Source organism: Denitromonas iodatirespirans (assembly GCF_018524365.1).
In the GTDB taxonomy this organism is placed as follows: domain Bacteria; phylum Pseudomonadota; class Gammaproteobacteria; order Burkholderiales; family Rhodocyclaceae; genus Nitrogeniibacter; species Nitrogeniibacter iodatirespirans.
The window spans coordinates 1-57,671 of record NZ_JAEKFT010000007.1; the positions used below are offsets into that span (position 1 = coordinate 1).

The window sequence follows — 57,671 nt, forward strand, 5'->3', positions numbered from 1 at the left end:
ATTTCGGGATCTGGACGCGCCGCACGGCGTGGGGCCGATAACTGCCATCCAGTAAGGATTCCCGAATCCGGGGCCAGTGCGTCCTCAGGTAGTCCGCCGTCTCGGCGATCGACAACCCATCCACCCCAGCACTGCCACGATTGGCTTTGACGCGTCTCCACGCCGCCACCATGTTCGCGTTCGCGAGCGCCTGCGCAAGCAGCTCGCCTCGCCCTGGGCTTCCAATTTCATGCCGCGCCCTCCGTGCTTCATCACACAGCACTTCGGGCGCGGCTTCACCTCGCACTCCCGCGTTGCGCCCCGGCTCGCCGGGCTTCTGATGCACTGCACGTCCGAGCGACATGGCCTTCGGCCCTCCTACTCGTTCGGCCCTTCGCCCGCAACCGGCAGCTACTACGGCCTCTGCTGACTTCTCGCTCCGGCTCTTCACCGTCGCCCTTTCAGGCATGAGGCGAGATCTCCCCAGGTAAGAACGCACTCCTTCGCTGCACAACCGCCGGATTTACGCCACCTCGCCTTGATCACGAGAGCTTCGCAGTCCTTTGCCCGCTCGCCCTGCTCGGCAACGCCTTCTATCCGGTTCTTGTCCATCGGCTCGCAGTTTATGCTCCACGCTTCCTTCCCACGCTCGGTCGCCCTCGCGCAGTTGCGCTTCACTTCGTTCGCTGTGATCAACTTACGGCGGGACTTGCACCCGCAGGAGTGCGCCCATGCTGGGCGCACAAAGGAAAAACGCCGACCCTCACGGATCGGCGTTATTTTGCATTCAGGGTGGCGAGCCTGACCCTCGGCACTTGCAGGGAGCGGCTGTGGCTGCTGCCTTCCGGCCCTGACCAGGTTCACCGCGCTGCAATGCGAGGAGACCCGCCACGGCGGCATTGTATCAGCTTCTCCCGGCAGTGGGCGCGAGCTCTGCCGCACTGCATCACGGGCAGCCGGAATCGCCCCCTACTTGAGATCGGGGAAATCCTCCTCGAAGAACTCCATCGCCCCCTTCTCGCCGCGCGCCGCTTCGTGCTTGCGCAGTTCGACCCGACGGATCTTGCCCGAGATGGTCTTGGGCAGGTCGGCAAACTCGAGCCGGCGGATGCGCTTGTAGGGCGCCAGATTCTCGCGCGTGAAAGCGAAGATGTCGCGGGCCAGCTCGGCGCTCGGGGTCTGCCCCTCGACCAGGATCATGAAGGCCTTGGGCACCGCCAGCCGCACGGGATCGGGGCTGGGCACCACGGCGGCCTCGGCCACGGCCGGATGCTCGATCAACACACTCTCCAGTTCGAAGGGGCTGATGCGGTAGTCGGAGGCCTTGAACACATCGTCGGCGCGGCCGACATAGGTGATGTAGCCCTCCGCGTCGATCTGCGCCACGTCGCCAGTGTGGTAGAAGCCGTCGCGCATCACTTCGGCAGTCTTGGCCTCGTCGCCGGCATAGCACAGCATCAGGCCCATCGGGCGGGCGGACAGGTCGAGGCACACCTCGCCCTCCTCGGCGCGCTTGCCGTCACCGTCGATCAACGCGATCTTGTAGCCCGGCAACGGACGCCCCATCGAACCCGGCTTGAGCCGCTGGCCCGGCGGGTTGCCGATCTGGGCGGTGGTCTCGGTCTGGCCGAAACCGTCACGGATGGTGATGCCCCAAGCCTTTTCGACCTGCTCGATCACTTCCGGGTTGAGCGGCTCGCCGGCGCCGATCAGCTCGCGCAGCGAGGTCTTGTAGGCGGCCAGGTTCTGCTGGATGAGCATGCGCCAGACGGTGGGCGGCGCGCACAGGGTGTTGATCTCGTATTTGACCAGCACATCGAGCAGCGCTTTGGCGTCGAAACGAGTGTAGTTGTAGAGAAAGACCGTGGCGCCGGCATTCCAGGGGGCGAAGAAGCAGCTCCAGGCATGCTTGGCCCAGCCCGGCGAGGAGATGTTCATGTGCCGGTCGCCCGGCTGCAGGCCGATCCAGTACATGGTCGACAGATGGCCGATCGGGTAGGACTGGTGACTGTGCTGCACCAGCTTGGGTTTGGAGGTGGTGCCCGAGGTGAAGTACAGCAGCAGCGGATCGGTGACCCGGGTGACGCCCTCGGGCGTGAAGCGCTCGTCCGCCGTCTGTGCATCCGCGTACGACAACCAGCCTTCGCACGGCGCGCCGACCACCACCCGGGTGAAGCCGGTCTTGCCTTCGAACTTGTCGACATGGGCATGGCCGATCACCGCATGCTTGACCTCGCCGCGCGTGATGCGGTCATCCAGGTCGTCCGGCGTGAGCAAGGTGGTGGCGGGAATCACCACCGCGCCCAGCTTGATGGCGGCGAGCATGGTTTCCCACAGCGGCACCTCGTTGCCAAGCATGACCAGGATACGATCGCCCCGCGACACGCCCTGAGCGCGCAACCAGTTGGCCACCTGGTTGGAGCGCGCCGACATCTGCGCGAAGCTGCGCTTCGACTCGCTGCCGTCCTGCTCGACGATCCACAAGGCGGGCGCGTCGTTGTCTTTGGCCATGGCGTCGAAGTAGTCGATCGCCCAGTTGAACTCGCTCAACTGCGGCCACTGGAACCCGGCGTAGGCCGCGTCGTAGTCGGTACGATGGGCCAGCAGAAAATCGCGGGCCTTCAAAAATTCGGTGACAGCGCTCATTCAGACGTCTCCCTCTCCTGTGTATCCGTGGCTGAAGCTCCCGACGGCACCATACGCTGCCGTACAGGTAAACCCGCATTCATACCGTTGACGTCAACGTAATGCAAGCCCGGGCCGGCAATTCACAGGAAGACGTGACGCAGATCAGGTGTGGCGCTGTCGCGCGGCCTCGAACAGGCAGATGCCGCTGGCCACCGATACGTTCAGGCTATCGACCGAGCCATGCATCGGAATGCGTGCGAGCACATCGCAGGTGTCGCGGGTCAGTCGGCGCAAGCCGTCGCCTTCGGCGCCCAGCACCCAGGCGATCGGACCGGTCTGGTCGACGGCGTACAGATCCTGCGCCGCCTCCCCCGCCGCGCCGATGACCCACACCCCGGCCTCCTGCATCTGGCGCAAGGCGCGCGAGAGATTGGTCACCGTCACATAGGGCACGGTGTCGGCCGCGCCGCTGGCCACCTTGATGGCCGTGGCGTTGAGGCTGGCCGAGCGGTCCTTGGGGGCGATGACGGCCTGCGCCCCGGCGGCATCGGCCACGCGCAGGCAGGCGCCCAGGTTGTGCGGATCGGTCACGCCGTCGAGCACCAGCAGCAGCGCCGGGCCTTCGAGCGTGTCGAGGATGTCGTCGAGTTGCAGCACCTTGTGGCGCGCATCGACCCGCGCCACCACGCCCTGGTGCACCGCGCCACCTGCCATGCCGTCGAGACGCCCGGCGTCGGTCGGAATCACGCGCACGTTCTGGCTTTCGGCCAGCGCGATCAGATCGCGTGCGCGGCCGTCGTTGCGCTGCGCGGCGACATGGATCTCGACCACGCCGTCAGGATCGTTTCGCAGGCGCGAGCGCACCGCATGAAAACCGAAGATGAAACGGGTCTCGCGCCCGGAAGGATTAGCCACGTCGTTTGCCTTTCTTGGGTTTGCCCGCGCTCGCACCGGCCGAGGGCTCGGTCACGAGGCGGAAATCGATCTTGGTGGTTTCCATGTCGACCCGCATCAACTGCACGGACACTCGATCGGACAGGCGGAAGCGCTTGCCGCTGCGCTCGCCGAGCAACTCGTGACGCGATTCGTCGTAGTGGAAATAGTCTTCGCCTAGCTCGGAGATGTGCACCAAGCCTTCGATGAACACATTGTCCAGCGCCACGAAGAGGCCGAAGGGTACCACCGAGGACACACTGCCGGTGAACACCTCGCCGACCCGATCCTGCATGTAGAAGCACTTGAGCCACGACTCCACATCGCGCGAGGCTTCGTCGGCGCGGCGCTCGGTCTGCGAGCAGTGCATGCCGATCTGCTCCCAGTCGCCGGGGCGATACTGCTGACCGGTGAGCACCGCCTTGATCGCCCGATGCACCAGCAGATCGGGATAGCGACGGATGGGCGAGGTGAAGTGGGTGTAAGCCTCGTAGGCCAGGCCGAAGTGGCCGACGTTGTCGGGGCTATAGATGGCCTGGCGCAAGGAGCGCAACATCACCGTCTGCAAGAGCGGCATGTCCGGCCGGTCTTTCACCTGCGCCAGCAGCGCGGCGTAGTCCTTGGCCTTGGGATCGTCGCCGCCACCCAACTGCAGGCCGAATTCGCCCAGGAAGCTGCGCAACTGGTCGAGCTTTTCCGGCTTGGGGCCTTCGTGCACCCGATACAGCGCCGGATGCTCATTGGCCTGCAGGAAGTCCGAGGCACACACGTTGGCCGCCAGCATGCACTCTTCGATGACCCGGTGGGCGTCATTGCGCACCTCCGGCACGATGCGCTCGATCTTGCCGTCCTCATTGAAGATCATGCGTGTTTCGGTGGTTTCGAAGTCGATCGCGCCGCGCTTGGCCCGCGCCTTGAGCAGCACGCGGAACAAACGGTCGAGATCTTCCAGTTGCGGCAGGCGCTCGGCCAGCGCAGCGCGCACGTCGGGGTCCTTCTGATACAGCGCGGCAGCCACCTGGTTATAGGTGAGACGTGCATGCGAGTACATCACGGCCGGGTAGAAGCGGAACTGCTTGATCTCCCCGCTCGCCGAGATGCTCATGTCGCAGACCATGCACAAGCGGTCGACCTCGGGATTGAGCGAACACAGGCCGTTGGACAGCTTTTCCGGCAGCATCGGGATCACCCGGCGCGGGAAATACACCGAATTGCCACGATCGAACGCGTCCGAATCGAGGGGCGAGCCCGGCTCGACATAATGCGAGACATCGGCGATGGCCACCAGCAAGCGATAACCCCGGCCGACCCGCTCGCAATACACCGCGTCGTCGAAGTCCTTGGCGGTCTCGCCATCGATGGTCACCAGCGGCAGATGACGGATATCCTCGCGCCCTGCCATGTCCTTCTTGCGCACCGTCTTGGGCAGCGCGCGCGCCTGGGCCTTGGACTCGGGCGAAAACTCGAAGGGCAACTCGTGCTTGCGCAGCGCGACCTCCACCTCCATGCCCGGATCGGCATAGCGCCCCAAGGTCTCGACCAGCCGGCCGACCGGCGGCGCATGCTTGCTGGGCTGCTCGACCAGCTCGACCACCACCACCTCGCCGGCCTCGACCTTCTTCTTGCGCCCGCCGGGCGCCAGCAGGATGTCACGGGCGATGCGCCGGTTCTCCGGCACCACGACCAGCACCCCGTGTTCATTGACGACGCGACCGACAACACGCGTGTTGGCGCGCTCCAGCACCTCGACGATCTGCCCTTCGGGCCGCCCGCGGCGGTCGATGCCCGAAATGCGCACGATGGCGCGATCGCCGTGCAGCACTTCGCGCATCTGGCGCGGGCCGAGAAAGACATCCGGTGACCCGTCGTCGGGAATCAGGAAACCGAAGCCGTCCGGATGCCCTTCGACCCGGCCGCGGATCAGCGCTGCCTTGTCGGGAATGAGGAAGGCCTCGCGCCGGTTGCGTACCAGCTCGCCCTCGCGCTCCATGGCGCGCACCCGGCGCTCGAAAAACGGCATCTCGTCCGGCAGGATATCCAGCGCCTCGGCCAGCTGCGGCAGCAGCATGGGACGCCCGGCCTCCGTCAGCGTCTGCAAGACATACTCGCGGCTCGGCAGCGGAAACTCATAGCGCTCGGTTTCGCGTGCGAAGAACGGATCGGCGCGGCGAACCGCGCTGAGTTTGCGCCGGGATTTCTGCCGCGGCACGGGAGCGGACACGGCCGCTTGAGGTTTTACCTTTCTGGCCGGAGCCTTTGTTTTTTTTGTGGGTCGGTTCATTGACAACCTTCAATTAATCGATATAATGCGCGGCTTCTTGCCCAGATGGCGGAATTGGTAGACGCGCTAGCTTCAGGTGCTAGTATCTTTACGGATGTGGAGGTTCGAGTCCTCTTCTGGGCACCAAATCCGGGAAAGCCAGTCAGATTTCTGACTGGCTTTTTCATTGTCGGGCACCGTTTGAAAGAACACCAGAGACCTAGAAATAACATTTGCACTTTTTACGGCGAGAGCTATAATCCTCGCTCTTGCCCAGATGGCGGAATTGGTAGACGCGCTAGCTTCAGGTGCTAGTGTCCTTACGGATGTGGAGGTTCGAGTCCTCTTCTGGGCACCAGTTTCAAGAGCCGACCGAAAGGTCGGCTCTTTTCGTTTACCCAGGGCAAAGCCCTGCGGCTGCAGCGGCGAGCACCGCTGCAGCCCGAGGTGACGCTTACTTGAACGGATGACGCAGGACGATCGTCTGATCGCGATCCGGCCCGGTCGAGATCATGTCCACCGGCACGGCGCACACTTCCTCGATCCGCTTCAGATAGGCACGCGCGGCAGCCGGCAAGGCATCGAGCTCCTTGACGCCGACGGTGCTCTCCTTCCACCCCGGCAGGGTTTCATAGACCGGGATGCAGCGGGAGGTCTCCTCCGCGCCGGCTGGCAGGATGTCGCACAGCTCGCCGTCGAGCTCGTAGCCGGTGCACAGCTTGACCTCCTCCACCCCATCGAGCACATCGAGCTTGGTCACGCACAGGCCGGACACGCCGTTGATCTGGATCGCCCGCTTGAGCGCCGCCGCATCGAACCAGCCGCAACGACGGGCGCGCCCGGTGGTGGCACCGAATTCGTTGCCCTTGGTGGCCAGATGCTTGCCGACCGGGTCGAGCTTGCTTTCGGCGTCATACAGTTCGGTCGGGAACGGCCCCGAGCCGACCCGCGTGGTGTAAGCCTTGGTGATGCCCAGCACATAGTGCAGCATGCTCGGCCCGACACCGGCGCCCGCCGCCGCCGCACCGGCCACGCAGTTGCTGGAAGTCACGAAGGGATAGGTGCCGTGGTCGATGTCGAGCAAGGTGCCCTGAGCGCCTTCGAACAGCAGGTTGGCGCCTTCGCGATGCGCGTCGTAGAGCGCCCGCGGCACGTCGGCGACCAGCGATGCCAGGCGCGGCGCCATCGCCAGCGAGGCGTCCAGCGTTTGCTGGAAATCGACCGGCGCAGCGCGGTAGTACTGGGTCAGCATGAAATTGTGGTAGTCGAGCAGCTCGGCCAGTTGTTCGGCAAAACGCTTCGGCCGCATCAGGTCCTGCACGCGCAGCGCACGGCGGGCGACCTTGTCTTCATAGGCCGGGCCGATGCCGCGACCGGTCGTGCCGATCTTGTTGGTACCGCGCGCGGCCTCCCGCGCGATGTCCAGCGCCTGGTGGTAGGGCATGATCAGCGGGCAGGCTTCGGAAATGCGCAACCGTTCGCTGACATTCACCCCGGCCGCCTCGAGCTTGTCGATCTCCTTGAACAGCGCTTCGGGCGAGAGCACCACGCCGTTGCCGATGTAGCAGGCCACGCCTTCGCGCAGGATGCCCGACGGAATCAGGTGCAGCACCGTTTTCTGGCCGCCGATGACGAGGGTGTGCCCCGCATTGTGGCCGCCCTGGAAACGCACCACGCCCTGCGCATGGTCCGTCAGCCAGTCGACGATCTTGCCCTTGCCTTCGTCGCCCCACTGCGTTCCGATGACGATTACGTTCTTACCCATGTCCTGCACCCTCTCCCTCGAGCGATACGACCAGCCATTGCCCGTCGTGCCAAATCATTTGACGGTCACACCCCGTCTCCGCCCACGAGCCCTCATGGCCCGGCAAGGCTTCCACCACGATCTCGCCGCGCGCGCGCAAGTCGCGCACGGCGTCATCCAAACCTGCAGCCCCGGCGACGGGTGCCAGAATGGCGCCCGGCAGATCCGGTGCGGGCAGCCGCTGCGCCAGTTCGCGCAAGTCGAGGCTGAATCCGGTCGCCGGCCGACCACGGCCGAAGGCCTGGCCGACGGCGTCGTACCGCCCGCCCAGCGCCAAGGCACTCGGCGAATGGGCACCATAGGCCGCAAACACCACGCCGCTGTGATAGTGATACCCGCGCAAATCGGCCAGATCGACACTGATCGGCAATCCCGGCAGCGCAACCGCAATGCGGTCGAGCTCGTCCAGCGCCGCGACCACATCGGGCCAGTCTGGCAGCACGCGGCGAGCTTCGCCCAATACCGACGCGTCGCCATAGAGGCGCGGCAAGGCCAGCAGCGCGGCCCTCACGGTGGCGTCCAGCGGGGCCAGGCGCTCGGACAGCGTCGGCACATCCTTGGCCTGCAACAGGCCGAACAGCTCGCGTACCGTCTCGTCATCGAGGCCGGCGCGACCGACCAGGGCACGGAACAGGCCCACATGGCCGAGGTCGATCCGCGAGGTCGGCACTTCGGCGATACGCAGCACTTCGGCCAACAGACGGATGATCTCGATATCCGCCTCGATGCCGGCATGGCCGTAGACTTCGGCGCCGAGCTGGAGGGGCTCGCGGCTGGCCGTCAGCGACGCCGGCAGGGTGTGGGCCACCGCACCGCAATAGCACAGACGGCTGACGCCCTGACGGTTGAGCAAATGGGCGTCGATCCGCGCCACCTGCGGCGTCATGTCGGCACGCACTCCGAGGGTCCGGCCGGACAGCTGGTCGACCAGCTTGAAGGTGCGCAGGCGCAAGTCCTGACCCGCGCCGGTCAACAGCGAATCGAGGTACTCCACCAGGGGCGGCACCACCAGCTGATAGCCATGCAGACGGAAGACGTCGAGCAACTGACGACGCAGCCGCTCGAGCTTGTCAGCTTCGGGCGGCAGCACGTCCTGAAAATATTCGGGCAATACCCAGCGCATCACGCTTGCCGTTTAGTCATAGAACACCAGAAGGAGAATGAGCCCGATCAGCATCGAGCTCAATCCGATGAAGCGAATCTGCCCGTCTTCGAGGAGTACGGCCTTTTTGAAGAGCTCCCGCCAGCGGGCGGGCGCGATGAATGGCAGCGCCCCCTCGATCAGCAGCATGAGCGCAAAGGCCGTAATCAGCGAGGACTTCATTCGCTCGCGCTTTTGCGCAGCGCCCCGCCGCTTTTCAGATACTTGAAGAAGTCGCTGTTCGGCTCCACCACCAGCACATCGTCCTTGTTCGCGAAGCTCTGACGATAGGCCTGCAGGCTGCGGTAGAAGGCATAGAACTCCGGATCGGCGCCGAAAGCCTCGGCGTAGATGGCGGTCGCCTTGGCATCGCCTTCACCCTTGATGTGCTGCGCGTCGCGATACGCGTTGGCCACGATGATCTCGCGCTGGCGATCGGCATCGGCCCGGATCTTTTCGGCCTCGGCGGCACCCTCCGAACGCAATTCGTTGGCCACCCGCTTGCGCTCGGCCTCCATGCGGCGATACACCGACTCGGAGACTTCGGTCGGCAGATCGACCCGCTTCAGGCGCACGTCGAGGATCTGCACGCCGATCTTGCGGGCATCCTGGTCGGCCTTGGCACGCATCTGCTCCATGATCTCGTCACGCTGACCGGAGACCACCTCATGCACGGTGCGCTTGCCGAACTCCTCGCGCAGACCGGAGTTGACGGTCTGTTCGAGTCGGGTGCGGGCGCGGGTTTCGTCGCCGCCGACGGATTCGAGGAACAGGCGCGGATCGGAAATGCGCCACTTGACGAACAGATCGACGAGCACGTTCTTCTTCTCGGAGGTAATGAAACGCTCCGGCTCCGGCGTATCCATGGTGAGGATGCGCTTTTCGAAGAAAGTCACGTTCTGAACCAGCGGGATCTTGAAGTTCAAGCCCGGTTCGCTGATCTCACGCTTGATCTCGCCGAACTGGCGGACGATCGCAAACTGGCGCTTGTCGACCGTGAACATGGACATCGAAACCAGCGCCAATGCAAACAGGACGACGCCCAGAAAGATCGGTGTACGCTCGCGCATCAGCGGCCTCCCACTTCACGGCTGTTACGAAGGAAATCGCGGCTGCGGACATCGTCGCCGATCGCGGCCGATCGCGGCACATCGGAAATCGGCGCACTGCTGCTCGCGGCGGATTCAGCGCGTGACGATGCGCCGGCGCCGGTCGCCTGGAGCAGCTTGTCCAGCGGCAGCATCAGCAGGTTGCCGCTCCCCTTTGCATCCACCATGATCTTGGTGGTATTGGAATACATCTCCTGCATCGCCTCCAGGTACATGCGCTCACGCGTCACCCGCGGCGCCTTGCGATATTCGGTCAGCACCTGCCCGAAGCGACTCGCATCACCCTCGGCGTTGGCCACCACACGTGCGGCATAACCCTGTGCCTCTTCGGCCAGGCGCGATGCCGTACCCCGCGCTTTCGGGATCACGTCGTTGGCGTAGGCCTGCCCTTCGTTCTGCTGGCGCACCCGGTCCTGACCGGCCTTGACCGCATCGTCGAAGGCGGCCTGCACTTGCTCGGGCGGCTGGGCGTTGCGCATGGTGACCTGGCTGACCTGAATGCCGGTCTGGTAACGATCGAGGATTTCCTGCATCAAATCCTTGGCGCGCACGGCGACTTCCTCACGGCCCTCGTAAAGCACGAAGTCCATGCGATTCTTGCCAACGATCTCGCGCACCGCGGTCTCGGCCGCCTGAGACACGGCCTCGTCGGGATGGCGATTGTTGAACAGGTAGTCTTCGGGGCTTTTCAGAATGTACTGAACGGCGAACTGGATGTTGATGATGTTCTCGTCGTCGGTCAGCATCAGCGCTTCGCGCAGCACCTTGTTGCGCTCCGAGCCGCGGTAGCCGACCTCGATGGTCCGCACCCCGGTCACATCCACCAGCTCGTGGCTTTCGATCGGGAAGGGCAAACGCAGATGCAGGCCCGGCATGGTGGTCTCGATATAGTCGCCGAAACGCAGCACCACGCCGCGCTGGTTGGCGTCGACGATATAGAAGCCGCTCGCCCCCCAGACCAGCAGCGCCAGCACGATCAGCGCGCCGAGCCCGCCGCCGAACTGGCGCGGGCTCAGCGAGGGCATGTTGCCGCCACCGTTGCCACCGCCACCACCACTGCGGCGGCCAAAGAGTCCGCCCAGACGGCGATTGACATCGCGCCATAGTTCATCGAGATCGGGCGGGCCGTCCTTGGGACGGTCCCGCTCCTGATCGTTCCCCTGGTTACCCCAGCGAGGATCATTCAGCGACATGAGAGTTTCCATTAGGAATGGAGTGGATCGAAATGAGAAGACGGCTGATCATCATCAGCCCTCAGGCCTGCAGCAAAGCGCTCCGCTTCCTCGGCAAGCGCCAACCGCAACAGGTCCAATCCTTCTCCCGTCTTGGCGCTCGCAAAAACGCGGCAGATTCTATCACAGCCGTCCCGCTCGAACCGGGCCGGCGTACCGCTACCGTCGATCTTGTTCCAGACCAGAATCTGGGGAATCTTCCCCGCTCCGATCTCGTTCAGGACCTCATTCACGGCAGCGATCTGCGCATCCCGGTCGTCGCTGCCCGAATCGACCACATGCACCAGCAAATCGGCATTGACCGTTTCTTCGAGCGTGGCGTGGAAGGCGGCGACCAGACTGTGCGGCAGATCACGGATGAATCCGACCGTGTCGGACAGCACAATGTTCCCCGCCTCGCCCAGAAACAGGCGGCGCGAGGTGGTGTCCAGCGTGGCGAACAACTGGTTCGCCGCGTAGCTGCCGGCCTTGGTCAGCGCATTGAAGAGCGTCGACTTGCCGGCGTTGGTATAGCCGACGATGGACACCGACAACACGTCCCGGCGCTCCCGGGCGCGACGACGCACCCGGCGCTGGTTTTCGAGCTTTTCGAGGCGGCCGCGCAGGGTCTTGACCCGTGCACCGATCAGGCGGCGGTCGGTTTCCAGCTGGGTTTCCCCCGGGCCGCGCAGGCCCACACCACCTTTTTGCCGTTCCAGGTGGGTCCAGCCGCGGATCAGGCGCGTGGCCAGATGCTCGAGCTGGGCCAGCTCCACCTGCAACTTGCCCTCGTGGCTGCGCGCCCGCAGGGCGAAGATGTCGAGGATCAGCGCGGTCCGGTCGATCACCCGGCATTGCAGCACACGCTCGAGGTTGCGCTGCTGGCCCGGGCTCAACTCGTGATTGAAGATGACCAGATCCGCCTCATGGCTACGCAGCAGATCGCCGATCTCCTGCGCCTTGCCCTTGCCGACGAACAAGGCCGGATCAGGGGCGCGCCGCTTGGCACGCACCACGGTCTCGACCGTGGCGCCGGCACTTTCGGCCAGCAACACCAACTCGGCCAAGCGCTCTTCGATGGCGTCCTGCCCCAGATCGATCTGCACCAGGACTGCGCGCTCTCCCGCCTCGGGGCGATCAAACATGACAGGCCCCCTCCAGAGCGCACATCCGCAGTATCGACACCTTAGGCAGCAGGCTCACCCGACTCCTGTTGCTGGAAGTTGACCGGGCGCGCCGGCACGACGGTCGAGATCGCGTGCTTGTACACCATCTGGGTCACGGTGTTTCGCAGCAACACCACGTATTGGTCGAAAGATTCGATCTGGCCCTGCAATTTGATCCCGTTGACCAGGTAGATGGACACCGGCACATGCTCGCGACGCAGTGCATTCAGGAACGGATCCTGCAGGAGTTGGCCTTTGTTACTCATGTTTGAGCCTCTATCGTTATGTTGGCGTAATTTAATGGATTCTGCGCTGCAACACCAATCAGGCGTCCCGGCGCAGCGGTATGGAGATTACTTTCGATCGCTGTACGGATTGGTCGACGAGCGGAACTGGATGCGCAAGGGCGTGCCCTGGAGTTTGAACGCCTCCATGAAACAACGCTCCAGATACCGCGTGTAGCTGGCCGGGATCCCTTCCAGACCGGTACCGTGGATCACGATGATCGGCGGGTTGCTGCCGCCCTGGTGCGCATAGCGCATCTTGGGCCGGAACATCCGCACCTTGGGCGGCGCCTGTTTGACCACCGCTTCCTGCAGCAAACGGGTCAGCTTCGGGGTGGACAACTTGGCCATCGCCGCGGCGTAGGCGCGATCGACCGAGTTGAGCACGGCGCCAATGCCTTGCGACTTGAGCGCCGACACGTAGTGACTGCGCGCAAAGCTCAGGAAAGGCAGCTTGCGCGCCACGTCGTTCTTGATCTGCTCGCGGCGATAGTCGTCGACGCTGTCCCATTTGTTGATCGCCAGCACCAGTGCCCGCCCGGTCTCCAGCACGAAGCCGGCGATATGGGCATCCTGGTCCGACACGTCCTGGCTGGCGTCGAGCACCAGCACCACCACGTTGGCCTGCTCGATCGCCTGCAGCGTTTTGATGACCGAAAACTTCTCGACCGCCTCGAACACCTTGCCGCGCCGGCGCAGGCCGGCGGTGTCGATCAGCTTGTATTCGCGGCCATTGCGCGAAAACGGGATGCTGATCGCGTCGCGGGTGGTGCCCGGCATGTCGAAGGCGATCACCCGCTCTTCGCCCAGCAGCGTGTTGATCAGGGTCGACTTGCCCACGTTCGGCCGGCCGACGATGGCCACCCGCGGGCCGGGGGCGTCGCCCTCGGGCTCGGGCGTTTCGGGCGGCAGCACCTCGAACACTTCGTCGAGCAGCGGATGCACGCCATCGCCATGCGCCGCCGAAATCACCAGCGGCGCGCCCAGGCCGAGCGCATGGAATTCGGCGCCGACCACGGCACGGTTCATGCCCTCACCCTTGTTCACCACCAGGAACACCGGCCGGTCCACCCGGCGCAGGCGATTGGCGATCTCCTGGTCGTGTGGCGTCAGCCCGTTGCGGCCGTCGACCATGAACAGCAGCACATCGGCTTCGGCAATGGCCTGCTCGGCCTGCCGAGCCATCTCGTGCATGATCCCGTCCTTGGCGACGGGATCGAAACCGGCGGTATCGACCACCAGATAGTCGCGCGAGCCGACCCGGCCCACGCCGTAGTGGCGATCCCGGGTCAGGCCGGGTTGATCCGCCACCAACGCGTCCCGCGTCTTGGTGAGACGGTTGAACAAGGTCGATTTGCCGACATTCGGCCGACCGACCAGAACCAGCGTAGGTATCACTTTCGGCCTTTGTCAGCGCGGCTGAAACACATGGATGCCACCGGCGCGCGTCTGCACCACGACCAGATCGCCAAGCGGGCGCGGTGCCACGTCGATGCCGCTGCCATCCGCCTGAGCGCGGGCGATGAAGGCGCCGTTCTCGCGGCTGAGCAGATGCACGTAGCCCTCCGCATCGCCCACCACCACGCCGGCCTCGACGGCCAGCGGCGCCGACAGGCCGCGGCGTGCCAACTGGTCCTGGCGCCACATGCTGGCGCCACTGAAGGCGTCCAGCGCGGACACGGCATCGGCGTCCTCGGTCACATAGATCTGACGCACATCGCGGCTGATGCCGCCGCGTGCCGACAGCGGGCGGCTCCACAGCGTCTTGCCATTGGTGATGTCGAAGCAGCTTACCCGACCCTGGAAGGCCGCCGCGCACAGCGTCTGGCGATGCAGCACCGGATCGCCCACCACGTCGGCGATGCGCTCCAGTTCGGTGGCACCGGCCGGCAGCGCGACCGACAGCTCCCAGATCAGGCCGCCGTTGTTCAGGTCGAAGGCGGCCAGTTTGCCGCCGGGGAAGCCCAGCACCGCCACGTTGTTCTCGATCAGCATGCCGGACGGATTGCGCAGGGTCAGCGCCGGCGTGGTGCGCTTGTAGGTCCACAGCACCTTGCCATCCTTGCGGTCGAGGCCGAAGACCCGGTTGTCGCTGCTGCGCACGACCACGAAATCCTTGGCCACGCCCGGTGCGGCCAGCACTTCGGCATTGACCTGGCTGCGCCAGCGCTCGCTGCCGCTGGTGGCATCCAGGCCAATGACCTCGCCACGGCCGTCGGCCACCACGGCCAGCGCCGCATCGGCGCCGACGCCGGCGGTCAGGCCGCCGTCGATGCGCACACGCCAGCGGGTCTGCCCGCTCGCCAGACGGGCCACCTCGCCATTGGCACCGGCGGCGATCACCTCGCCGTCGACCACGGCGGGTTCGAAACGATAGATATCAGCCTCGCCGACCTTTGCCGACCAGGCCGGCGTCAAGGTGGCCGTCGGATTGAATGCCGGCAACGGCGCCATTTTCGGCGCGGGCGTGGAAAACGGGTTGAGCATGTCGAGCGAGCTGCACCCGACCAGCAGCGAGGTGGCGGCCAGCGCCGCCATCAGACGGAGCGAACGCATCAGCGGGCACCTCCCATGAGCGCATCGAGCTTGATGCGAATGATCTCGGCACTGCGATCGCCCGGCACCACCACCGCATTGGCCGCGTCGAGCGCTTTTTGATAGGCGGCACGCGCCTCGTCGATCTTGCCGTCGACGACCAGCGCATCGCCGCGCAGATCGTAGTAGCGCACGTTCAGCGTCTCGGACGGCGGCTCGGCCAGCAGCGCCAGCGCGGCAGACGCATCGCCCGCGTCCAGGCGCACGGCGGCCAGCCTGAGCCGGGCGATGTCGCGCATCACCGGCTCCGCGGCATTCTGGGTGACCCATTCGAGCGGCAGGGCCGCATTGCTGGCGTCACCTGCCGCCTGCTGCACCTTGGCAGACATCAGCGCCGATAGCGGCGCATAGACGGTACCGCTGAAGTTTTCGAGAATCTGCCCGGTGGCCTGGCGCGCGGCGGCGGCATCGTTCTCCACCACAGCCTTTTGCACCACGCTGTAGAGCGCCGCAGCCTCGGCCGACTGCTTGCGCTGATACCACTGCCAGCCCTGCCAGCCGACCGATGCCACCGCTGCGATCACCGCCACGGCGGTCACGATCCCGCCGTACTGTGCCCACCAGGCCTTCAGTTCGGCGAGTTGTTCCTGCTCTTCAAGGTCATAGACTGCCATCGTCGTCTTCCACGGCAAAAAGGAGATCGGCCAGCACTTCGGCCAGTTGGTCGGCGGCGACACGGCGTTGCTCGCCGCCGTCGCGCAAGGGTTTGAGGGTGACTTCGGCCGCCGCGGCTTCGTCGTCGCCGATGATCAGGGCGCAGGGCGCACCGCTGCCGTCCGCCTTTTTCATCTGCGCCTTGAAGCTGCCGCCACCGCAATGGAAGAGCACGGAAAAACCGTGCGCCCGCATGTCTTCGGCGATGCGGAACGCAAAACGCAGTGCCACGTCGCCCTGATGCACCACGTAGAGATCGGGCACTTCGCGCTCCGGCTCGCCGCCACAACTTTGCCACAGGGCCAGCAATCGCTCGACCCCCATGGCGAAGCCGGCCGCCGGCGCGGGTTTTCCGCCGAGCTGCTCGATCAGGCCGTCGTACCGGCCACCGGCGCACACCGTGCCCTGCGCGCCGAGCTGGTCGGTCACCCACTCGAACACGGTGCGGTTGTAGTAGTCCAGCCCGCGCACCAGGCGCGGGTTGATGCGATACGGCACGCCGGCGTCCTTGAGGATGGCCTGCACGCCGTCGAAGTGGGCCTGCGATTCCTCACCCAAGTGGTCCATCAGCCGCGGCGCGGCCTCGACCAGGGCTTGCATGTCGGGATTCTTGGTGTCGAGGATGCGCAGCGGGTTGGTGTACAGGCGCCGCTTGGCTTCTTCGTCCAGCTGATCGACATTCGCTTCGAAATAGGCGATCAGTGCCGCCCGATGGGCCGCGCGCTCGTCGGCCGAGCCGAGCGAGTTGAGCTCGAGGCGGATGTCGGTCAGACCGAGGTCGTCCCACAGGCGGGCGCACATCAGGATCAGCTCGGCATCGATGTCCGGGCCGGCAAAGCCCAACGCCTCGGCACCGATCTGGTGAAACTGGCGATAGCGCCCCTTCTGCGGACGCTCGTGGCGGAACATCGGCCCGTAGTAGTACAGGCGCTTGGGGCCGCTGTGCAGCAGGCTGTGCTGCAGCACGGCGCGCACGCAGGAGGCCGTGCTTTCGGGCCGCAGGGTGAGGTGTTCGCCGTTGAGCGCGTCTTCGAAGGAATACATTTCCTTCTCGACGATGTCGGTGACCTCACCGATGGCGCGCCGGAACAGCGGCGTCGGCTCGACGATGGGAGTGCGGATCGGCCGGTAGCCATAGCTCTTGAGCCAATCACGGATCAGCGATTCGAACTGCTCCCAGGTCTCCGCTTCGTCGAGGAAAATATCGTTCATGCCACGTACGGCACGCAGGCTTTGACTCATGTCTGCTGTCTTTCTTCTGTTCTGCGCGGGTCAGCCCGCTTTTCTTTGGTAGCGTGTCGCCACGTAGTCGTCGACGATGGCCTGGAATTCGGCGGCGATGTTGCCGCCCCGCAGCGTAACGGTTTTCTGGCCGTCCACAAACACCGGCGCGGCCGGCGTCTCGCCAGTGCCCGGCAGCGAGATGCCGATGTTGGCATGCTTGCTCTCGCCGGGCCCGTTGACCACGCAGCCCATCACCGCCAGCGTCATGTTCTCGACGCCATCGTATTGCTCGCGCCAGATCGGCATCTGCTCGCGCACATGGTTCTGGATACGCGAGGCCAGTTCCTGGAAAAAGGTGCTGGTGGTGCGGCCGCAGCCCGGGCAGGCGGTCACCATCGGTGTGAAGGCGCGCAGGCCCATGGTCTGCAGGATTTCCTGCGCCACCACGACTTCCTGGGTGCGGCTGCCGTTCGGTTCGGGGGTGAGCGAGACACGAATGGTGTCGCCGATGCCTTCCTGCAACAGCACGCCCATGGCGGCAGTGGAGGCGACGATGCCTTTCGAGCCCATGCCGGCCTCGGTCAGCCCCAGGTGCAGCGGGTAGTCGCAGCGGCGCGCCAGGTCGCGGTACACCGCGATCAGGTCCTGCACGCTCGACACCTTGGCCGACAGGATGATGCGGTCACCCGGCAGGCCGTAGGACTCGGCCTTGGCGGCCGATTCGAGCGCTGAGGTGACCAGCGCCTCGCGCATCACCGCGGTGGCGTCGAGCGGCTCGGCACGGCCGGCGTTCTCGTCCATGATGCGCGCCAGCACGGACGGGTCGAGGCTGCCCCAATTGACCCCGATACGCACCGGTTTGTCGTACTTGCAGGCGATCTCGATGATCGAGGCGAACTGCGGGTCGCGCTTGGTGCCGGCGCCGACATTGCCTGGATTGATGCGGAACTTGGCCAGCGCCTCGGCGCATTCGGGCACATCGGTCAGCAGCTTGTGGCCGTTGTAGTGGAAATCGCCCACCAGCGGCACATCGACATTCATGCGCGCCAGTTGCTCGCGGATGGCCGGCACGGCGCGCGCAGCCTCTTCGTTGTTGACGGTGATCCGCACCACCTCCGAACCGGCCCGCGCCAGTTGGGCCACCTGGATGGCGGTAGCGATGGCGTCGGCGGTGTCGGTATTGGTCATCGACTGCACCACCACCGGCGCGTCGGAACCCACCAGCACCTTGCCGATGCGCACTTGCCGACTGCGCCGGCGCGGCGCGGCCTGGCCGCAGATCGAATCGCTCATCGAGGCCCTCATTCCAGCGTCAACCGGGCCACGCTGACCTTGGTATGCGGCGCAAGGTCAACCGGCTTGCCGCCGTATTCGACGGCAACACTTTTGGCATTTCCAACCACCAGTTGATAGGGCGGCTTGCCGGAAACCTCTTGGACCGAACCGGGGCGGTTGGTACGAGAGAAGATGATCTCTCCGGACGCATCGCGCACTTCGACCCACGACTCCTTCTCGAAGCGAAACACCAGACGGTGATCCTGGGCCGGGGCCGCCGGCGTGCTTGCCGCGGGTTTGGGCGCTTCAGCTGCGGGCGCCGTGATGGCCGGCGCCGGTGGCACGTTGGTGTTCGCCGGCGGCACCACCGCCATGGCGGGCGGGTTGGTGACCGTGCCCAACGGCGCGGGCATGGTGTCGCCGCGCACGGCGGGCGTGTCCGTGCTCTCGGTCGCGCTGCCGGACGGCGCATCGTCGGGGATGACCAGGGGGGCGTTGTCTGCCGGCGGGATCACCGGCGTCAAGGCCGCCGGGGCCACCGGCATGTCCACCGTGGCCGTCTCGCCGGCGGGCGTTTCACTGCCCTGGAACCAGTCGAAATACCAGCCGGCCACCACGCCGAGCAATATCACCAGGGCGATCAGCGCGATCGGCAGCGACGACGGCCGCAAACTGCCGTCGCCGTTGGGCAGCGTGCCCTGGGCATTGGAAATCGGTGCCAGCTCGGCCGGCGCGCCCACGCCGCTGGTCTGCGACAGCGCCTGGATCAACGGCTCGGGGTCGAGACCCAGCAAGCGTGCGTAGTTCCGCAAAAAACCGCGCGCAAAGGCGGCCCCCGGCAAGGTGTCGAAGCGTTCGGATTCGAGGGCCTCGACCTGGCGCTGGGTGAGCTTGAGCGCCTGTGCCACATCGACCAGCGTCAGGCCCAGGCCTTCGCGGGTGGTGCGCAGCATCTCGCCGACGCCGACGACCGCAGCGTCCGCCTCGGCCGAATTCTGGAGCTGGTCTGCGTTCTCGCTCACTCGTAGTTCCCTTCGATCAGTTTCTGGTATTGCGGCGAGGTGGGGAAACGGCTCTTGAGCTGGCTGCTGTAACTCGCCTCCGTCTCTTTGTCATTGCGCGCGCGCTCGACCCGCACGCCGAGCCACAGCGATTCCGCGGTGGGCTGACTCTTTTGATGCACGGTATTCAGGTACGCATGGGCGGCTTCGGGGTTGTTGCGCCGGTAGGCGATCGCGGCCAGATTCAGGATCGCCTGGATATTGTTGCCGTCGAGCTCCATCGCGCGCCGGAAATAGCCTTCGGCCGCCTCGAGCTGTCCCTGCGCCATGCGGCACAGGCCGGCATTGGTCATGGGACGGGTCGGGGTGGTGTAGTACGGATTGCGGGCCGACTGTTCGAGCATCCGGAGGCCAGCGTCGAACTCGCCCTGGACGCACAGGAACCAGCCGTAGCTGTTGTTGATCTCCGGGTCGCCCGGTGCCAGCGCATCGGCGCGGGCGAAGGCGGCGCGAGCCGATGCGGCGTCGTTCAGCGCCATCAGCACCAGCGCATGCAGATGATGGGCCGGCGCGTAGCTGTCGTCGTAGGCCATGGCGATGCGCGCCTCGTCCAGCGCCACGCCGGTGCGCTGCGCCGACACATAGGCCATGCCCAGATCGGTATGGATCTTCGCCCGAGCCTGGTTCTCGCTGGTCACCGGCCGCTCGGAAGCCGGCCGCAGATCCAGCGACCCGGAGCTGCCGGGGCCGGCCGGATTGGTGGTGCACCCCGACATCAATGTGCCGACGATGCCCAGGATGGCGAGAAGCGAAACTGTCTTCATGAACGGGGCGTCCCTGTGAAATGAAGCGTCTGGGTGCGGCGGGTCTTGTCCTTGACCTGACCGGCCAGCTGGCCGCACGCGGCGTCGACATCATCTCCCCGGGTCTTGCGGGTCGTGGCGACGATGCCGGCGTCCTGCAGGATACCGGCAAAGCGCCGGATGCGCTCCGAGGGGGAGCGCCGGAAGGGGGAATTCGGGAAGGGGTTGAACGGAATCAGGTTGTACTTGCACGGCACTTCGCGCGCGATCGCCACCAGCTCGTGCGCATGGGTGTCGAGGTCGTTGACCCCGTCGAGCATCACGTACTCGAAGGTCACGAAATCACGCGGCGCGGCAACCAGATAGCGGTTGCAGGCGGCCAGCAGTTCCTTGAGCGGGTATTTCTGGTTGATCGGCACCAGCTGGTCGCGCAGCGCGTCGTTGGGCGCATGCAGCGATACGGCGAGCGCCACCGGACAGGCGTCGCGAAGCCGATCCATGGCCGGCACGATGCCGGAGGTGGATACCGTCACGCGCCGCCGCGACAGCCCGTAGGCATGGTCGTCGAGCATCAGGCGCAGCGCCACCAGCACGTTGTCGAGATTGGCCAGCGGCTCGCCCATGCCCATCATGACCACGTTGCTGATCACCCGTTCGCCGTCGGCGGTGGCGCCGAGCAGGCGGTTGGCCAGCCACAGTTGGCCGATGATCTCGGCCGCCGAGAGGTTGCGGTTGAAGCCTTGCTTGCCGGTGGAGCAGAAGGCGCAGTCGAGCGCGCAACCGGCCTGGGAGGACACGCACAACGTGCCGCGGTTGGTCTCGGGGATGAATACCGTCTCGACCGCATTGCCCTGCCCCACGTCGAGCAGCCACTTGCGCGTGCCGTCGGCGGACACCGAGTCGCGCGCCACCTCGGGCGTACGCACACAGGCCACCTCGCCCAGACGGGCACGCAGGCTCTTGGCGACATCGGTCATCTGCTCGAAATCGCTCACGCCGAAACGGTGCAGCCAGCGCAGGACCTGCCGCGCACGAAAGGGCTTCTCGCCCTGTTCGGCGAACCAGTCGACCAGTCCGTCGACATCGAAATCCAGCAAGTTGACCTGTTTCGTCATGGGGTGCGCGCCTTTGGCGAAAATGCAATCGGCCCGGGAGCCGGGCCGATGCGGATTCAGCCTCGGCCGGAATCAGCGGCTGTAGACGTTCATGCCGGGGAAGAAGAAGGCAATTTCCACGGCCGCGGTTTCAGCGGCGTCAGAGCCGTGGACCGCATTGGCGTCGATGGATTCCGCGAAATCGGCGCGGATGGTGCCCGGCGCGGCTTCTTTCGGGTTGGTGGCGCCCATCAGCTCACGGTTCTTGGCGATCGCGTTCTCGCCTTCCAGCGCCTGGATCATCACCGGGCCGGAGGTCATGAACGTGACCAGATCCTTGAAGAAGGGGCGTGCCTTGTGCACGGCGTAGAACTGGCCGGCCTCTTCGGCGGACAGATGCACCATCTTGGCGGCGATCACCTTCAGGCCAGCGTCTTCAAAGCGCTGATAGATCTTGCCGATCACGTTCTTGGCGACGGCGTCGGGTTTGATGATGGACAGGGTGCGTTCGATTGCCATGAGACTTTGCTCCGAAGATTCCGGGTTGGAGGTAAAAAGAATAACGGAGCATTTTAACAAGAATTTGTCGCCGCTCCCATCTCCCGACGGTAAGTAAAAAAAACCCGGCCACACGGGCCGGGAACAAAGGACACGGGTTGCATCAAGATCCGCCGGCGTGCGGCAGACCACAGGGAGATGCTCGGGCGCCCATCGCCGGGCAGGTTCAGAGTCTGTCGGGATCGAATCCGGTCTCTTCGTAGATGGCGTCGATCAGATCCTTGCCGATGCGCGGCGCCATCGCCGCGTGCACCGGCAGCAGCGCCTTCTTGAAGGCGAGCCGTTCCTCGGCCGTCGGCACATGCACCTCGGTCGTGCCGGCAGTCCGGATCGCGGCCAGCGCCTTGTCGTTCTCGGCTTTGGCAATCTGGTTGGTGTATTCGGTGGCCTCGCGCATGGCCCGCGCCAGGGCCTCGCGCACGGTGCCGGGCAGGCCATCCCAGAACTTCTTGTTGGTGATCACCGCATAGCCGAGGTAGCCGTGATCGGTCAGCGTCATGTGCGACTGCACCTCGTGCATGCGCTGGGTGTAGAAGTTGGAGTGCGGATTTTCGGTGCCGTCGACCACCCTGGCCTTGAGCGCGGCATAAACCTCGTCGAAGGCGGTCACCTGCGGCAGCGCGCCCAGCGCCCGCATCTGCGCATCGAGCACCTTGGAAGACTGGATGCGCATTTTCTTGCCGCGCAGATCGCCGGGCGCGCGGATCGGCGTGTTGGCCGAGAAGGACTTGAAACCGTTGTCCCAGAAAGCCAGGCCGGCAATGCCGCGCGGCTCCAGCGAGGCGAGCAGGCGCGCCCCGAGCGGTCCACCGGTGACCTTGTGCAACTCAGCGTAGCTATCGAAGATGTAAGGCAGATCGAAGGCCTCGAAGACGCGCAGCCCCAGCGGGCCGAACTTGGCCAACGACGGCGCGATGATCTCCACCGCGCCCAGCTGCAGCGCCTCCATCTCCTCCTTGTCCTTGTACAGCGTACTGTTCGGATAGACCTCGACCACCACCGCGCCGCCACTGTAGCGCTCGGCCAGTGCCTTGAATTTCTCCGCGCCCATCCCCTTCGGGGTGTTGGGCGCCACCACATGGCTGAACTTGACGACGATCGGCTCCGCCGCCTGAACCGTCCAGGCCAAAGTCAGGCTCAGTGCGGCGACCAACAGCGCTCGCAATGTCATCGTCAACTCCTTCTGGATTCTTCAGAATGCCGTCTTGCCGCGGCATCGCGATCGGCCATGCCCCCGGCGATCACCCTTGGTACAGTGTCGACCGAGCGCAGCACGCGCCGCTATTGTGGATGACCGCAACCTCTCTCATGCCCGCGCGAAAAAACCGCCCGCTCCCCCCCACGCCCGCCTGGTACTGGCGCCTGCCGTCGTTGACCCTGGTGCTGATGCTGATCGCCATCATCGCGCTGGTGTGGATGACCCGCCACTTCGACGACGAGAAGCAGCACGAGGTCCTGATCAACGACGTACTCTGGATGGAGCAAGACCTGCGCTTCCGGCTCGACCGCAACGAGGAGCAACTGTCCCAGATCGGTAGCGAATTGCTGACCGAAGCCACCTTGTCGCCGCGCACCGAAGCGAGCCTCGAACAACTGCTCAAACCCGATAGCGGCCTGGTGCAGATCCTCTGGCTGGACGGCGCCGACAAGGTCGTTGCGGCCCGCCCCTACACCGCCGACGACGTGCTGGTCGGTGAGGCGCGCGGCGCCATCCCTTCCAATGAAACCAATCGCCTGGCGCGCGCCGTCGGCCGCCCCATCTACGGCCCCGCCTATCCGGTGATCGGCGACAACTGGCGCTTCAACGTGCACGTGCCGATCTTCGTCGGCAGCCGCCATGTCGGCACCGTGGTCGGTGTGTATTCGCTGCAGCAACTGGTGGTGCGCGAGCTGCCCTGGTGGTTTTCGGAACGCTACCGGGTCAGCGTGCACGACCCCGACGGCAAGGAGATCGCGGCCAAATCCAAGGTCGCCGCCGAAGCCAGCCACCAGCAGTACACCATCCCCTTCGACCCGCCCGGCTACGGGCTGACACTGAAAGTCACCGCCTACAAGGCGCCGACCCGCTGGGTGCCGGTGCTGCTGATCAGCGCCATGGTCTTTCTCGGCGGGGTCATCATCTGGAGCCTGTGGCAGTTGCGCCAGCACACCCTTGGCCGCCAGGCCGCCGAACAGGCCCTGCGCGGCGAAATGGCCTTTCGCCGGGCGATGGAAGGTTCGCTCTTGACCGGGCTGCGCGCCCGTGACACCGAGGGCCGCATCACCTATGTGAACCCGGCCTTCTGTCGCATGGTCGGCTATTCGGAGCAGGAGCTGCTCGGTGCCACGCCGCCCATGCCCTACTGGGATCCGGACCAGCTCGAGCGCACCCAGGCCATCCACGACAACATCCTGGCCGGCAACGTGCCGCGCGAGGGCGTGGAGGTGCGCTTCCGCCACAAGGACGGCCATTTCATCGATGCGCTGATCTTCGAAGCCCCACTGATCGACGCCAGCGGCGAGCAGACCGGCTGGATGGGCTCCTTCCTCGACATCACGGCGCAGACCGCCGCCGAGGCCCTGGCCCGCCAGCAGGAAGAGCGCCTGCATGCCACTTCACGCCTGATCACCATGGGCGAGATGGCCTCCACCCTCGCCCACGAGCTCAACCAGCCGCTGGCTGCGATCTCCAGCTACGGCTCCGGCTGCCTCAACCGGCTCGACGAGGGGCAGGTCGACACCGGCGAGCTGCGCGACATCATCGGCAAGATCACCCGCCAGGCCCGGCGCGCGGGCGACATCATCCGCCGGGTGCACGATTTCGTCCGCCGCAGCGAGCCCAAGCGCGAAACCGTCGACCTCAACGCCGTCATCTCCGAAGCCATCGGCCTGATCGAGCCGGACGTGCGCAAGCGCGGGGTCGAATTGCAGACGCAGCTGGCCGAGCAGCCGCTGCCGGTCAATGCCGACCCGGTGATGCTCGAACAGGTCGCGGTCAACCTCATCCGCAACGGCATGGACGCCATGCGCGATGTCGCCAGCGCGCAGCGCATCATCCGTGTCGAGACCTTCGCCGACGGCGACACGCTGATTTTCCGCGTCAGCGACCGGGGTCGCGGTATCGATGAAGACGCCGCACGCCGCATCTTCGACCCCTTCTTCACCACCAAGGACGAAGGCATGGGCATGGGCCTCAACATCTGCCGCTCGATCGCCGAGCTGCACGGCGGCCGCCTGGGTTTCGAGCCGAATCCCGACGGTGGTACGATCTTCACCTTCTCGCTGCCGCTCGCCTCATGACGACAGACACCACACCGCTGACCCACATCGTCGACGACGACGAAGCCATCCGCGACGCCCTGTCCTGGCTGTTTCGCACCCGCAACGTACCCTGCGCCACCTGGGAATCGGCCGAGGCCTTTCTCGACGCCTGGCAACCGCACTGGCGCGGCTGCATCGTGATGGACATCCGCATGGGCGGCATGAGCGGGCTGGATTGCTCCACCGCCCTGCGCCAGCGCGGCAGCACGGTGCCGATCATCTTCATCACCGGCCATGGCGACGTACCGATGGCGGTCAGCGCGCTCAAGCGTGGCGCCTTCGACTTCATCGAAAAACCCTTCGACGACAACGCCCTGGTGGACATCGTGCAGTCGGCGCTCGAAGAAGACGCCCGCAACCAGGCACGGCGCACCGCGCGCGTGGACGTCGCCGCCCGACTCGAACAGCTCACCAGCCGCGAGCGCGAAGTGATGGGCCTGATCCTGGCCGGCAAGTTCAACAAGGTGATCGCCGACGAACTGAACATCTCGATGCGCACCGTCGAGGTGCACCGCGCCCGGGTGTTCGAGAAGATGGGCGTGCGCTCGGCCGTCGAGCTGGCGCAGCAGCTGACCCTCGCCGGGCTCTACAACACCGCCACGCCGTCCGCCGAATAGGCCGCCGGCCGACGCCATGCAAACTGCCAGCCCGGCTCGTCGCCGCGGCAGGCAAAGACCGCGGCCACGCCCAGACCGGCGATCCAGGCCACCTGGCCATCGACCCGCAAAATGGGCACCCGGTCGCGATCCACCGGCGCCAGCGACGCGCCTTGGCTGAGGCTGCGCACATCCTTGCGCGGCCGCCCCACCAGCGCCACCCGGCAACCCGGCCAGCGCGCCATGATCTCGCAGCGCGCCGCCTCGGCCAGCCGCGCCTGCGACACCCCGGCGCCGACCGTCGGTACCGCCTCGACCACCCCTTCGCCCCAGGCCACCGCTCCCCCCTGCCAGGGCACGCCGTCTTCGGGCAGGGGCGGATAGGTCGGCGACAGCCACACCACCTCGCGGTAGGCATGCAGCACCGCCCCGCCCAGCGGCAGCATCAGCGGCCGCTCGTGGCTACATGACTGCAATTGGCGCATGGCCTCGTGCAGCCGCGCCTGGTCGGGCACCGGCAGTGCCAGCGCGCGCAGGCGCCAGCGCAGCAGATTGGCCAGCCGCGGGCCGCTCAGGGCACGGATCGCACTGCGCGACCACGGCCAACCGCAGGCCTCGGCATCCTGCACCGCCAACTCGTCGAGCAGGCCGGCGGCTTCGTCGAAATTGCCGGCGGCACGGGCCAGCGTGGTGGCCGCCGACGGCCACCGGGCGGTGATCGCCGGCATCACCGAATGGCGCAGGTAATTGCGTGAGAAGCGCGGGTCGGCATTGCTCTCGTCCTCGACCCAGCTCAGCGCCTCGGCATTTGCCGCCGCTTCGATCTGGGCGCGCGAGAAGGCCAGCAAGGGGCGCAGGCGACCGCCGCCTGCCACCGCCGGCTCGATCGCACGCATCGCCGCCGCGCCATGCACGCCGGCGCCGCGCAACAGGCGGAACAACACGGTTTCGGCCTGGTCGTCGAGATGATGGGCACTCACCTGCCAGTCGGCCACCTCAGACGCCAGCGCCGCATGACGCAGGCGCCGCGCCGCTGCCTCCCAGCCTTCGCCGGCCTCGGGCTGCACGTGCACCCGCGAGACGGTCAGCGGCACCTTGAGCGCCGTGCAGCAGGCCTCGCAGAATGCTGCCCAGTGGTCGGCATTCGGGCTCAGGCCGTGGTGCACATGATGGGCACGCAGCACAAAGCCGAAGCGCTCGCGCAAACCGGCGAGCACCTTCAGCAAGAGCATGGAGTCGACGCCGCCGCTCAAGGCCAGCTGGAGCGTCTGGCCGGGACGGACGCCGGCCTCGGCGATGACGCCGGCGACCCCGCGCGGGATCGCCGCCTGACGCTTAGTTCGCACCGTCCTTGAACTTCCCGTAGCTCATCAGGCGGGCTTGACGCTGTTCGACCAACTGGCTCGGACTCAGATCGGCGAGCTGGCGCAGCGAATCGGCCAGTGCCCGCTTGAGCGACTGTGCCATCGCACGGTGGTTGCGATGTGCGCCACCGATCGGCTCGTTGACGATCTTGTCGATCAGGCCGAGCGCCTTCAGGCGTGCCGCGGTGATGCCCATGGTTTCGGCCGCCACCGAGGCCTGGTCGGCGCTCTTCCAGAGGATGGAGGCGCAACCTTCGGGGGAAATCACCGAGTAGGTGCCGTACTGCAGCATCAAGAGCTGATCGGCCACCGCGATGGCCAGCGCGCCACCGGAGCCGCCCTCGCCGATCACCGTCGAGATGATGGGCACCTTGAGCGAGGCCATCACGAACAGGTTGTGGCCGATCGCCTCCGACTGGCCGCGCTCCTCGGCGCCGATGCCGGGATAGGCGCCCGGCGTATCGACGAAGGTGAACACCGGCAGCGAGAATTTTTCGGCCAGCTTCATCAGGCGCAGCGCTTTGCGGTAGCCCTCGGGACGGGGCATGCCGAAGTTGCGATGGATCTTTTCCTTGGTGTCGCGCCCTTTCTGGTGACCGATCACCATGCACGACTGCCCGTTGAAACGCGCCAGACCGCCGACGATGGCGTGGTCGTCGGCAAAGCTGCGATCGCCGTGCAGCTCCTGGAAATCGGTGAAGATGTGCTCGACGTAATCGAGCGTGTAGGGGCGCTGCGGATGGCGCGCCACCTGGGCGATCTGCCAGGGCGTCAGTTTGGCGTACAGATCCTTGGTCTGGGCCTGGCTCTTGGTCTCGAGGCGCGAGATCTCTTCGGAGATATCGACGGCAGAATCGTCCTGCACGAACCGAAGCTCTTCGATCTTGGCTTCAAGTTCGGCGATGGGCTGTTCAAAATCGAGGAATGTGGTCTTCATCGAACCCGTCTTTTGCGTCATTTAAAGCGCGCTATTGTACTCCTTCCTGCCCCGGCGCAAGCCCGCCCCCGGCCATCGGCACCGCCCTCGCCGAAAACGCGCACCACCACCGGCTTCCGGAGGAATCGCCGGATGCGAAAAAGGCGATCTAGATCAAATGTCGGCCCGTCTGACGGCGATAGAATCGAATCGTAGTGACAACAATTCTCGTTTCGATCATGTGCGCGCTCTCTGAACTGGAAACCGGCCGGGATGCCCAAGTCGTCGGACTGCGTGCCGACCACGATTTCGCCCAACGCCTGCACGCCCTCGGCGTACGCATCGGCCGCACCGTGCGGATTGTCCGGCGCGGCGCGCTGAACGGGCCACTGCAACTGCGCATCGGCACCACCGACATCATGCTGCGCCGCACCGAGGCCGCCCTGATCGACACCCACCCTGCAACGGTCGGCGTGTGAAGCGCATCGCGCTCTTGGGCATGCCCAATTGCGGCAAGTCCTCGCTGTTCAACCGCGTCACCGGTGCCTCGGCGCGCATCGGCAACTGGCCGGGCATCACCGTCGACCTGATGCGCGCGCGCCTGCTGATCGGCGCCCACATGGTCGAGATGGTGGATCTGCCAGGCATCTACGACCTGAACGGCTACACCGACGACGAGCACGTGGTGCGCGACTTTCTCGGCAGCCAGCCGGTGGACCTGCTGGTGCTGGTGGTCAACGCCGCCCAAGCCGAGCGCCAGCTGCGCCTCTTCCTGCAGGCGCGCACGCTGGGCCTGCCGATGGTGGTGCTGTTCAACATGGCCGACGAGGCCCGCCGCCTGGGCATCGGCATCGACACCGCCGCCTTCACCGCACACACCGGCATCGCCGCCCACCGCATCAGCGCCAAGTTCGGCGACGGCGTACCCGCCGCGCTGGCGCGCATCGGCCACCAGCTGGGCGATGCCGACGCCGGCATGGCCCGCTTCGACACGCTGGCCGACGCCGATCTGGAACACCCGCTCGACCAGCTCGCCCACCACGCGATCCACGCCCCGCCGACCCTCTCGGTGCAACACAGCGACCGCATCGACCGCGTCGCCCTGCACCCGCTGCTCGGCCCGCTGGTCTTCATCGCGGCCATGGCGCTGGTCTTCAACGCCGTGTTCCTGCTCGGCGCGCCACTGCAGGAAGGCATCGGCAGCGTCTTCGACTTCTTGCACAGCGCCGTGCTCACCCCGCTGCTCGCGCCGCTACCCGACTGGGCCCGCGGCTTCCTGATCGAAGGGGTCTATAACGGCGTCAGCACCGTGGCCACCTTCGTGCCGCTGATCGTGCTGTTCTTCTTCCTGATGGCGCTGGTCGAGGATTCCGGCTACCTGTCGCGCGCCGCCTTCCTGATGGACGCGCTGATGTCGCGCCTCGGGCTCGACGGGCGCAGCTTCGTCATGCTGGTGATGGGCTTCGGCTGCAATGTGCCGGCGCTGATGGGCACGCGGATCATGCGCGCACGGCCGCTGCGCCTGCTGTCGATGCTGATCATTCCGCTGTCGCTGTGCTCGGCACGGCTGCAGGTCTTCCTGTTCATCGGCGCCGCGGTGTTCCCGGCCAAGTGGGCACCGTGGGCGCTGCTCAGCCTCTATCTGTTCAGCATCGCCGCCGCCGTGCTCACCGCCTGGCTGTTCCGCAAGCGCTTCGCCAGCCGCGAGCCCTTCGCGCTGGAGCTGCCGCCCTACCGCCTGCCCACGGCGCGCCATGTGCTGCTGCGCGGCTGGCACGAGGTGCGCCATTTCGTCCATCGGGCCAGCCGCTTCATCATCGCTGGCGTGGCGCTGGTGTGGCTGCTCACCCATCTGCCGGTCGGCGTCGACGCCGCGGGCACCGCCTCCTGGGCCGGCCAGATCGGCAGCTGGCTCGAACCGCTGCTCAGCCCCATCGGCATCGACGTCCAGCTGACCCTCGCCCTGCTCTTCGGCTTCGTCGCCAAGGAGGTGATGATCGGCGCCATGGCCGTCATCTTCGGCCAGGAAGGCAGCGCCCTGGGCGACACCCTGGCCCAGCACCTGAGCCTCGCGCAGGCCTACAGCTTCATGCTGTTCACCCTGCTCTACACCCCCTGCCTGTCGACCCTGGCCACCCTGCACAGCGAGTCGCGCAGCCTGCGTTTCACCGCCTTGGCCGTGGTGTGGCCGCTGGCGCTGGCCTGGGGGACCGCCTGGATCGCCTACCAGGGGCTGCGCCTCGTCGGCGGCTGAGGCCAGGTCGACGAAAAAGGCCTGCCGGAATCCGGCAGGCCTTGGTGTTGGTGGTGGAGAGGAGGAGGATCGAACTCCCGACCTTCGCATTGCGAACGCGACGCTCTCCCAGCTGAGCTACCCCCCCACGTAACGCGGAATTATAGTCGCGCGATTACGCCTTGGGAAGTCCCTCGCCCGCCGCCGTCGCGTCGGCGGCAGCGCGCCGCAGGCGGTCGTTGACGGCTTGCCATTCGATGCTCCGCGGCGGCGCTTCGACCAGCAACACCTCGGCGCCGCACTGGTCGAGCCGTCGCAGGTCGCGATACAAGCCGTGCGCATAGCCGACCGGATCGTTGGGCAGCTGGAGCCACACCGAGCCGTGGGCCGGCGCATCGTCGATCAGGGTGCGCGACAGCACACCGATGCGTCGTCCGGCCTGTGCGGCAGCCACCGTTTCGGCGAGCAGCGCCGGCACATCGAGCAGGCGCACCGGGGTGGTCGGCGCATAGTGCGAGGCCAAGGTGCCGGAGGCACGTGGCGCGCTGCTGTCGAGTGCATCGGCGGCGAACACCGGCGCGCCGAGGGCGCGGCTCATCTCGTCGACCGACACCCGTCCTGGGCGCAACACCACCGGCACGCCGCGCGACAGGTCGACGATGGTCGATTCGATGCCGACTTCGCACTCGCCGCCGTCGAGCACCATCGCCACCGAGCTGCCGAGCTCTTCGCGCACATGCGCGGCCGTGGTCGGGCTGATGCGGCCGAAACGGTTGGCCGAGGGCGCGGCCAGGCCGCCGCCGAAGGCGCTGAGCACAGCGTGGGCCACCGGATGCGCCGGCACGCGCAGGCCGACGGTGTCCTGCCCGCCGGTGACGGCGTCGGGCACGCCGCGCTGGCGTTTGAGAATCAGGGTGAGCGGGCCGGGCCAGAAGGCGGCGGCCAGGATGCGGGCGGCCTCGGGGATCTCGCGCGCCCAGTCGTCGAGCTGCTCGGCGGAGGCCAGGTGGACGATCAGCGGATGGTTCGCCGGCCGGCCCTTGGCGGCGAAGATTTTCGCCACCGCGTCGGGGTTGCGGGCATCGGCCGCCAGGCCGTAGACGGTCTCGGTCGGCAAGCCGACCAACTGGCCGGCGCGCAGGGCGTCGACCGCGGCGGCGATGTCGCGCGCGTGCTCAGTCATCTACGATGCCGATCGCCGCCCGCGCCGCCAGCGCCACGCTCAGCGCCGCCTCCACGTCGCGATCGACCACCGTGAAATGCCCCATCTTGCGACCGGCCCGCGCGTGATGCTTGCCATACAAGTGCAGGCGCAGGTTGGGCACTGCGTGCAGCACCGACCAGTCGGGCTCGTGCGAGCGCTCGTCGCCGGCGCGATACCACAGATCACCGAGCAGATTGACCATCACCGCGGCGCTGTGGGCGCGCGGCTCGCCCAGCGGCAGGCCGCACAGGGCGCGCACCTGCTGCATGTACTGGTCGGTGATGTTGGCATCAATGGTGGCATGACCGCTGTTGTGCGGGCGCGGCGCCATTTCGTTCACATACAGCGCCCCGCCGCTGACGAAGAACTCGACCGCCAGCGTGCCGACATAGCCGAGACGCTCGGCGATGTGGCAGGCCACCTGGCGTGCCTGCGCGGCCAGCGCATCGCTGACCCGCGCCGGGGTGATCGACACATCGAGAATGCCATGACGATGACGGTTCTCCGCCACCGGGAACACCTGCACCGCCCCATTCGCCTCGCGTGCCAGCACCACCGACACTTCGCAGTCGAGCGGCAGGCGTTTTTCGAGCACGCAATGCTCGCCGCCGAAACCGTTGAAGGCATGCAGCGCCTCGGTAGCATCGTGCACCGTGGCCTGGCCCTTGCCGTCATAGCCGAAGCGCGCCACCTTGAGAATCGCCGGAAACAGCTCAGCCGGCAGATCGGCCAAGTCATCGACGCCGTGCAGGGCGCGGAACGGCCCGTGCGGCAGGCCGTTGTCGGCGAGGAAGGTCTTTTCGGCGATGCGGTGCTGGCACACCGACACCGCGGCCGCGCCCGGGCGCACCGGGATGAACTTGGCCAGGTACTCGAGAGTGCCGGCCGGCACGTTCTCGAATTCGGTGGTAACTGCCGCGCACTGCCCGGCCATCAGGTCGAGCGCGGCGAAGTCTTCGTACTCGGCCTGCAGATGACGGTCGGCCACGCGGCCGGCCGGGCTGTTGGCGTCCGGATCGAGCACCCACACCTGGTAGCCCATCTCGTGGGCGGCATGGACGAAAAAGCGGCCGAGCTGGCCGCCACCGAGCATGCCCAGCGTGGCGGGCGGAAGAATCGGCGCAATGGTCTGCATGGCCGGCCTCACCCCTGATCGAGCGGCGACAAGGCCATCGCCAGCACGGTGTCGGTCTGCCGCTGGCGGAACTCGGCGAGCTTGTCGGCCAGCGCGGCATCGTCGTTGGCCAACAGGGCCACGGCGAACAGCGCGGCATTGGCGGCGCCGGCCTCGCCGATGGCGAAGGTGGCCACCGGCACGCCCTTGGGCATCTGCACGATCGACAGCAGCGAATCCTGCCCCGACAGCGCACGCGACTGCACCGGCACGCCGAGCACCGGCAACGTGGTCTTGGCCGCCACCATGCCGGGCAGATGCGCCGCGCCGCCGGCGCCGGCGATGATCGCCTTGAGGCCGCGACCGCGCGCCGTCTCGGCGTATTCGAACATCAGATCGGGTGTGCGATGCGCCGAGACCACGCGCGCCTCGTAGGGCACGCCGAAATCCTCCAGCACCCGCGCGGCCGCCTGCATGGTCGGCCAGTCGGAATTGGAGCCCATGATGATGCCGATCTTGACCTGCTCGCTCATGCCTCAGACTCCCTGGCGCTCGGCCTGACGCTCGGCGGATTCGAGCGTGTTGGCCAGCAACATGGTAATGGTCATCGGGCCGACGCCGCCGGGCACCGGGGTAATCGCACCGGCCACTTCGCGGGCGGAGTCGAAATCGACGTCGCCGCACAGCTTGCCTTCGTTGGGCAGGCCGGCCGGCACCCGGTTCATGCCCACGTCGATGACCGCCGCGCCGGGCTTGATCATGTCGCCGGTGATGAACATCGGGCGGCCGATGGCAACGATGAGGATGTCGGCCCGGCGGGTGTGGGACGCCAGATCGCGCGTCTTGGAGTGGCACACGGTGACGGTCGCACCGGCCTGGGTGAGCAGCATCGCCATCGGCTTGCCGACGATGTTGGAGCGGCCGATCACCACCGCATCCGCCCCGCTCACCTCGACCTTGCCGGCCTCGAGCAGCTTCATCACGCCATGCGGCGTACAGGGGAAGAAGGCGCGCTGACCCTGCGACAGGCGACCGACGTTCTCGGCATGGAAGCCGTCCACGTCCTTGTCGACCGAGATGGCCTCGAGCACTTCCTTTTCGTCGAACTGCGGCGGCAGGGGCAGTTGCACCAGGATGCCGTGCACGCCGTCGTCGGCGTTGAGCTCGGCGATCTTGTCGAGCACCACCTTGGGATCGGCATCGGCGGGGAAGTCGAAACGCAGCGACCGCATGCCGGCCTTTTCGCAGCCGATGACCTTGTTGCGGACGTAAACGGCCGAGGCCGGATTGTCGCCGACGAGGATCACCGCGAGGCAGGGCGTGACACCCCGCGCCTTGATTTCCTTGACGCTTTCGGCCAGTCCGGCGCGAACATCGGCAGACAGGGCGTTGCCGTCGAGAATGCGTGCAGACATCGAAACTGCCCCTCGGGAAAAACCCGTGATTCTATCGCAGGATCAGGGGCTTGTGCGAAGCGGCATGCGCGCTTTTCGGTGCCTGGCGTTCAGGGCGAGGTGCGTGCTGCGGCCACCGCTGCGCGGCCGCGTGCAAAGGCTTGGCGGTTGGGTTCGAGCAGTTGCGGTTTGCGCTGCGCGAAGCGGGCGAGCACGGCCTGTTCGAGCTCGCCTTCCGGAAACGGCAAATGCCCGGCCACGGCCCCCAGCATCACCGTGTTGCCCAGGCGGATATCACCCAACTCGCGGGCGATGGCGGTGGCGTCGATAGCGTGCACATTGAGGCCCAGTGCGGCGATCTGACCGACCGGATCGTCCGGGTAATCGAAGCGCCCGCTATTGACGATGGGCGGCACGATGCGGCCGACGTTGGTCAGCACCGTCGCGCCGGGGCGCAACATGTGCACCCAGCGCAGCGCCTCGGCCGCCTCGAAGCCGACCAGCAGGTCCGCCTCGCCCGGCGCAATCTGAGGCGACAGCACCCGCGCGCCGAAGCGCAGGTGCGAGGTGACCACCCCGCCGCGCTGGCTCATGCCGGCCACCTCGGTCTTCTTCACATCGAAACCGAGCGCCAGCGCCGCCTCGGCGAGGATCTCGGTGGCCGTCATCACGCCCTGGCCGCCGATGCCGCAGACCAGGATATTGGTGATCGCATCGCTCATGTCGCACTCCCGTTCTGACGGATGAAGGACAGCGGTTGCACCCGCTGCGCATGCACGATGGCCTCGGGCGCGCAGGGCTGCACGCACAGCCCGCAGCCGGTGCAGGCGGCGGTGTCGATGCGCACGAAGGCCAGATCCACCACTTTGCCGGAGGGCTTGCTCTGCTGGCCGCGGCGCGTCACATGGATGGCCGGGCAGCCAACGTCGAGGCAGTTGCCACAGCCGGTACAGGCGTCGTCGATGACGCGGTAGGCCGGCGTGGGTTTGTAGTCGCCGATCAGCACGCAGGGCCGGTCGGTGATGATCACCGAGGGCTCGTCGATCTTCGTCTCCTCACGCAGTGCTTTGAACAGCGTCGGCAACTCGTAGGGATCGACCTTGCGGATGCGCTCGCGGCGCACGCCGAGCGCCTCGCACAGTTGCGCGAAGTCCACCCGTGGCGCTTCGTTGCCGTGGATGTCCCGGCCCGAGCCGGGGTTGTCCTGGCCCCCGGTCATGCCGACCGTGCGGTTGTCGAGCAGCAGGACGGTAACGTTGCCGCGGTTCCAGGTGATGTCGAGCAGGCCCTGCATGCCCATGTGCATGAAGGTCGAATCGCCGATGACGGCGACGATCTTCTTGTTGGCGTCCTGCGCGCCGCGGCCCTTGTCCATGCCCAGCGCCATGCCCATCGAGGCACCCATCGAGATACAGGTGTCGAGCGCGTTCCAGGGGTGGCCGGCGCCCAGGGTGTAGCAACCGATGTCACCGGAGATCAGCACGTTGCGCAGCTGCGACAGGGTGTAATAGACGCCCAGGTGCGGGCAGGCTACGCACAGCGTGGGCGGGCGCGGGAACACCGTCTGGGCCGGCGGCGACGCGGGCAGCTCGGGCGCCTCGCCGGCCAGCAGACGGCTGACGGCCGGTTTGAGGATATCGGGCGACAGCTCGCCCAGCCGCGTCAGGATGTCCTTGCCGTGGCAAGCGATGCCGGCGGCGCGCAACTCGGTCTCGAGCAGCGGCTCGGTCTCCTCGACCACCACCAGCCGCCCCACCGTGGCGGCCAGCGCGCGGATGCGCTCGATCGGCACCGGACACGAGAAGCCCAGGCGCAGCACCGGCGCGTCGGGAAAGGCATCGAGCACATGCATGCCGGCCGGGCCGGCGGTGACGAAACCGACACGCATGTCGCTGCCGGCGTCGAGCACATTGAATTCGGAGACCTCGGCCGCCGCCCGCAGCGCCGCCTCGCGCTCGAACATCAGCGGCAGGCGCGGCTTGGCATGGCCGGGCACCATCACCCAGCGTGCCGGGTTCTTGTCGAAACCGGTGGGCGCATGCGTCTCGCGCTCGCCGGGTGTCACCAGCCCCTTCACATGGCAGACACGGGTGGTCAGGCGCACGATGACGGCGGTCTGGAACTGTTCGGACAGTGCGAAGGCGGCGCGGGTGAGCGTGTAGGCTTCCTGCGAGTCGGCCGGCTCGAGCACCGGCACATGGGCGAAGCGCCCCCAGTAGCGCGAGTCCTGCTCGTTCTGCGAGGAGGACATGCCCACATCGTCGGCCACCACGATCACCAGGCCGCCCTCGACGCCGGTGACGGTGAGCGTCATCAGCGCATCGGCAGCCACGTTGAGGCCGACATGCTTCATTGCGCACAGCGCGCGGGCGCCGACCATCGAAGCGCCCAGCGCCACTTCGAGCGACACCTTTTCGTTCACCGACCATTCGGTGTAGAGGTCGGGATAGCGCGCCAGCACTTCGAGGATCTCGGTCGACGGCGTGCCCGGGTAGGCCGCGGCCACACGCACGCCGGCATCCCAGGCGGCCCGGGCGACAGCTTCGTTGCCAGAAAGGAATTGCCGGCTATGGGCCGGCGCGGGGGTTGCTGCTGCCATGCGCGCTGTCTCCGGATCCGGCGTAGGGAAACGCACCGAACCCGGCAACGCTACCGACCGCCCCTGCATCGCAATGCGATGCGTACCGTCGGGATTGACGGCCGGAAATTAATTTACCGATCGGTCAGTCAATTACAGTTGATCTGGATCAATCGCGCGAAAACACCTGTCGCGCACTCGCCGGCAATGCCTACCCCGGCCTCGGCGCCTGAGCGTTTGTCGGGCGTGGCCGAGTGGCGCTCCAACGACGGGCTGATCCGGGCACGAAGCACAGCCATAGCTCGGGTTTTAGCGAGCACTTGCAACGACGAGCAGCTCGTCCTGGGGGGACGAGCTGGCATGAACGAAAGGCGCTCAGGCCATCAGGTCACGAAGCGCCCGCGCGCCGCCTCGCAGGTCATCACCGACTGCACCAGTTCGGCCAGCGAATTGGCTTCCATCTTTTCCATCACCCGTGCGCGATGCACCTCGACGGTCTTGATGCTGATGCCCAGGTCGTCGGCGATCTGCTTGTTGAGCCGGCCGGCGATGATCAGTTCGAGCACTTCCATCTCGCGCTGGGTGAGTTGGTCGAGTCGGCGCGCCACCACCGCGTCCTGGCGCAGGCGGCTGCGGCTCTCGCGCTCGGTGGCCAGGCAATGTTCGATGAGCTGGAGCATATCGCGGTCGCTGAAGGGTTTCTCGATGAAATCGACCGCGCCCTTCTTGAGCACCGACACCGCCATCGGCACATCGCCATGGCCGGTGATGAACACCACCGGCAAGGTGGCGTGGCGGTCGCGCAGGCATTCGTAGAGTTCCAGCCCGCTCATGCCCGGCATGCGCACATCGAGCACCAAGCAACCGGCCATGTCGGGATGGTAGGCCGCGAGAAAAGCCTCGGCCGAGGGGAATTGGGCCACGCGGTAGCGGTTGGATTCGAGCAGCCACACCAGCGAATCGCGCAAGGCCTCGTCGTCGTCGACGATGTAGATGGTCTGTTCAGGCGCTTCGGACGGTCCGTTCACCGGCAATCTCCACGGGCAGCGTAAATCGGAAAACGGTGCCGCCCTCCGGATTGGCTTCGGTCCACAGGCGCCCGTCGTGAAACTCGATGATCGAGCGGCAGATGTTCAGCCCCATGCCCATGCCTTCGGACTTGGTGGTGAAGAACGGCGTGAACAGGCGTTCGGCGTCGTCTTCATGGATGCCGTGACCGCGATCGGCCACCGACACTTCGACCAGCCCTTCGCGCACGACCCGCGCCGACAGGGTCAGCACCCGGCACTCGTCGGGCGTATCGACCATGGCGTCCATGCCGTTCTTGACCAGATTGAGCAGCACCTGCTCGATCATGATCCGGTCAGCGTAAACCGGCGGCAGGTTGGGCGCAATATCGCGGCGCACGCGCACCGCCGCCTTGCGCGCATCGATCTCGGCGAAACCGAGCGCATCGTCCACCACCTCGTCGAGCGAGACGGCGGCGCGGCGCGGTTCGCTCTTGCGCACGAAATCGCGGATGCGGCGGATGATCTTGCCCGCCCGCTCGGCCTGGAAGCTGGCCTTCTGCATCGCCGCCAGCACTTCTTCCTGGCGATAGTCGCCCGACTCCATGCGCTTCACGCAGCCCATGGCGTAGTTGGAGATGGCGGCCAGCGGCTGGTTGAGCTCGTGCGCCAGGGTCGAGGCCATCTCGCCCATGGTCACCAGGCGCGCCGTGCGCTGCAGGCGCTCTTCCTGGTGGCGGCTCATCTCTTCCATCTGGCGCCGGTCGGTGATGTCAGTGGCGATGCCCATGCGCACCACGCGGCCGTCCACCCAGCGCGTGGCCTGCTCGCGCACGTGATACCAGTGGCCTGACAAGGGATTGCGCAGCTCGTCGTCGAACAATTCCATCGGCACATCGGCCGGCTGCAGTTTGCGCGGGTCGACCCGGTAGTCGCCCAGCTCCGGCTGCGGCTGGGTCACCACCCGCGCGCGCCGGCCGATCACGTCGAAACCATGCAGGGCCATGAAGGCGCGGTTGGCATAGAGGATCTCGTCGCTGTGCGCGTCGGCCACGAACACCGCCGAATCGAGGCCGTCGAGCACCGCTTCGAAGCGCTTGTGGGCGGCCTCCAGCGCGGCACGCACCCGCTTGGGCTCGGTGATGTCGGTGACCGAGGCCATCCAGCCGGTCTGCTTGCCGGCGCCGTCGATCAGCGGCGACAGGTAGAAACGCGCATCGAGCCGCTCGCCGCTCTTGCGCAACACCCGCATCTCGAACCCCGCGGCCGGCGCCTGGCCGGCGAGGGTGATTTCCAGGTTGTGCTGGCAGCGCGGGATGTCTTCCTCCGGCCAGTAGGGGAAAGGCGGCATGGCGCCGACCAGCTCGTCGGCCGATAGCCCGACCATGCGGCAGAAGGCCGAATTCACATAGATGATGCGGCCGCTCAGGTCGATGGCACGCAGACCGGTCACCACGGATTCTTCCATCGCGCGGCGGAAGGCGGACTCGGCACGCAGCGCCTCTTCGGTCGCCTTGCGCCCGGTGATGTCATGCGCTACGGCATAGAACAGCTGCTCTTCCGATACCGGGTTGATGCTCCACACCAGCCATTTGTAGCGCCCGTCGGCACAGCGGCATCGGTTCTCGAAACTCACCGGTTTGCCATTGGCCAGCAAGCGCAGCTGCTCGATGGTGGCAACGATGTCGTCGTCGTGCACGAAATCGAGCAGTGGCCGGCCCGGCATCTGCTGCGCCGGGTAGCCGAGCAACCGCTCGAAGGCCGGGTTGCAACGGCGGAAGGTGCCGTCGGCACTGAGGATGCTGAGGATGTCGAGCGACAGGTTGAACAGGCGGTCGCGCTCCTTCTCGACCCGCACCCGTCGGCGCATGTGGCTGCGCAGCAGCCACAGGCTCCATAGCATCAGCACCGACAAACCGACGATCATGATGGTCGGCAGCGCGCGCGGAATCGCCCCCACGGTGCGGAAGGCCGTGGCGCGCAGCATCAGGCCGTTGGCCGGAGGATCGAGCGCGACGGCATAGGCCACCGACTCGTCCAGCGCCTGCACCGACGAATTGACGGCCAGGGTGTCGCCGCGCGGACCGATCAACGCCAGGCGGTACTTCTCGGAAAACCAGGACGGCACCAGGTGGCGCACGATGCGGTCGATGGCATACACCCCCACCATCGCGCCGACGAAGCGCCGCCCGTGGCGTACCGGCACATAGAGTTCGAGCACCGCTTCGCCGCGCGGATTGACGTAGGGATCGCCATAGGTGGGCCGACCGAGCTCCCGCGCACGGAAGAAGGCCACGGTCTGGGTACTGGTCAGCACATCGCCGGCCAGCCAGTCGGTGGTGTCGTAGGGCGCGCTCCAGCGCACCACTTCGCCCGGCTCGACCCACACCAGGTTGACCAGTTGCGGGTTGTTGGCGATGTGCTGGTTGGCACGCAGCTGGAAGTTGTCCAGGTCGAGCGAACCGGCGGCCAGGTCGCGGGCCAGCTGGGTCAGGAAGTCTTCGGTGCCCTGCATGTGCAGGCGCATGGTCTGCTCGGCCCACTGCACATCCCGCGCGATGGCGTTGCGCTGCACCTCGGTTTCCTGGCGCTGCAGCACCCACACCAGCACCAGCATGGCGACGGCGAACACCACCACCGCCACATACGGGACGGTCCAGTACAGTTCGGTACGCGCCTGAGCGCGCGCAGTGCTCATGATTGCCTTGGCCTCCGGCCGGACGTCCGCCCCGGGGCCCCCGGAGCAGACTGGATTCGCAAATGCTGCCATGCATTGTGGCGCCCCGTGTGCGGCGGCGACATCGGGTGATTCCCTATGGCGTGTTCTTGGCGGCCCCGTCCGTCCCGCGCGTCGCCGGCCGGCCGCGGAAATAGCCACCTCTCATACGTCATCGCCCCGCTCTAGGGGTTTTCGCCAATGTCGCGTCGCTCGGCACGGGTCTTACAGTCGGTGGCAAAACGGGAGGAGACCCCAACTTGTTGCGCGCATGCCTGGCTGCCTTGCTGTGCTCGGTGCTGGCTTGGCCGGCGTGGAGCGCCGAGCCGATCCGGATCGGCGTCACCGGCCCATTCACCGGCGGCTCGGCCCCGATGGGGCAGTCCATGCGCGACGGCGTTCGCCTGGCCGCCAAGGAAATCAACGCCTCGGGCGGCATCCTCGGCCGCCCCGTGGTGCTGCTCGAACGCGACGACGAGTCGCGCAACGAACGCGGCGCCCAGGTGGTGCAGGAGCTGGTCGAAAAGGAACAGGTGGTCGCCGGCCTGGGCATGGTCAATACCGGCGTCGCGCTGGCGTCGCAGCAGATTTACCAGCAGGCGCGCATCCCGGTCATCACCAGCGTGGCGACCGGGACCTTCCTCACCAAGCAGTTCCAGCCGCCGCGCTACCCCGACAACTATGTCTTCCGCATATCGGCCAACGATCGCATCCAGGCCGAGATGATCGTCGAGGAGGCGGTCGACCGCCGCGGCTTCACCCGGATCGCCATCTTTCACGACGCCACCAACTACGGTCAGTTCGGCAAGCTGGATCTGGTGCATTCGCTGGCCATCCGCGGGCTCGGCCCGGTCGTCATCGAGCGCTTCAACCTGCGCGACGTCGACATGACGGCGCATCTGCGCCGCGCCCGCGCCGCCGGCGTCGAGGTCATCCTGACCTATGGCATCGGGCCGGAGCTGGCGCATATCGCCAACGCCATGGCAGTCCTCAACTGGCGCGTTCCGCTGATCGGCAGCTGGACGCTGGGCATGTCCAATTTCATCGACGAGGCCGGCCCCAACGCCGAGGGCGCACGCATGCCCCAGACCTATATCGCCGAGGACACGACCGCCCGCCGCAGCGCCTTCCTGACCCGCTACCGGGAAACATACGGCAGCGAACGGATTCCTGTTCCCCCTGCCGCGGCACAGGGGTATGATTCGATGCTTGTGCTTGCAGCGGCGATTCGGCAGGCAGGCGACACCGAAGGTGAAAAAATCCGCGAGGCGCTCGAAAGCCTTAAAGAACGGGTTGAAGGTGTCGTTATGACCTACGAACGACCGTTCACGAAAACCGATCACGAAGCGATCGACGACGCGTCCATACCGTATATGGGCGAAGTCCGGAACGGGCGGGTAGTCTTTGCGTACGAACGCGACCGCCTGCGCGCCGCAGGCCAATGAGCTCCACACCAGAGCCAATTTCACGATCGGTCGGGGGGTTTCTCCCTCCCTCCCTCACCCCCGACCGATCTTTTTCTCTCCCGCGTCACCTGCCCGCCCCCTGTCCGCGGTGCCCTCGCCTATCCAGCGCGTGGCCGCCGACGGCTGACCGCGCCGGCGCGGCGTCCTCCTCCGCCTCGTGAGCCTGCGCCCGGTTCGAGCCCCCTTGCCGGCGCGCTCGATGCCGAGCCGACACACTCCGTCCCCTTCAGTCTCAGTCCCTCCGTCGGGGCTGCGACATGACATCCCGTCGACCGGCCCGGCGAGCCCCCGCATGGACTTGTCGTATGCCATTTTTTTGAAGACTGTGGCTATCCCGTATTGCGCATCCTGAAATTGCATTTTATAGTGCGCAAAGGTCGAAACTCGGCCAGGAGTGTAATCGTCGACATCGCGCGGTACAGTGTCGGGCGATGGATTGACTTCAGCGATCTTCACGAGGAGAGGAGAGAAGCATGAGCGCCATAACAAACAGCACCGTGCAACCGGATCCGGATGCGCAAGAAACTCAGGAATGGCTTGACGCCCTTGGCGGTGTCATCGCCAACGAAGGCCCCCAGCGGGCACACTTCCTGATCGAAAAGCTGATCGAAGAAGGCCGCGAAGAAGGGATCGACATCCCCTATTCCGCCACCACCCAATACATCAACACCATCCCCGCCGACCAACAGCCCAAGTACCCGGGCGACCCGGACATGGAGATCAAGCTGCACTCCTACATCCGCTGGAACGCCATGGCCATGGTGGTGCGCGCCAACAAGCACACCAACGTCGGCGGCCACATCGCCTCGTTTGCGTCATCCGCAGCCCTCTACGACGTGGGCTTTTCGCATTTCTGGAAGGCCCTCGACCATGAATCCGGCGGCGATCTGATCTACTTCCAGGGGCACTCGGTGCCCGGCGTCTACTCGCGCGCCTACATGCTCGGCCGCCTCACCGACGAGCAGATGGACGGCTACCGCCAGGAAGTGAACGGCACTGGCATTTCGTCCTACCCGCACCCGTGGCTGATGCCCGACTTCTGGCAGTTCCCGACGGTGTCGATGGGCCTCGGCCCGCTGTGCGCGATCTACTCCGCACGCTTCATGAAGTACCTGGCCAGCCGCGGCCTGATCGATGCGACGAAAGCGGCCCAGCGCAAGGTCTGGGCCTTCCTCGGCGACGGCGAAACCGACGAGGTCGAATCGCTCGGCGCGATCGGCATGGCCGCCCGCGAGAAGCTGGACAACCTGATCTTCGTCATCAACTGCAACCTGCAGCGCCTCGACGGCCCGGTGCGCGGCAACGGCAAGATCATCCAGGAGCTGGAAGCGGAATTCCGCGGTGCCGGCTGGAACGTGATCAAGCTGATCTGGGGCACCCACTGGGACGCCCTGTTCGAGCGCGACAAGAAAGGCCTGCTCAAGAAACGCATGATGGAACTGGTCGATGGCGAGTACCAGACCTTCAAGGCCAAGGACGGCGCCTATGTGCGCGAGTACTTCTTCAACACGCCGGAACTGAGGGCCCTGGTGGCCGACTGGACCGATGAAGAGGTCTGGCAACTGAACCGCGGCGGCCATGATCTGTTCAAGATCTTCGCGGCCTACCACGCGGCGGTGAACCACAAGGGTCAGCCGACCCTGATCCTCGCCAAGACCATCAAGGGCTTCGGCATGGGCCAGTCCGGCGAGGCGATGAACATCTCGCACCAGCAGAAGAAGCTGGACAAGGACTCGATCGCCCGCTTCCGCGACCGCTTCGGCATTCCGGTGTCGGACGACAAGCTCGAAGAGCTGCCCTACCTGAAATTCCCCGAGGATTCGGCCGAATACAAGTACATGCGCGAACGCCGCATGGAACTGGGGGGATTCCTGCCCAGCCGTCGCCAGAAGGCCGAAGCGCTCGAGGTGCCGGGTCTCGAAAAGTTCGACGCCCTGCTCAAGGCCTCCGGCGAAGGCCGCGAACTGTCCACCACGATGGCCATCGTGCGCATCATGAACACGCTGCTCAAGGACAAGCAGATCGGCAAGCGTGTCGTGCCGATCGTGCCGGACGAGTCGCGCACCTTCGGCATGGAAGGCATGTTCCGCCAGTACGGCATCTGGAACCAGGAAGGCCAGAAGTACGTGCCCGAAGACCATGACCAGCTCATGTTCTACAAGGAATCCGAAACCGGCCAGGTGCTGCAGGAAGGCATCAACGAAGCCGGCGCCATGTCCGACTGGATCGCCGCCGCCACCGCCTACTCGGTGCATGGCGTGCAGATGATCCCGTTCTACATCTGCTACTCGATGTTTGGCCTGCAGCGCACCATGGACCTGTGCTGGGCGGCTGCCGACCAGCGCTCGCGCGGCTTCCTGATCGGCGGCACCGCCGGTCGCACCACGCTCAACGGCGAAGGCCTGCAGCACGAGGACGGCCACAGCCTGATCCTGGCCAACCTGATCCCCAACTGCGTCAGCTACGACCCGACCTTCCAGTACGAAGTCGCGGTGATCGTGCAAGACGGCATGCGCCGCATGTTCGCCGAGCAGGAAGACGTCTACTACTACCTCACCGTGATGAACGAGAACTACGAGCACCCGGAGATGCCGGCCGGTGCCGAGGCCGACATCCTGAAGGGGATGTACGCGTTCAAGAAAGGCGGCAAGGGCAAAGGCCCGCGCGTCCAGCTGATGGGCTCGGGCACGATCTTCCGCGAAGTGATCGCCGCCGCCGACCTGCTCAAGGCCGACTGGGGTGTCGAAGCCGACATCTGGGGCTGCCCGAGCTTCAACGAACTGGCCCGCGACGGTCAGGACACCCAGCGCTGGAACCTGCTGCATCCGCTCGAGACGCCGCGCCTGTCGCATGTCGAGCAGAAGCTGGCCAAGGCCCAGGGCCCGGTGATCGCCGCGACCGACTACATCAAGATGTTCGCCGAGCAGATCCGCCCCTTCGTCAAGAACCGCTACGTCACGCTGGGCACCGACGGCTTCGGCCGCTCCGACACCCGCGAGAAGCTGCGCCACTTCTTCGAGGTGGATCGCCACTGGGTCACCCTGGCGGCGCTCAAGGCCCTGGCCGACGAAGGCACGATCGAGCGCGACAAGGTGGCGGCTGCCCTGGTCAAGTACAACCTTGACCCGTCCAAGCCGAACCCGATGTCCGTCTGAACGCCGAGGAGACCAAGAACATGAGCCAACTCATTGAAGTCAAGGTGCCGGACATCGGTGACTACGCCGACGTGCCGGTGATCGAACTGTTCGTCAAGGTCGGCGACACCGTCGCCGTCGATGATGCCATCGCCATGCTCGAATCCGACAAGGCCACCATGGACGTGCCCTCCTCGGGCGCCGGTGTGGTCAAGGAAGTGCTGGTGTCGGTCGGCGACAAGGTGTCCGAGGGCAGCGTGCTGATCAAGCTCGAAGCCGCCGGCGCCGGCGCCACGGCAGCCCCCGCCGCAGCAGCACCGGCCCCGGCCCCGGCCGCAGCCCCCGCAGCCGCTCCGGCAGCCGCCGGCGGTGGCCTGGTCGACGTCAAGGTGCCGGACATCGGCGACTATTCCGACGTGCCGGTGATCGAGCTGTACGTCAAGGTCGGCGACACCATCAAGGTGGACGACGCCGTGGCCACGCTCGAATCCGACAAGGCCACCATGGACGTGCCCTCCTCGGCCGCCGGCGTGGTCAAGGAAGTGCTCGTCAGCGTCGGCAGCAAGGTGTCCGAAGGTGTGGTGCTGATCAAGGTCGAAGCGGCCGGTGGCGCCGCAGTGATGGGTAAAGAGGAATTGGTGAGTGAAAAACCCGCAGCCGCGACCACGGCTCCGGCGCCCATCACCAATACCCAATCACCCCTCACCGCGACAGCAGCCCCTGCTGCTGTCGCCAGCGCGGTCAAGCTCGGCGGCAAGGTGCACGCCAGCCCGTCGGTCCGCGCCTATGCGCGCGAACTGGGCGTCGATCTGGCGCAGGTGAAGGCCACCGGTCCGAAGAACCGCATCACCCAGGCCGATGTCACCGCCTTCGTCAAGGGCGCCATGCAGTCCGGCGTCGTCCCGGGCAAGGCTGCCCCGGCAGCCGCCGGCGCCAGCCTCGGCGGTGGCCTGGATCTGCTGCCCTGGCCGAAGGTCGACTTCGCCAAGTTCGGCGAGGTCGAGGTCAAGCCGCTGTCGCGCATCAAGAAGATCTCTGGCCAGAACCTCGCCCGCAACTGGGTGATGATCCCGGCCGTCACGTATCACGAAGACGCCGACATCACCGACCTCGAAGCCTTCCGCGTGGCGATGAACAAGGAGCACGAGAAGTCCGGCAAGAAGCTCACCATGCTCGCCTTCATCATCAAGGCCTCGGTGCGCGCGCTGCAGGAGTTCCCCGAGTTCAACACCTCGCTCGACGCGAGTGGTGGTGAAATGAGCCTGGTCTTCAAGAAGTACTTCAACATCGCCTTCGCCGCCGACACACCGAATGGTCTGGTGGTGCCGGTGGTCAAGGATGCCGACAAGAAGAGCGTGTTCGAGATCGCCGCCGAAACCGGCGCGCTGGCCAAGAAGGCGCGCGACGGCAAGCTCGGCCCGGCCGACATGTCCGGCGCCTGCTTCACCATCTCCTCGCTGGGCGGCATCGGCGGCACCTACTTCGCGCCGATCGTCAATGCGCCCGAAGTGGCCATCCTCGGTGTCAACAAGTCGGCCATGAAGCCGGTGTGGGACGGCAAGCAGTTCGTGCCGCGCCTGACCCTGCCGATGTCGCTGACCGCCGATCACCGCGTGATCGACGGCGCGCTGGCCACCCGCTTCAACGTCTACCTCGCCCAACTGCTGGCCGACTTCCGTCGGGTCATGCTCTAAGGAGGCCACGACATGAGCCAAGTTGAAGTCAAAGTCCCCGACATCGGCGATTACGCCGATGTGCCGGTGATCGAACTGTTCGTCAAGGTCGGCGACACCATCGCGGTCGATGACGCCATCGTCACGCTCGAGTCCGACAAGGCCACCATGGACGTGCCCTCCGAGGTCGCCGGCGTGGTCAAGGAAGTCAAGGTCGCCCTGGGCGACCGCGTGGCCGAGGGCAGCGTGCTGATCGTGGTCGACACCGCGGGCGCCGGCGCAGCTGCGGCACCTGCCGCCGCCCAAGCCCCGGCACCGGCAGCAGCCCCCGCGCCGGCACCGGCGGCCGCACCGGCGGCAGCCGGCGGGGGCGTGGTCGAGGTCAAGGTACCCGACATCGGTGACTATTCCGATGTGCCGGTGATCGAGTTCTTCGTCAAGGTCGGCGACACCATCGCGGTCGATGAGGCCATCGCCACGCTCGAATCCGACAAGGCCACCATGGACGTGCCCTCCTCGGCCGCCGGTGTGGTCAAGGAAGTGCTGGTCGGCGTCGGTGACAAGGTCTCCGAGGGCTCGGTGCTGATCAAGGTCGAGGCGGCTGGCGCTGCAACCAGCGCGGCCCCGGCCGCTGCCGCCGCGCCGGCGCAAGCCGCCGTGGCCGCCCCCGCGGCCGCCTCGCATGCCGGCGGCGCCGACATCGAGTGCGACATGCTGGTGCTCGGCGCCGGCCCGGGCGGCTACTCGGCCGCCTTTCGCGCCGCCGACCTCGGCCTCAAGACCGTCATCGTCGAGCGCTACGCCACCTTCGGCGGCGTGTGCCTGAACGTCGGCTGCATCCCCTCCAAGGCCCTGCTGCATGTGGCCGCGGTGATGGACGAGGCGCAGCACATGGGCGGCGCGGGCATCGGCTTCGCCAAGCCCGAGGTCGATCTGGACGCGCTGCGCAAGCACAAGGAAGGCGTGGTCGGCAAGCTCACCGGCGGACTGGCCGGCATGGCCAAGGGCCGCAAGGTCGACATGGTGCGCGGCTACGGCCACTTCCTCGATCCGAACCATGTCGAGGTCGAAGTGACCACCGGCGAGGGGCAGGACAAGACCGGCGAGAAGAAGGTCATCCGCTTCAAGCAGTGCATCATCGCCGCCGGCTCGGCCGCGGTGCATCTGCCCTTCATCCCGAAAGATCCGCGCATCGTCGATTCGACCGGCGCGCTGGAGCTGCGCCAGGTGCCGGGCAAGATGCTGGTGATCGGCGGCGGCATCATCGGCCTGGAGATGGCCACCGTGTATTCCTCGCTCGGCGCGCGCATCGACGTGGTCGAGATGATGGACGCGCTCATGGCCGGGCCGGACCGCGATGCGGTCAAGGTGTGGGAGAAGCAGAACGCCCACCGCTTCGACAAGATCATGCTCAAGACCAAGACCACCGCCGTCGAGGCGAAGGACGATGGTCTGTATGTCACGTTTGAAGGGGAAGGTGCGCCAAGCGAGCCGGTCAAGTACGACATGATTCTTCAGTCGGCCGGGCGCAGCCCCAACGGCAAGAAGATCGATGCCGACAAGGCCGGCGTGATCGTCACCGATCGCGGCTTCATCCCGGTCGATGCGCAGATGCGCACTAACGTGCCGCACATCTTCGCCATCGGCGACATCGTCGGCCAGCCCATGCTGGCGCACAAGGCGGTGCATGAAGCCCACGTGGCCGCCGAAGTGGCCGCCGGCGAGAAAGCGGCCTTCGACGCCACCGTGATCCCAGGCGTGGCCTACACCCACCCGGAAGTGGCCTGGGTCGGCTACACCGAGGCGCAGGCCAAGGCCGAGGGCAAGAAGGTGGAAACCGCCAAGTTCCCCTGGGCGGCCTCCGGCCGGGCGATTGCCAACGGCGCCGACTACGGCTTCACCAAGCTGATCTTCGACGCGGAAACGCATCGGGTGATCGGCGGCACCATCGTCGGCCCCTCGGCGGGCGACATGATCGGCGAGGTGTGCCTGGCCATCGAGATGGGCGCGGACGCGGTCGATATCGGCAAGACCATCCACCCGCACCCGACCCTGGGCGAGACGGTGGGCATGGCCGCCGAAGTGGCGCACGGCAGTTGTACGGATGTGCCGCCGGCGAGGAAGAAGAAGTAATCCTGCTTCGGCACCAGCAAAGAAAAACGGCGACCTTGCGGTCGCCGTTTTTTCGTCTGCCATAGCCCGGCCGAGGGCCAAAGGCCCGACGCCGGAAAACCCGCCCGAGCCACCGATGACCCCGGGTTTCGCTATCGCTCTACCCGGGCTACGCGTGGGATATCGACATTCAGGCCAACTCGATGGGCAATGCCGTTTTGTCCTTGACCTGCTTGAACGCTGATGGGAGTTCCCACCGAAGGACAAAGCGCGCACCGCCGGAAATGTCGGGGAATTTTACGATCCCATCGCGCCTCCAGCGAAAAAGCCAGCGAGAAATCACGTTTTCACACATAAAAACAATCGCTTGCAAACTTTGGCCCGGGACTTGCACGACTTTCGCCGTAGCTCACTCGATTACAGCCCCAAGCGAACAAGAGAGGAGGACACCCATGTCAAAGATGAAATTCATCGCCCTGGCACTGACCATGCTGGGGACAGCTACGGTCGCGGAGCGCGTCTCCGCACACGCAACATCCATCGGTTACGAAGGTGGCGGCACACCTGGCTCGGTCATCGTCTGGTTGGGCACCTATAACCACGGCACCTCATCGCACCACCTCGAAGGCAGCATGAATCTGGTGGGGGTGAACGGCAATCCATTTGCCTCGACCACCGTCGCCTTCACACTGGGTGCCGGCGTTGGCCCCAGCCCGACATTCACCGGTGGCAAGCCAGCAGGCTTGGTCGATGGCGTCACCAACTTCTTCACCACATGCTCCCCATTCCCCAACCCGGCGTCCCAGCCGTTGGTCGGCACCGATCCGATGTGCTTCGGTGGCGTGGATCATTGGCAGGGCGCATTGTTCACCGGACTGACCCCCGGCGACTATCAGTTCAGCTGGACGCCGATTGCCAACCCCTCGGCCGAATGGTCGCTCGGCAACCCCAACATGGACGGCATCTTCACGATCACGGGCGACGTTCTTGGCTGCGGCCAACCGGGCGCCCCGGCCTGCGACGTACCCGAACCTGCCAGCATCCCGCTGGTCGGCCTCGGCCTGCTGGGCATGGCCGTCATGCTGCGCCGTCGCTGGAAAGCCGACTGACACCAACGATCGTCTTCCTCAGCACACCGGAGCCCGCGCAAGCGGGCTCTTCTTGTTCGAACCCAGCCCATTTCTCCACGCGCCGACGCCTGTCCGCTCGGCGCGGTCATCGGTGTAAACTCGGGGCCCCACCGGATACGCCGAGATTTCCGCCATGCGCAAACGCGACACCACCCTCACCACCGACCAGAAAGCCCTCTCCATCAACCTCGACAAGCTCAAGTACGGCTCCATCGTGGAGATCGGGGCGGGCCAGGAAGTGGCGCGGCGCTTCTTCTCGGTGGGCGCGGCGGCGGGGACCATCGCCAAGACCATGTCGGCCTACGACATGGCGGTGAGCGATGACATCTACGGACATGTCGACCGCTACGTGAGCCGCGCGCGGCTGCTGCAGATGCTCGACAAGGAATTCAGCCAGGTGGTGGCGCGGCTGGCCCATGTGCGGGCCAAGAACACCACCTTCTTCGCTTATGCGGCGACGGTGACGGCGCGCAGCTTCAAGCAGAAGAACGAGTGCCACGGCTGGGTCGGCATCCGCCTGCAGCTGCATCCGGGCGCCGAGCCGAGCGACGTGATCATGCATGTGCGCATGCTCGACAACGACAACGCGCTGCAGTCCGAGGCGCTGGGCATCCTCGGCGTGAACCTGATCCACGGCGCCTTCAACCACTTCCAGAACCCCGAGTGGATCGTCGAGAGCCTGGCCGACGGGCTGGGCTCGGAGCGCATCGAGGTGGATGTGATCCACTTCTCCGGCCCCTACTTCGAAGAGGTGGAGAACCGCCTCATGAACCTGCACCTGATCCGCAGCTGGCTGACCCGCGCGGTGGTCTTCAACCCCGCCGGCGAAGTCGTGGTGCCGGGCGAGCTGCTGTACCGCAAGCCGGTGATGGTGATGCGCGGCAGCTTCAAGCCGGTGACGCTGGTGAACGTGGACATGATGTGCGCCGGCCAGAAGCAGTTCAGCCAGCTGGCGGCGGTGGACGAGGCCGAGATCGTGTCGCTGGCCGAGATCACCATGAATTCGCTGGTGACCGGCGACAACGTGGATGGCGCCGACTTCCTGGCGCGCATCGATCTGCTCGCCTCGCAGGGCTACACGGTGATGATCTCCGACTACCTGCGCTTCTTCCGCCTGCGCGCCTATCTGCGCCGCTACACCCAGAAGCCGATCGGCATCGTGCTGTCGGTGCGTGACTTCGCCTTCCTGTTCGACGAGCAGTACTACGAGGGCCTGGAGGGCGGCATCCTGGAAGCCTTCGGCAAGCTCTTCCCGGACAACACCCATGTCTATGTCTACCCCTCGCGGCCGCGTGGCAGCGAAGCGGCCGATCTGGTGACGCTCGATAACGTGGCGGTGCCGGCCAAGCTGCGCCATCTGCTGGCCCACCTCAAGGAAAACGACAAGCTGCTGGCGGTGCAACCCCATGACGACAGCCATCTGCACATCGACGTGGCCGACGTGCTGGCCGGGCTGCGCAGCGGCCGTGGCGCCTGGGAAGGCGACGTGCCGGAGACGGTGGCGCAGCGCATCATCGAGGAGCGGCTGCTGGGGTTCGATACCGAGTAGCACCGCGCCCTCAGCGAACCCGCACGGCGCAGCAGCCCCTGTTTGCGCCAACCACGCACACCACCGCGCGCGCCCCTCACCACGGCGTGTTGCGGAAGCGCTCGACCAGATAGTCCAGCAACGCGCGCACCGCCGGCGACAGGTGCCGGCGCGAGGCATAGAGCGCATAGATGGTGAGTTCCGGCACCTGCCAGTCGGGCAGCACCTGCACCAACCTGCCGTCCGCCAGGTACGGACCGACCAGATAGACCGGCTGCAAGGCAATACCGCCGCCGGCAATGGCCGCCTGCAACAGCACGGTCGCCTCGTTGGCGGTAAAGCGCGTACGCACGCTGACCGCTTCGCGCTGTGCGCCACGACTGAATCGCCAAGTGCTCTTGCCGAAGTTGGTGTAACTGAGGCCCGCGTGCGCGGCCAGCGCAGACGGCGTGTCGGGCAGGCCGTGGGCGGCGATATAGCTTGGTGCGGCCACCAGCATTGACCGGCAGCGCGCCAATGGCCGGGCCACCAGGCCGGGGGCGGGGTCGGCGGTGATACGGACGGCCAGATCGATGCGTTCATCGATCAGGTTGAGCGCTCGGTCGGCCACGTCCAGATCGATCGTCAGTCGCGGATGCTGCGCCAGAAAATCGGCCACCGCCTGCGCCAGATGCGCGATGGCGAAAGACATCGAACAGGTCAGCCGCAACTGCCCGTGCAATTCGCCGGCAGCCGGTTGCGCCGCCGCCTCGACCTCGTCGACCAGTTCGAGCACCTGCAGGCAACGGCGCAAACACTGCTCACCGGCATCGGTCAGCGTGACACGGCGCGTCGTTCGCTGCAGCAGGCGCGCCTCCAGCCACTGCTCCAGCGTCGTGACATAGCGCGTCACCATCGCGCGCGACATGTCGAGCCGATCGGCCGCGGCGGTGAAGCTGCCGCTCTGTGCCACTTCGCGGAACACCCGCATCGCGGTCAGTCTATCCATGGATATGTTCGCCATTTGAAACAGTCATGGCCATTTTATGCGGTTTATTCGTCCGCTTCACGACCCTATAGTGCGTCTCATCCGACCCATCATGAGCCCGCCCCCGGGCTTCACCCCAAAAGGATCAGAGACATGCAACGCAAGCTCATCGCCACCGCCCTGCTGACACTCGGCATCACCGCCGCCCACGCCGACGAACCGCTCCAGCTCAAGGTCTACAACGCAGGCCCGGAAAGCTTCAACGTGAATTCGGTGCTCATCACCGGCACCACCGAAGCGATCGTGATCGACGCGGGCTTCACCCGCGCCGACGCCCTTCGCATTGCCGCCAACGTGCTCGACAGCGGCAAGCGCCTGACCACCATCCTGGTCAGCCAGGCCGATCCGGACTACTACTTCGGCGTCGAGACGCTGAAGTCGATCTTCCCCGACGCGGCGGTGGTCGCCGCGCCCGCCGTGCTCGACAAGATCAAGGCCAAGCTGCCCGCCAAGCTGAGCTTCTGGGGGCCGAAGATGGGCACCAACGCTCCGCAGCACCCGGTGCTGCCCACGCCCTTGAGCGGCAACACGCTCACCATCGACGGCCAGACCATCGCGTTGCGCGGCGCCAGCGGCAAACTGGCCCACCGCCCCTACTACTGGGTGCCGTCGTTGCGCGCTGTGGTCGGAAACATCGCCGTCGTCGGCAACGAACATGTGTGGACCGCAGACACGCCGACCGTCGCTCAACGCCAGGCCTGGGTGGCACAACTGGACGAGATGAAAGCCCTGCAGCCGGCCATCGTGGTGCCCGGTCACATGGCCGCCGGTACGCCGATCGACTCGGTGGCCGCCATCGACTTCACCCGCGACTATCTGCTGCGCTTCGACGCTGAAGCCCAACAAGCCAAGGACAGCGCGGCGCTGATCGACGCGATGAAGCGTGCCTACCCGACGCTGCCGCCGAGCATGTCGCTCGACATCGGCGCCAAAGTGGTGATTGGGGAAATGAAGTGGTGACCCTGCACTACTATTTCGACCCGCTGTGCGGGTGGTGCTATGGCGCCGCCCCGCTCATGCAAGCAGCGGCCGGGCTGCCCGGCATCCGGCTGCGCCTGCATGCGGGCGGCATGATGAGTGGCGCGCGGCGCCGCCCGGTCGATGCCGCGTTGCGCGCCTACGTCTCTGTTCATGATCAGCGCATCGCGGCCCTCACGGGGCAGCCGTTTGGCGATGCGTATGTCAACGGCTTGCTGTGCGACAACACGGCAGTGCTCGACTCGACCCCGCCGATCCAGGCCATTCTCGCGGCCGAGCTGGCCGGCGTCGCCCCGCTGACCATGCTCGCACGGCTGCAACAGGCGCACTATGTGGCGGGCGAACGCATTGCCGATGCCGCCGTGCTGCGCCGGATCGCCGCCGATCTCGGCCTCGACGCGGCGGATTTCGAGGCCAAGATGCACCAGGCCGCGGCTCAGGTCGCCCCCCATATCGAAGCGACACAGCGTGACATGGCGCGCCTCGGCTTGCGGGGTTACCCCTCCGTGGTGCTGGCGCGAGACGGAAGCTTGCGGGTCATCGACATCAGCGCCCACTTGGGCGATCCGGCCGGTTTTGCCGACGCCGTCCGTACCGGACTCGATACCCCGAACGCGACCGACGCCGCCAGCCTGTGCCGTATCGACCCCGCCTCGGGCAACACCTGCTGACGACCGGCGGCCATCCGCCGGCCCGCCGCAGACTCAAGCCGGGGGAATCGGAATGCTGCGCGTGCGCTTGATCGACTTGAGCGAAAAGCTCGAGTAGATCTCCTTCACCCCCGGCAGCGTGCGCAGCACATTGCGGGCGAATTCGCCGAAGGCCTCCAGGTCGGGGGCCACCACTTCGAGCATGAAGTCGTAACGGCCCGACACGTTGTGGCAAGCCACCACCTGCGGGATGCCCTGCACCGCGATCTCGAACGAGTCGCCCAGATCCGCGCGGTGATTCTCGAGCATCACGTTCACGAAGGCGGTCACGTCGTAGCCGAGGCGGCGCGGGTCGAGCTCGGCATGGTAGCCGCGGATCACCCCCGTCTCTTCCAGCGCCTTGACCCGCCGCCAGCACGGCGACGAGGTCAGCGCCACGCGCTCGGACAACTCGGCGACGGTCATGCGCGCATCGTCCTGCAGGGCAGAGAGGATCTTTGCATCGACCTTATCCATGGGTAAATCCTTCCACGACAAACTCCATTCGATGTGTTTTCGTGCGCACACTAAACCATACGGCGCACGATTTCGGCAATTTTCGACAGTCGCGGGTAGCTAAAGTAGACGCATGGCCAGCCGGCCCCCCGAGTCCACAGGAAGCCCCCATGCCGCATTCGACCCGCCCCCAAGGTTTTGCCACCCGCGCCATCCACCACGGCTACGATCCGCGCGATCATCACGGCGCGCTGGTGCCGCCGGTCTATCAGACCTCGACCTTCGCCTTCGACAGCGCCGAATACGGCGCCGCCTGCTTTGCCGGCGAGGCCGGGGGGCACATCTATACCCGCATCTCAAACCCCACCCTGGCGCTGCTCGAGCAGCGCATGGCCACACTGGAAAACGCCGAGGCGGCCGTGGCCTTCGGCTCGGGCATGGGCGCCATCACCGCCACCTGCTGGACGCTGCTGCAACCGGGTGACGAGATCATCACCGACCGCACGCTGTACGGCTGCACCCACGCCTTCTTCATGCACGGCCTGCAGCGCTTCGGCGTGACGGTCACTCGCATCGACATGACCGACCCGCAGGCGCTGGCGCGGGCCATCTCGGCCAAGACACGGCTGGTGTATGCCGAAACCCCGGCCAACCCCAACATGCGCCTGATCGACATCGCCGCCTGCAGCGAGATCGCCCATGGCGCCGGCGCCCTGATGGTGGTCGACAACACCTACTGCACGCCCTATCTGCAGCAGCCGCTGATGCTGGGCGCCGATGTGGTGGTGCATTCGGCCACCAAGTACCTCAACGGACATGGCGATGTCACCGCCGGCATCGTGGCCTGCAACGCCGAGCTGGCCGGGCGCATCCGCCTCGAAGGCCTGAAGGACATGACCGGCGCGGTGCTCTCGCCGAATGACGCGCAGCTCATCATGCGCGGGCTCAAGACGCTCGCGCTGCGCATGGAGCGCCATTGCGAGAACGCCGAGCTCATCGCCCGCCGCCTCGCCGCCCATCCGGCCGTGGCCCGGGTGTATTTCCCCGGCCTGGAGAGCGATCCGCATCACGCGCTGGCCTGCCGGCAGATGACGCGCTTCGGCGGCATGATCGCCTTCGAACTGAAGGGCGGCCTGGAGGCCGGGCGGCGCTTCATGAACGGCCTGCAGCTGATCGCCCGCGCGGTCAGCCTGGGCGACGCGGAGACCCTGGCCCAGCATCCGGCCAGCATGACCCACTCCACCTACACCCCCGAAGAGCGCGAGGCGGCGCAGATCCCCGACGGGCTAGTGCGTCTCTCGGCCGGGCTCGAAGACATCGACGATCTGCTCGCCGACATCGACGGCGCGCTTGCCGCGGCCCAGCTGCGCGCCGCCGCCTGAGCACGGGCGCGCCGGCCGGGCGCGCTTGATCGTCTCGCCCCCGTGTGTATCCTGAAGGCATGTCATTGCCGGCCCGACCATGCCTTCAGAACGCGAACTGAGCCTGCGCGCCCTGCTCACCGGCCTGCTGCTGGGCGCCGCGCTGACCCCGTGCAACGTCTATGCCGGTCTCAAGATCGGCTGGTCGTTCAATATGTCGATCATCGCGCTGCTGCTCGGTTTCGGCTTCTGGCGCTCGCTCACCGCTGCCACCGGCGGCCCGGACTGGTCGATCAAGGAAAGCAACATCAGCCAGACCACCGCCTCGTCGGCGGCCTCGATCATCTCCGGCGGGCTGGTCGCACCGATCCCTGCCCATGCGCTGATCACCGGCACCTCGCTGCCGATGGGGCCGATGATGGCCTGGGTGTTCGCGGTGAGCTTTCTCGGCATCTGGGTGGCCTGGTATCTGCGCCCGCTGCTGGTGGTGCGTGCCGGGCTGCGCTTTCCGGCCGGCGTGGCCACACTGGAGACGCTCAACGACGTCTTCGGCCATGGCCGCGAAGCGCTGCGGCGGATCGCGGTACTGGGCATTGCCGGGCTGGGCTCGGCGGCGCTCAAGGCGGTGGACGCCTTCGTGACCACCCTGCCCAAGTGGGCGCCAACCCCGTGGCTCGGCCAGCTCACCTTCGCGCTCGAACCCTCGATGCTGCTGCTCGGCTTCGGCGGCATCATCGGCCTGCGGGTCGGTCTGTCGCTGCTCGCCGGTGCGCTGCTGGCCTGGGGGCTGATCGCCCCCGGGCTGCTTGCCGGCGGCCAGGTCGTGGCCCCGCCCGGTGCGACCAGCAGCCTCTTCGGCCCGCTGGTGGAATGGCTGCTGTGGCCCGGCGTGAGCCTGATGGTGGCCGCCAGCCTGAGCAGTTTCGCCCTGCAGGGTGTCGGCGCACTGCGAGCCCTGGCAAGCCAGCGCGCCGCATGGACCGGCCCCCCGCTCGGCCGGCCGCACTGGGGGCCGCTGAGCGGGCTGGCACTGGCCGCCGTGCTGACCGTGACGCTGCAGATCGCGCTCTTCGACATTCCCCTGCCGCTGGCCGTGCTGGCGGTACCCTTCGCCATCTTGCTGGCGACGGTGGCCACGCGGGTGGTGGGCGACACCGGCATCCCGCCGATCGGCGCCATCGGCAAAGTGTCGCAACTGGGCTTCGGCGTGCTGGCGCCCGGCCAGGCCGTGACCAATCTGATGGCCGCCAATGTCGCGGGCGGCGCAGCCGGCCAGTGCGCCGACCTGCTCAATGACTTTCGCACCGGCTACGGCATCGGCGCACACCCGGGCCGGCAGGCCATTGCCCAATGCGTCGGCGTGCTCACCGGCAGTGTGGTCGGGGTGGTGGTGTATCTGTCGCTGATCCCCGATCCAGCCTTGCTGATCAGCGAGCAGTGGCCGGCCCCGGCGGTGGCGACCTGGAAGGCGGTGGCCGAAACCCTGGCCGGCGGACTCGATGCCGTCCCCGCCAGCGCGCGGCTGGCGATGCTCTACGGCGCCTTGGCCGGCATGGCCATCGGCACGGCCGAACACGTCTTGCCGGAGGGCCTGCGCCGCTGGCTGCCGAGCCCGGTGGCCCTCGGTTTGGCCTTCGTGATTCCGGCCTCGGTGTCGATCATGATGTGTCTCGGTGCGCTGCTGGTGGCGCTGCTCGGCTGGCTCCGGCCGTCGCTGGCCGCTCGCTTCGCCATCGCCGCCTCGGCGGGCCTGATCGCCGGCGAATCGCTGGTCGGCGTGGCAGCCGCGCTGCTCTCGATGGCCGCCCCCTGATGGCCGGGCAGAGCGTCGCCACCGTTGTCCGATGCCATCGCTTGATCCAGGACATTGCATGTCCGGGACAACGCCGCATCGCCGGCAAACCGCCGAAAAGTCCGCTATACCTCGTAAGTGACATTACGTATTCACCTGCGAGGCGCTTTGCACCACTATGCTC

At 66.4% G+C, this 57,671-nt stretch carries 46 protein-coding genes, 3 tRNA genes, 1 other RNA gene and 1 pseudogene; 16 read left to right on the top strand and 35 right to left on the bottom strand.

The features are described from left to right. The 5 genes and pseudogenes from I8J34_RS07995 to rnr all read right to left on the bottom strand — a co-directional run. Nucleotides 1-343, bottom strand: a pseudogene (locus I8J34_RS07995) (group II intron reverse transcriptase/maturase); the annotation flags it as partial. 427 nt (nucleotides 344-770) lie between these two features. After that, an RNA gene (ffs, locus tag I8J34_RS08000) (signal recognition particle sRNA small type) lies at nucleotides 771-869 on the bottom strand. A 79-nt stretch (nucleotides 870-948) separates the two neighbouring features. Next, entirely contained in the window at nucleotides 949-2,625 is a 1,677-nt protein-coding gene (locus tag I8J34_RS08005) for an AMP-binding protein (protein WP_214360878.1), read from the bottom strand. Between the two features lie 144 nt (nucleotides 2,626-2,769). Further along, nucleotides 2,770-3,522, bottom strand: coding sequence for a 23S rRNA (guanosine(2251)-2'-O)-methyltransferase RlmB (gene rlmB, locus I8J34_RS08010; RefSeq protein WP_214360879.1), 753 nt, complete (start codon nucleotides 3,520-3,522; stop codon nucleotides 2,770-2,772). Then, nucleotides 3,515-5,821 (bottom strand): ribonuclease R, encoded by a 2,307-nt coding sequence (gene rnr, locus I8J34_RS08015; protein ID WP_214360880.1) that lies wholly within the window; start codon nucleotides 5,819-5,821, stop codon nucleotides 3,515-3,517. The genes rlmB and rnr overlap by 8 nt, the downstream gene beginning before the upstream one ends. A 39-nt stretch (nucleotides 5,822-5,860) precedes the next feature. Here rnr and I8J34_RS08020 point away from each other — a divergent pair. Then, nucleotides 5,861-5,947: transfer RNA gene (locus I8J34_RS08020), tRNA-Leu, on the top strand. Nucleotides 5,948-6,071: 124 nt separating this feature from the next. Next, nucleotides 6,072-6,158, top strand: a tRNA-Leu gene (locus tag I8J34_RS08025). A 96-nt stretch (nucleotides 6,159-6,254) separates the two neighbouring features. Here the strand turns inward: I8J34_RS08025 and I8J34_RS08030 are convergent. From I8J34_RS08030 to I8J34_RS08110, 17 genes are all read right to left on the bottom strand, one after another. After that, the gene (locus tag I8J34_RS08030; RefSeq protein WP_214360881.1) at nucleotides 6,255-7,565 is read right to left on the bottom strand and encodes an adenylosuccinate synthase; all 1,311 of its coding nucleotides are present in this window, start codon (nucleotides 7,563-7,565) and stop codon (nucleotides 6,255-6,257) included. Beyond that, nucleotides 7,558-8,727 (bottom strand): ATP phosphoribosyltransferase regulatory subunit, encoded by a 1,170-nt coding sequence (locus I8J34_RS08035; protein WP_214360882.1) that lies wholly within the window; start codon nucleotides 8,725-8,727, stop codon nucleotides 7,558-7,560. The genes I8J34_RS08030 and I8J34_RS08035 overlap by 8 nt, the downstream gene beginning before the upstream one ends. A gap of 12 nt (nucleotides 8,728-8,739) precedes the next feature. Continuing rightward, nucleotides 8,740-8,928: a DUF2065 domain-containing protein gene (locus I8J34_RS08040; protein WP_214360883.1), complete on the bottom strand. Its 189-nt coding sequence runs from the start codon at nucleotides 8,926-8,928 to the stop codon at nucleotides 8,740-8,742. Next, nucleotides 8,925-9,815, bottom strand: a complete 891-nt coding sequence (gene hflC, locus I8J34_RS08045; RefSeq protein ID WP_214360884.1) for a protease modulator HflC — start codon at nucleotides 9,813-9,815, stop codon at nucleotides 8,925-8,927. Before hflC ends, I8J34_RS08040 begins: the two co-directional genes overlap by 4 nt. Next, nucleotides 9,815-11,047, bottom strand: a complete 1,233-nt coding sequence (gene hflK / locus I8J34_RS08050) for an FtsH protease activity modulator HflK (RefSeq protein WP_214360885.1) — start codon at nucleotides 11,045-11,047, stop codon at nucleotides 9,815-9,817. The genes hflC and hflK overlap by 1 nt, the downstream gene beginning before the upstream one ends. Nucleotides 11,048-11,058: 11 nt before the next feature. Continuing rightward, nucleotides 11,059-12,210: a GTPase HflX gene (hflX, locus tag I8J34_RS08055; protein WP_214360886.1), complete on the bottom strand. Its 1,152-nt coding sequence runs from the start codon at nucleotides 12,208-12,210 to the stop codon at nucleotides 11,059-11,061. A gap of 41 nt (nucleotides 12,211-12,251) precedes the next feature. Next, entirely contained in the window at nucleotides 12,252-12,497 is a 246-nt protein-coding gene (gene hfq / locus I8J34_RS08060) for an RNA chaperone Hfq (protein ID WP_214360887.1), read from the bottom strand. 87 nt (nucleotides 12,498-12,584) lie between these two features. Then, a complete protein-coding gene (gene der / locus I8J34_RS08065; RefSeq protein WP_214360888.1) occupies nucleotides 12,585-13,913 on the bottom strand; it encodes a ribosome biogenesis GTPase Der in 1,329 nt (442 codons plus the stop codon). Nucleotides 13,914-13,925: 12 nt separating this feature from the next. Beyond that, nucleotides 13,926-15,071, bottom strand: a complete 1,146-nt coding sequence (bamB, locus tag I8J34_RS08070; RefSeq protein ID WP_214360889.1) for an outer membrane protein assembly factor BamB — start codon at nucleotides 15,069-15,071, stop codon at nucleotides 13,926-13,928. After that, nucleotides 15,071-15,724 (bottom strand): YfgM family protein, encoded by a 654-nt coding sequence (locus I8J34_RS08075; RefSeq protein ID WP_214360890.1) that lies wholly within the window; start codon nucleotides 15,722-15,724, stop codon nucleotides 15,071-15,073. The genes bamB and I8J34_RS08075 overlap by 1 nt, the downstream gene beginning before the upstream one ends. Next, nucleotides 15,711-17,006, bottom strand: a complete 1,296-nt coding sequence (hisS, locus tag I8J34_RS08080; RefSeq protein ID WP_214360891.1) for a histidine--tRNA ligase — start codon at nucleotides 17,004-17,006, stop codon at nucleotides 15,711-15,713. Before hisS ends, I8J34_RS08075 begins: the two co-directional genes overlap by 14 nt. Before the next feature lie 30 nt (nucleotides 17,007-17,036). Next, nucleotides 17,037-18,281: a flavodoxin-dependent (E)-4-hydroxy-3-methylbut-2-enyl-diphosphate synthase gene (gene ispG, locus I8J34_RS08085; RefSeq protein ID WP_214360892.1), complete on the bottom strand. Its 1,245-nt coding sequence runs from the start codon at nucleotides 18,279-18,281 to the stop codon at nucleotides 17,037-17,039. Between the two features lie 8 nt (nucleotides 18,282-18,289). Further along, complete coding sequence (locus tag I8J34_RS08090; RefSeq protein WP_230411755.1) at nucleotides 18,290-19,285, bottom strand: RodZ domain-containing protein; 996 nt, start codon at nucleotides 19,283-19,285, stop codon at nucleotides 18,290-18,292. Beyond that, the gene (gene pilW / locus I8J34_RS08095; protein ID WP_230411756.1) at nucleotides 19,282-20,088 is read right to left on the bottom strand and encodes a type IV pilus biogenesis/stability protein PilW; all 807 of its coding nucleotides are present in this window, start codon (nucleotides 20,086-20,088) and stop codon (nucleotides 19,282-19,284) included. Before pilW ends, I8J34_RS08090 begins: the two co-directional genes overlap by 4 nt. After that, on the bottom strand, nucleotides 20,085-21,182 hold the full coding sequence (gene rlmN, locus I8J34_RS08100; protein ID WP_214360893.1) for a dual-specificity RNA methyltransferase RlmN: 1,098 nt from the start codon (nucleotides 21,180-21,182) through the stop codon (nucleotides 20,085-20,087). The genes pilW and rlmN overlap by 4 nt, the downstream gene beginning before the upstream one ends. A 72-nt stretch (nucleotides 21,183-21,254) precedes the next feature. Continuing rightward, nucleotides 21,255-21,680, bottom strand: a complete 426-nt coding sequence (ndk, locus tag I8J34_RS08105) for a nucleoside-diphosphate kinase (RefSeq protein ID WP_214360894.1) — start codon at nucleotides 21,678-21,680, stop codon at nucleotides 21,255-21,257. Nucleotides 21,681-21,885: 205 nt separating this feature from the next. Further along, a complete protein-coding gene (locus I8J34_RS08110; protein WP_214360895.1) occupies nucleotides 21,886-22,890 on the bottom strand; it encodes a TRAP transporter substrate-binding protein in 1,005 nt (334 codons plus the stop codon). A 137-nt stretch (nucleotides 22,891-23,027) separates the two neighbouring features. Between I8J34_RS08110 and I8J34_RS08115 the strand changes: the two genes are divergently transcribed. Together I8J34_RS08115 and I8J34_RS08120 are read left to right on the top strand one after the other, a co-directional pair. After that, nucleotides 23,028-24,998, top strand: a complete 1,971-nt coding sequence (locus tag I8J34_RS08115) for a sensor histidine kinase (RefSeq protein ID WP_214360896.1) — start codon at nucleotides 23,028-23,030, stop codon at nucleotides 24,996-24,998. Then, the gene (locus I8J34_RS08120; protein WP_214360897.1) at nucleotides 24,995-25,636 is read left to right on the top strand and encodes a response regulator transcription factor; all 642 of its coding nucleotides are present in this window, start codon (nucleotides 24,995-24,997) and stop codon (nucleotides 25,634-25,636) included. The genes I8J34_RS08115 and I8J34_RS08120 overlap by 4 nt, the downstream gene beginning before the upstream one ends. Here I8J34_RS08120 and tilS read toward each other — a convergent pair. Beyond that, nucleotides 25,606-26,961, bottom strand: coding sequence for a tRNA lysidine(34) synthetase TilS (gene tilS, locus I8J34_RS08125; RefSeq protein ID WP_230411757.1), 1,356 nt, complete (start codon nucleotides 26,959-26,961; stop codon nucleotides 25,606-25,608). The two genes, I8J34_RS08120 and tilS, sit on opposite strands and share 31 nt — an antisense overlap. Beyond that, nucleotides 26,951-27,916 carry an acetyl-CoA carboxylase carboxyltransferase subunit alpha gene (locus tag I8J34_RS08130; protein WP_214360898.1) on the bottom strand — a complete coding sequence of 322 codons (966 nt, stop codon included), beginning with the start codon at nucleotides 27,914-27,916 and terminating at the stop codon, nucleotides 26,951-26,953. The genes tilS and I8J34_RS08130 overlap by 11 nt, the downstream gene beginning before the upstream one ends. A 218-nt stretch (nucleotides 27,917-28,134) precedes the next feature. Between I8J34_RS08130 and I8J34_RS08135 the strand changes: the two genes are divergently transcribed. Both I8J34_RS08135 and feoB read left to right on the top strand, forming a co-directional pair. Next, nucleotides 28,135-28,374, top strand: coding sequence for a FeoA family protein (locus I8J34_RS08135; RefSeq protein WP_214360899.1), 240 nt, complete (start codon nucleotides 28,135-28,137; stop codon nucleotides 28,372-28,374). After that, complete coding sequence (gene feoB, locus I8J34_RS08140; RefSeq protein WP_214360900.1) at nucleotides 28,371-30,149, top strand: ferrous iron transport protein B; 1,779 nt, start codon at nucleotides 28,371-28,373, stop codon at nucleotides 30,147-30,149. The genes I8J34_RS08135 and feoB overlap by 4 nt, the downstream gene beginning before the upstream one ends. Nucleotides 30,150-30,200: 51 nt before the next feature. Here the strand turns inward: feoB and I8J34_RS08145 are convergent. From I8J34_RS08145 to I8J34_RS08185, 9 genes are all read right to left on the bottom strand, one after another. Further along, nucleotides 30,201-30,276 (bottom strand) — tRNA-Ala (locus I8J34_RS08145). A gap of 27 nt (nucleotides 30,277-30,303) precedes the next feature. After that, entirely contained in the window at nucleotides 30,304-31,311 is a 1,008-nt protein-coding gene (locus I8J34_RS08150; RefSeq protein WP_214360901.1) for an L-threonylcarbamoyladenylate synthase, read from the bottom strand. Further along, nucleotides 31,304-32,467 carry a 5-(carboxyamino)imidazole ribonucleotide synthase gene (locus tag I8J34_RS08155; protein ID WP_214360902.1) on the bottom strand — a complete coding sequence of 388 codons (1,164 nt, stop codon included), beginning with the start codon at nucleotides 32,465-32,467 and terminating at the stop codon, nucleotides 31,304-31,306. The genes I8J34_RS08150 and I8J34_RS08155 overlap by 8 nt, the downstream gene beginning before the upstream one ends. Nucleotides 32,468-32,475: 8 nt before the next feature. Continuing rightward, nucleotides 32,476-32,979 (bottom strand): 5-(carboxyamino)imidazole ribonucleotide mutase, encoded by a 504-nt coding sequence (purE, locus tag I8J34_RS08160; protein ID WP_214360903.1) that lies wholly within the window; start codon nucleotides 32,977-32,979, stop codon nucleotides 32,476-32,478. Nucleotides 32,980-32,982: 3 nt separating this feature from the next. Then, the gene (folD, locus tag I8J34_RS08165) at nucleotides 32,983-33,861 is read right to left on the bottom strand and encodes a bifunctional methylenetetrahydrofolate dehydrogenase/methenyltetrahydrofolate cyclohydrolase FolD (RefSeq protein WP_214360904.1); all 879 of its coding nucleotides are present in this window, start codon (nucleotides 33,859-33,861) and stop codon (nucleotides 32,983-32,985) included. A gap of 89 nt (nucleotides 33,862-33,950) precedes the next feature. Further along, the gene (locus I8J34_RS08170; protein WP_214360905.1) at nucleotides 33,951-34,562 is read right to left on the bottom strand and encodes an indolepyruvate oxidoreductase subunit beta; all 612 of its coding nucleotides are present in this window, start codon (nucleotides 34,560-34,562) and stop codon (nucleotides 33,951-33,953) included. Beyond that, entirely contained in the window at nucleotides 34,559-36,439 is a 1,881-nt protein-coding gene (locus I8J34_RS08175) for a thiamine pyrophosphate-dependent enzyme (RefSeq protein ID WP_214360906.1), read from the bottom strand. Before I8J34_RS08175 ends, I8J34_RS08170 begins: the two co-directional genes overlap by 4 nt. 362 nt (nucleotides 36,440-36,801) lie before the next feature. Further along, nucleotides 36,802-37,446, bottom strand: a complete 645-nt coding sequence (locus tag I8J34_RS08180; protein ID WP_214360907.1) for a response regulator transcription factor — start codon at nucleotides 37,444-37,446, stop codon at nucleotides 36,802-36,804. Then, nucleotides 37,421-40,123 carry a PAS domain S-box protein gene (locus tag I8J34_RS08185; RefSeq protein WP_214360908.1) on the bottom strand — a complete coding sequence of 901 codons (2,703 nt, stop codon included), beginning with the start codon at nucleotides 40,121-40,123 and terminating at the stop codon, nucleotides 37,421-37,423. The genes I8J34_RS08180 and I8J34_RS08185 overlap by 26 nt, the downstream gene beginning before the upstream one ends. Before the next feature lie 278 nt (nucleotides 40,124-40,401). Here I8J34_RS08185 and I8J34_RS08190 point away from each other — a divergent pair, with 278 nt between their 5' ends. The 6 genes from I8J34_RS08190 (at nucleotide 40,402) to I8J34_RS08215 (ending at nucleotide 51,205) form a co-directional block, all read left to right on the top strand. Continuing rightward, nucleotides 40,402-41,586: an ABC transporter substrate-binding protein gene (locus tag I8J34_RS08190; RefSeq protein ID WP_214360909.1), complete on the top strand. Its 1,185-nt coding sequence runs from the start codon at nucleotides 40,402-40,404 to the stop codon at nucleotides 41,584-41,586. Between the two features lie 494 nt (nucleotides 41,587-42,080). Next, nucleotides 42,081-44,762, top strand: coding sequence for a pyruvate dehydrogenase (acetyl-transferring), homodimeric type (aceE, locus tag I8J34_RS08195; protein WP_214360910.1), 2,682 nt, complete (start codon nucleotides 42,081-42,083; stop codon nucleotides 44,760-44,762). A gap of 20 nt (nucleotides 44,763-44,782) precedes the next feature. After that, entirely contained in the window at nucleotides 44,783-46,435 is a 1,653-nt protein-coding gene (gene aceF, locus I8J34_RS08200) for a dihydrolipoyllysine-residue acetyltransferase (protein ID WP_214360911.1), read from the top strand. A gap of 12 nt (nucleotides 46,436-46,447) precedes the next feature. Continuing rightward, complete coding sequence (gene lpdA, locus I8J34_RS08205; protein WP_214360912.1) at nucleotides 46,448-48,547, top strand: dihydrolipoyl dehydrogenase; 2,100 nt, start codon at nucleotides 46,448-46,450, stop codon at nucleotides 48,545-48,547. A 431-nt stretch (nucleotides 48,548-48,978) separates the two neighbouring features. Then, nucleotides 48,979-49,635 (top strand): PEP-CTERM sorting domain-containing protein, encoded by a 657-nt coding sequence (locus tag I8J34_RS08210; RefSeq protein ID WP_214360913.1) that lies wholly within the window; start codon nucleotides 48,979-48,981, stop codon nucleotides 49,633-49,635. A gap of 154 nt (nucleotides 49,636-49,789) precedes the next feature. Then, nucleotides 49,790-51,205 carry a TonB-dependent receptor gene (locus I8J34_RS08215; RefSeq protein WP_214360914.1) on the top strand — a complete coding sequence of 472 codons (1,416 nt, stop codon included), beginning with the start codon at nucleotides 49,790-49,792 and terminating at the stop codon, nucleotides 51,203-51,205. Nucleotides 51,206-51,281: 76 nt separating this feature from the next. Here the strand turns inward: I8J34_RS08215 and I8J34_RS08220 are convergent, their stop codons facing one another. After that, nucleotides 51,282-52,172, bottom strand: coding sequence for a LysR family transcriptional regulator (locus I8J34_RS08220; RefSeq protein WP_214360915.1), 891 nt, complete (start codon nucleotides 52,170-52,172; stop codon nucleotides 51,282-51,284). Nucleotides 52,173-52,304: 132 nt separating this feature from the next. Between I8J34_RS08220 and I8J34_RS08225 the strand changes: the two genes are divergently transcribed. Then, nucleotides 52,305-53,171: an MBL fold metallo-hydrolase gene (locus I8J34_RS08225; protein WP_214360916.1), complete on the top strand. Its 867-nt coding sequence runs from the start codon at nucleotides 52,305-52,307 to the stop codon at nucleotides 53,169-53,171. Next, nucleotides 53,168-53,860, top strand: a complete 693-nt coding sequence (locus tag I8J34_RS08230; RefSeq protein ID WP_230411758.1) for a DsbA family protein — start codon at nucleotides 53,168-53,170, stop codon at nucleotides 53,858-53,860. The genes I8J34_RS08225 and I8J34_RS08230 overlap by 4 nt, the downstream gene beginning before the upstream one ends. Nucleotides 53,861-53,893: 33 nt before the next feature. Here the strand turns inward: I8J34_RS08230 and I8J34_RS08235 are convergent, their stop codons facing one another. After that, a complete protein-coding gene (locus I8J34_RS08235) occupies nucleotides 53,894-54,355 on the bottom strand; it encodes an Lrp/AsnC family transcriptional regulator (protein ID WP_214360918.1) in 462 nt (153 codons plus the stop codon). Between the two features lie 149 nt (nucleotides 54,356-54,504). Between I8J34_RS08235 and I8J34_RS08240 the strand changes: the two genes are divergently transcribed. Next, complete coding sequence (locus I8J34_RS08240) at nucleotides 54,505-55,716, top strand: methionine gamma-lyase (protein ID WP_214360919.1); 1,212 nt, start codon at nucleotides 54,505-54,507, stop codon at nucleotides 55,714-55,716. 79 nt (nucleotides 55,717-55,795) lie between these two features. Then, nucleotides 55,796-57,508: an OPT/YSL family transporter gene (locus I8J34_RS08245; RefSeq protein ID WP_214360920.1), complete on the top strand. Its 1,713-nt coding sequence runs from the start codon at nucleotides 55,796-55,798 to the stop codon at nucleotides 57,506-57,508. Nucleotides 57,509-57,671: the final 163 nt, after the last annotated feature.

What these genes read in the sequence shown, in the direction of transcription:
- I8J34_RS08005 (WP_214360878.1), bottom strand. Translation starts at nt 2,625, where the DNA reads ATGAGCGCTGTCACCGAATTTTTGAAGGCCCGCGATTTTCTGCTGGCC.
- rnr (WP_214360880.1), bottom strand. Translation starts at nt 5,821, where the DNA reads ATGAACCGACCCACAAAAAAAACAAAGGCTCCGGCCAGAAAGGTAAAA.
- I8J34_RS08030 (WP_214360881.1), bottom strand. Translation starts at nt 7,565, where the DNA reads ATGGGTAAGAACGTAATCGTCATCGGAACGCAGTGGGGCGACGAAGGC.
- I8J34_RS08035 (WP_214360882.1), bottom strand. Translation starts at nt 8,727, where the DNA reads ATGCGCTGGGTATTGCCCGAATATTTTCAGGACGTGCTGCCGCCCGAA.
- I8J34_RS08040 (WP_214360883.1), bottom strand. Translation starts at nt 8,928, where the DNA reads ATGAAGTCCTCGCTGATTACGGCCTTTGCGCTCATGCTGCTGATCGAG.
- hflC (WP_214360884.1), bottom strand. Translation starts at nt 9,815, where the DNA reads ATGCGCGAGCGTACACCGATCTTTCTGGGCGTCGTCCTGTTTGCATTG.
- hflK (WP_214360885.1), bottom strand. Translation starts at nt 11,047, where the DNA reads ATGTCGCTGAATGATCCTCGCTGGGGTAACCAGGGGAACGATCAGGAG.
- hflX (WP_214360886.1), bottom strand. Translation starts at nt 12,210, where the DNA reads ATGTTTGATCGCCCCGAGGCGGGAGAGCGCGCAGTCCTGGTGCAGATC.
- hfq (WP_214360887.1), bottom strand. Translation starts at nt 12,497, where the DNA reads ATGAGTAACAAAGGCCAACTCCTGCAGGATCCGTTCCTGAATGCACTG.
- bamB (WP_214360889.1), bottom strand. Translation starts at nt 15,071, where the DNA reads ATGCGTTCGCTCCGTCTGATGGCGGCGCTGGCCGCCACCTCGCTGCTG.
- I8J34_RS08075 (WP_214360890.1), bottom strand. Translation starts at nt 15,724, where the DNA reads ATGGCAGTCTATGACCTTGAAGAGCAGGAACAACTCGCCGAACTGAAG.
- hisS (WP_214360891.1), bottom strand. Translation starts at nt 17,006, where the DNA reads ATGAGTCAAAGCCTGCGTGCCGTACGTGGCATGAACGATATTTTCCTC.
- ispG (WP_214360892.1), bottom strand. Translation starts at nt 18,281, where the DNA reads ATGAGCGATTCGATCTGCGGCCAGGCCGCGCCGCGCCGGCGCAGTCGG.
- pilW (WP_230411756.1), bottom strand. Translation starts at nt 20,088, where the DNA reads ATGAAGACAGTTTCGCTTCTCGCCATCCTGGGCATCGTCGGCACATTG.
- rlmN (WP_214360893.1), bottom strand. Translation starts at nt 21,182, where the DNA reads ATGACGAAACAGGTCAACTTGCTGGATTTCGATGTCGACGGACTGGTC.
- ndk (WP_214360894.1), bottom strand. Translation starts at nt 21,680, where the DNA reads ATGGCAATCGAACGCACCCTGTCCATCATCAAACCCGACGCCGTCGCC.
- I8J34_RS08110 (WP_214360895.1), bottom strand. Translation starts at nt 22,890, where the DNA reads ATGACATTGCGAGCGCTGTTGGTCGCCGCACTGAGCCTGACTTTGGCC.
- I8J34_RS08115 (WP_214360896.1), top strand. Translation starts at nt 23,028, where the DNA reads ATGCCCGCGCGAAAAAACCGCCCGCTCCCCCCCACGCCCGCCTGGTAC.
- I8J34_RS08120 (WP_214360897.1), top strand. Translation starts at nt 24,995, where the DNA reads ATGACGACAGACACCACACCGCTGACCCACATCGTCGACGACGACGAA.
- I8J34_RS08130 (WP_214360898.1), bottom strand. Translation starts at nt 27,916, where the DNA reads ATGAAGACCACATTCCTCGATTTTGAACAGCCCATCGCCGAACTTGAA.
- I8J34_RS08135 (WP_214360899.1), top strand. Translation starts at nt 28,135, where the DNA reads ATGTGCGCGCTCTCTGAACTGGAAACCGGCCGGGATGCCCAAGTCGTC.
- I8J34_RS08150 (WP_214360901.1), bottom strand. Translation starts at nt 31,311, where the DNA reads ATGACTGAGCACGCGCGCGACATCGCCGCCGCGGTCGACGCCCTGCGC.
- I8J34_RS08155 (WP_214360902.1), bottom strand. Translation starts at nt 32,467, where the DNA reads ATGCAGACCATTGCGCCGATTCTTCCGCCCGCCACGCTGGGCATGCTC.
- purE (WP_214360903.1), bottom strand. Translation starts at nt 32,979, where the DNA reads ATGAGCGAGCAGGTCAAGATCGGCATCATCATGGGCTCCAATTCCGAC.
- folD (WP_214360904.1), bottom strand. Translation starts at nt 33,861, where the DNA reads ATGTCTGCACGCATTCTCGACGGCAACGCCCTGTCTGCCGATGTTCGC.
- I8J34_RS08170 (WP_214360905.1), bottom strand. Translation starts at nt 34,562, where the DNA reads ATGAGCGATGCGATCACCAATATCCTGGTCTGCGGCATCGGCGGCCAG.
- I8J34_RS08175 (WP_214360906.1), bottom strand. Translation starts at nt 36,439, where the DNA reads ATGGCAGCAGCAACCCCCGCGCCGGCCCATAGCCGGCAATTCCTTTCT.
- I8J34_RS08185 (WP_214360908.1), bottom strand. Translation starts at nt 40,123, where the DNA reads ATGAGCACTGCGCGCGCTCAGGCGCGTACCGAACTGTACTGGACCGTC.
- aceE (WP_214360910.1), top strand. Translation starts at nt 42,081, where the DNA reads ATGAGCGCCATAACAAACAGCACCGTGCAACCGGATCCGGATGCGCAA.
- aceF (WP_214360911.1), top strand. Translation starts at nt 44,783, where the DNA reads ATGAGCCAACTCATTGAAGTCAAGGTGCCGGACATCGGTGACTACGCC.
- lpdA (WP_214360912.1), top strand. Translation starts at nt 46,448, where the DNA reads ATGAGCCAAGTTGAAGTCAAAGTCCCCGACATCGGCGATTACGCCGAT.
- I8J34_RS08210 (WP_214360913.1), top strand. Translation starts at nt 48,979, where the DNA reads ATGTCAAAGATGAAATTCATCGCCCTGGCACTGACCATGCTGGGGACA.
- I8J34_RS08215 (WP_214360914.1), top strand. Translation starts at nt 49,790, where the DNA reads ATGCGCAAACGCGACACCACCCTCACCACCGACCAGAAAGCCCTCTCC.
- I8J34_RS08220 (WP_214360915.1), bottom strand. Translation starts at nt 52,172, where the DNA reads ATGGATAGACTGACCGCGATGCGGGTGTTCCGCGAAGTGGCACAGAGC.
- I8J34_RS08225 (WP_214360916.1), top strand. Translation starts at nt 52,305, where the DNA reads ATGCAACGCAAGCTCATCGCCACCGCCCTGCTGACACTCGGCATCACC.
- I8J34_RS08235 (WP_214360918.1), bottom strand. Translation starts at nt 54,355, where the DNA reads ATGGATAAGGTCGATGCAAAGATCCTCTCTGCCCTGCAGGACGATGCG.
- I8J34_RS08240 (WP_214360919.1), top strand. Translation starts at nt 54,505, where the DNA reads ATGCCGCATTCGACCCGCCCCCAAGGTTTTGCCACCCGCGCCATCCAC.
- I8J34_RS08245 (WP_214360920.1), top strand. Translation starts at nt 55,796, where the DNA reads ATGCCTTCAGAACGCGAACTGAGCCTGCGCGCCCTGCTCACCGGCCTG.